At 58.8% G+C, this 57,671-nt stretch carries 36 protein-coding genes (1 of these 36 running past the window's edge); 20 read left to right on the plus strand and 16 right to left on the minus strand.

What is annotated here, in order from left to right:
• The 4 genes from ABIQ96_RS24775 to ABIQ96_RS24790 all read left to right on the plus strand — a co-directional run.
• Nucleotides 1-457 (plus strand): TraR/DksA C4-type zinc finger protein (locus ABIQ96_RS24775; RefSeq protein WP_348217346.1); only part of this gene is annotated, 457 nt, incomplete at its 5' end.
• A 23-nt stretch (nt 458-480) separates the two neighbouring features.
• Nucleotides 481-654, plus strand: coding sequence for a 50S ribosomal protein L33 (gene rpmG, locus ABIQ96_RS24780; RefSeq protein WP_200350839.1), 174 nt, complete (start codon nt 481-483; stop codon nt 652-654).
• Between the two features lie 71 nt (nt 655-725).
• Nucleotides 726-914: a 30S ribosomal protein S18 gene (gene rpsR, locus ABIQ96_RS24785; protein WP_348217395.1), complete on the plus strand. Its 189-nt coding sequence runs from the start codon at nt 726-728 to the stop codon at nt 912-914.
• Between the two features lie 158 nt (nt 915-1,072).
• The gene (locus ABIQ96_RS24790) at nt 1,073-1,339 is read left to right on the plus strand and encodes an HPr family phosphocarrier protein (RefSeq protein ID WP_348217347.1); all 267 of its coding nucleotides are present in this window, start codon (nt 1,073-1,075) and stop codon (nt 1,337-1,339) included.
• Between the two features lie 54 nt (nt 1,340-1,393).
• Here the strand turns inward: ABIQ96_RS24790 and ABIQ96_RS24795 are convergent, their stop codons facing one another.
• The 4 genes from ABIQ96_RS24795 to ABIQ96_RS24810 form a co-directional block, all read right to left on the minus strand.
• A complete protein-coding gene (locus ABIQ96_RS24795; protein WP_348217348.1) occupies nt 1,394-1,780 on the minus strand; it encodes a VOC family protein in 387 nt (128 codons plus the stop codon).
• Nucleotides 1,777-2,166, minus strand: a complete 390-nt coding sequence (locus tag ABIQ96_RS24800; protein ID WP_348217349.1) for a ribonuclease E inhibitor RraB — start codon at nt 2,164-2,166, stop codon at nt 1,777-1,779. Before ABIQ96_RS24800 ends, ABIQ96_RS24795 begins: the two co-directional genes overlap by 4 nt.
• Nucleotides 2,167-2,216: 50 nt before the next feature.
• Nucleotides 2,217-4,469 (minus strand): tetratricopeptide repeat protein, encoded by a 2,253-nt coding sequence (locus tag ABIQ96_RS24805; protein WP_348217350.1) that lies wholly within the window; start codon nt 4,467-4,469, stop codon nt 2,217-2,219.
• A 111-nt stretch (nt 4,470-4,580) separates the two neighbouring features.
• Nucleotides 4,581-4,928 (minus strand): hypothetical protein, encoded by a 348-nt coding sequence (locus tag ABIQ96_RS24810; protein WP_348217351.1) that lies wholly within the window; start codon nt 4,926-4,928, stop codon nt 4,581-4,583.
• A 306-nt stretch (nt 4,929-5,234) separates the two neighbouring features.
• Between ABIQ96_RS24810 and ABIQ96_RS24815 the strand changes: the two genes are divergently transcribed.
• Complete coding sequence (locus tag ABIQ96_RS24815; RefSeq protein WP_348217352.1) at nt 5,235-7,208, plus strand: choice-of-anchor D domain-containing protein; 1,974 nt, start codon at nt 5,235-5,237, stop codon at nt 7,206-7,208.
• A gap of 6 nt (nt 7,209-7,214) precedes the next feature.
• On the opposite strand, the gene cimA is transcribed toward ABIQ96_RS24815, so the two are convergent.
• Nucleotides 7,215-8,783: a citramalate synthase gene (gene cimA / locus ABIQ96_RS24820; protein WP_348217353.1), complete on the minus strand. Its 1,569-nt coding sequence runs from the start codon at nt 8,781-8,783 to the stop codon at nt 7,215-7,217.
• A 246-nt stretch (nt 8,784-9,029) separates the two neighbouring features.
• Between cimA and ABIQ96_RS24825 the strand changes: the two genes are divergently transcribed.
• The 4 genes from ABIQ96_RS24825 to ABIQ96_RS24840 all read left to right on the plus strand — a co-directional run bounded on the left by ABIQ96_RS24825 (nt 9,030) and on the right by ABIQ96_RS24840 (nt 15,820).
• Nucleotides 9,030-13,718 (plus strand): PQQ-dependent sugar dehydrogenase, encoded by a 4,689-nt coding sequence (locus tag ABIQ96_RS24825; RefSeq protein WP_348217354.1) that lies wholly within the window; start codon nt 9,030-9,032, stop codon nt 13,716-13,718.
• 78 nt (nt 13,719-13,796) lie between these two features.
• The gene (locus ABIQ96_RS24830; RefSeq protein WP_348217355.1) at nt 13,797-14,459 is read left to right on the plus strand and encodes a hypothetical protein; all 663 of its coding nucleotides are present in this window, start codon (nt 13,797-13,799) and stop codon (nt 14,457-14,459) included.
• The gene (locus ABIQ96_RS24835) at nt 14,456-15,493 is read left to right on the plus strand and encodes a hypothetical protein (protein ID WP_348217356.1); all 1,038 of its coding nucleotides are present in this window, start codon (nt 14,456-14,458) and stop codon (nt 15,491-15,493) included. Before ABIQ96_RS24830 ends, ABIQ96_RS24835 begins: the two co-directional genes overlap by 4 nt.
• Nucleotides 15,494-15,520: 27 nt before the next feature.
• Nucleotides 15,521-15,820: a hypothetical protein gene (locus ABIQ96_RS24840; RefSeq protein WP_348217357.1), complete on the plus strand. Its 300-nt coding sequence runs from the start codon at nt 15,521-15,523 to the stop codon at nt 15,818-15,820.
• A 7-nt stretch (nt 15,821-15,827) separates the two neighbouring features.
• On the opposite strand, the gene ABIQ96_RS24845 is transcribed toward ABIQ96_RS24840, so the two are convergent.
• Complete coding sequence (locus tag ABIQ96_RS24845) at nt 15,828-16,298, minus strand: GNAT family N-acetyltransferase (protein WP_348217358.1); 471 nt, start codon at nt 16,296-16,298, stop codon at nt 15,828-15,830.
• Nucleotides 16,299-16,304: 6 nt separating this feature from the next.
• Nucleotides 16,305-16,826: a hypothetical protein gene (locus ABIQ96_RS24850; protein ID WP_348217359.1), complete on the minus strand. Its 522-nt coding sequence runs from the start codon at nt 16,824-16,826 to the stop codon at nt 16,305-16,307.
• 186 nt (nt 16,827-17,012) lie between these two features.
• On the opposite strand from ABIQ96_RS24850, the gene ABIQ96_RS24855 reads away from it, so the two are divergent.
• From ABIQ96_RS24855 to ABIQ96_RS24880, 6 genes are all read left to right on the plus strand, one after another.
• Nucleotides 17,013-17,513 (plus strand): tail fiber protein, encoded by a 501-nt coding sequence (locus tag ABIQ96_RS24855; protein ID WP_348217360.1) that lies wholly within the window; start codon nt 17,013-17,015, stop codon nt 17,511-17,513.
• A 5-nt stretch (nt 17,514-17,518) separates the two neighbouring features.
• On the plus strand, nt 17,519-18,022 hold the full coding sequence (locus ABIQ96_RS24860) for a tail fiber protein (RefSeq protein WP_348217361.1): 504 nt from the start codon (nt 17,519-17,521) through the stop codon (nt 18,020-18,022).
• 3 nt (nt 18,023-18,025) lie between these two features.
• On the plus strand, nt 18,026-18,547 hold the full coding sequence (locus ABIQ96_RS24865; RefSeq protein ID WP_348217362.1) for a tail fiber protein: 522 nt from the start codon (nt 18,026-18,028) through the stop codon (nt 18,545-18,547).
• Nucleotides 18,548-18,644: 97 nt separating this feature from the next.
• Nucleotides 18,645-29,009, plus strand: coding sequence for an Ig-like domain-containing protein (locus tag ABIQ96_RS24870; RefSeq protein ID WP_348217363.1), 10,365 nt, complete (start codon nt 18,645-18,647; stop codon nt 29,007-29,009).
• 34 nt (nt 29,010-29,043) lie between these two features.
• Nucleotides 29,044-30,138, plus strand: coding sequence for a hypothetical protein (locus tag ABIQ96_RS24875; protein WP_348217364.1), 1,095 nt, complete (start codon nt 29,044-29,046; stop codon nt 30,136-30,138).
• Nucleotides 30,139-30,261: 123 nt separating this feature from the next.
• Complete coding sequence (locus ABIQ96_RS24880) at nt 30,262-34,617, plus strand: ThuA domain-containing protein (protein WP_348217365.1); 4,356 nt, start codon at nt 30,262-30,264, stop codon at nt 34,615-34,617.
• A gap of 291 nt (nt 34,618-34,908) precedes the next feature.
• On the opposite strand, the gene ABIQ96_RS24885 is transcribed toward ABIQ96_RS24880, so the two are convergent.
• The 8 genes from ABIQ96_RS24885 to ABIQ96_RS24920 form a co-directional block, all read right to left on the minus strand.
• Nucleotides 34,909-35,490, minus strand: coding sequence for an FHA domain-containing protein (locus ABIQ96_RS24885; protein WP_348217366.1), 582 nt, complete (start codon nt 35,488-35,490; stop codon nt 34,909-34,911).
• Between the two features lie 72 nt (nt 35,491-35,562).
• Nucleotides 35,563-36,219, minus strand: a complete 657-nt coding sequence (locus ABIQ96_RS24890; protein ID WP_348217367.1) for a TonB family protein — start codon at nt 36,217-36,219, stop codon at nt 35,563-35,565.
• A gap of 178 nt (nt 36,220-36,397) precedes the next feature.
• Nucleotides 36,398-37,267 carry a hypothetical protein gene (locus tag ABIQ96_RS24895; RefSeq protein WP_348217368.1) on the minus strand — a complete coding sequence of 290 codons (870 nt, stop codon included), beginning with the start codon at nt 37,265-37,267 and terminating at the stop codon, nt 36,398-36,400.
• Between the two features lie 78 nt (nt 37,268-37,345).
• Nucleotides 37,346-39,907: a glycoside hydrolase family 88 protein gene (locus ABIQ96_RS24900; RefSeq protein WP_348217369.1), complete on the minus strand. Its 2,562-nt coding sequence runs from the start codon at nt 39,905-39,907 to the stop codon at nt 37,346-37,348.
• Nucleotides 39,904-41,268 (minus strand): pectinesterase family protein, encoded by a 1,365-nt coding sequence (locus ABIQ96_RS24905; protein ID WP_348217370.1) that lies wholly within the window; start codon nt 41,266-41,268, stop codon nt 39,904-39,906. Before ABIQ96_RS24905 ends, ABIQ96_RS24900 begins: the two co-directional genes overlap by 4 nt.
• Before the next feature lie 92 nt (nt 41,269-41,360).
• Entirely contained in the window at nt 41,361-42,056 is a 696-nt protein-coding gene (locus ABIQ96_RS24910) for a hypothetical protein (RefSeq protein ID WP_348217371.1), read from the minus strand.
• A 24-nt stretch (nt 42,057-42,080) separates the two neighbouring features.
• Nucleotides 42,081-45,800, minus strand: coding sequence for a hypothetical protein (locus ABIQ96_RS24915; RefSeq protein ID WP_348217372.1), 3,720 nt, complete (start codon nt 45,798-45,800; stop codon nt 42,081-42,083).
• Nucleotides 45,801-46,530: 730 nt separating this feature from the next.
• On the minus strand, nt 46,531-47,682 hold the full coding sequence (locus tag ABIQ96_RS24920) for a DNA-binding transcriptional regulator (protein WP_348217373.1): 1,152 nt from the start codon (nt 47,680-47,682) through the stop codon (nt 46,531-46,533).
• A gap of 166 nt (nt 47,683-47,848) precedes the next feature.
• Between ABIQ96_RS24920 and ABIQ96_RS24925 the strand changes: the two genes are divergently transcribed.
• The 5 genes from ABIQ96_RS24925 to ABIQ96_RS24945 all read left to right on the plus strand — a co-directional run bounded on the left by ABIQ96_RS24925 (nt 47,849) and on the right by ABIQ96_RS24945 (nt 56,935).
• Complete coding sequence (locus tag ABIQ96_RS24925) at nt 47,849-50,989, plus strand: autotransporter-associated beta strand repeat-containing protein (RefSeq protein WP_348217374.1); 3,141 nt, start codon at nt 47,849-47,851, stop codon at nt 50,987-50,989.
• A 78-nt stretch (nt 50,990-51,067) separates the two neighbouring features.
• Complete coding sequence (locus tag ABIQ96_RS24930) at nt 51,068-52,609, plus strand: glycoside hydrolase family 28 protein (RefSeq protein ID WP_348217375.1); 1,542 nt, start codon at nt 51,068-51,070, stop codon at nt 52,607-52,609.
• A 5-nt stretch (nt 52,610-52,614) separates the two neighbouring features.
• Nucleotides 52,615-53,928, plus strand: coding sequence for a glycosyl hydrolase family 28 protein (locus ABIQ96_RS24935; RefSeq protein ID WP_348217376.1), 1,314 nt, complete (start codon nt 52,615-52,617; stop codon nt 53,926-53,928).
• Entirely contained in the window at nt 53,925-55,316 is a 1,392-nt protein-coding gene (locus ABIQ96_RS24940) for an MFS transporter (protein ID WP_348217377.1), read from the plus strand. The genes ABIQ96_RS24935 and ABIQ96_RS24940 overlap by 4 nt, the downstream gene beginning before the upstream one ends.
• A gap of 11 nt (nt 55,317-55,327) precedes the next feature.
• Complete coding sequence (locus ABIQ96_RS24945; RefSeq protein ID WP_348217378.1) at nt 55,328-56,935, plus strand: glycoside hydrolase 43 family protein; 1,608 nt, start codon at nt 55,328-55,330, stop codon at nt 56,933-56,935.
• A gap of 46 nt (nt 56,936-56,981) precedes the next feature.
• Here ABIQ96_RS24945 and ABIQ96_RS24950 read toward each other — a convergent pair whose 3' ends face one another.
• Nucleotides 56,982-57,671, minus strand: the end of a protein-coding gene (locus ABIQ96_RS24950; RefSeq protein ID WP_348217379.1) for a pectinesterase family protein. 3,039 nt of this gene lie beyond the right edge of the window; 690 of the gene's 3,729 nt are visible here — the last part of the coding sequence; its start codon lies beyond the right edge, outside the window — the gene reads right to left on this strand; its stop codon occupies nt 56,982-56,984.

Genomic DNA, 57,671 nt, shown 5'->3' on the forward strand with positions numbered 1-57,671 from the left:
CATCCAAAAGCAGCGCCAGCGCCTCCTTGATCTCCGCGATGACCTTGTCGATGCGGTTTCCGGCATGGCCCGTGACACCATCCGCAATGCGCCGGAAGGTTCTGAAGCTTCCGGCAGCGGCCAGCACCAGGGTGACGCCGGCAGCGATGCCTACGACCGCGACTTCGCCCTTTCCGTCCTGGCCAAGGAACAGGACGCGCTCTATGAAATCGAGCAGGCCCTCCGCCGCATCCAAGGCGGAGCCTATGGCATTTGCGAAATGTCCGCCCGCAAGATTCCGCAAGCCCGTCTCGAAGCCATCCCGTTCGCCCGTCTAACGGTCGAGTGCCAGGCCCAATGGGAGAAGGAATATGGCAACCGCCGCTTCCGTCCGTCCAACGAAGTTGGCTTCAGCGGCGGGAAATATGTCGATGATGAAGATTCCGAAACGGTTTCTCTTGACGAAGACGACGATTAAATCATCCTCCCGCCCCCAAAGTCATGCCACGCGAGATTATTATTCTAGAATGCACCGAAGCGAAAGCCGAGGGCAAGCCGACTTCACGCTACGTCACCACACGTAACAAGAAGAGCCTCCGCACGCCAGGTCGTCTGGAGAAAGTGAAATTCAATCACTTCCTCAAGCGCCGCACCCTTCACCGCGAACTCCGCTAACATCAGCTTCTGCTACCATGTCCGAGCCAAAAACAATCCAGCGCCGAATCAATTTCCGTAAGGCGAACCGCATGATGCCGCGCCGCCGGCATGACATCCCGGCCGACTTGGTCGTTCCTACCAATCCGGAGCTTCTCACCAAGTTCACCACGGAGACCGGTAAGATCCTTCCACGCCGCGTCACCGGAGTTTCCGCCAAGCTTCATCGCAAGATCAACAACGCGATCAAGCAATCCCGCGCGATCAACCTGCTTCCTTAATCGGTCGCGAGGTTCTTGAAATTTCAAAAGCCGGCCCGTGAAAACGGTCCGGCTTTTTCATTTGTCCTTCCCGCAGGTGATGGGAAATTCTTCCGCAATTTTTGCCTTGGAGCGATCCGTTTGAGTTTCTACATTCCGCGCGGCGACAGCCGACCCTCATGGCCAAAAAAGATTTCACCATTCTCAACAAACTCGGCATCCATGCCCGCCCTGCGGCGCAATTCGTCAAAACCGCCAACCGTTTTCAGGCGGATATCTTCGTTGAGAAGGATGGTGAGGAAGTCGATGGCAAGAGCATCATGGGCCTGATGATGCTGGCCGCGGGCCACGGTTCCGTCATTTCCGTCAGCGCCGATGGCTCGGATGCCGATGCCGCGCTGGACGCCATCGAGGATCTCATCACCCGCAAATTCGAGGAAGATTGATGAACTGCGGAATTCATTCCGCATCACCGGGACCGCGAAATTCATTGCGCGCGGCTATTCTTCATAAAGCTCGATCGGCAACCCGTCCGGATCGGCGAAAAACGTAAACCGTTTCCCCGTCAGTCCATCCACCCGGATTTCCTCCACCGTAACGCCCTTGGCAGTTAGATCGGCGGTTTCCCGTTCGATATTGCTGACGGAAAACGCCAGATGCCGCAGCCCGCAAGCCTCCGGATAGGATGATCTGGCCGGTGGTGCTGGAAACGAAAATAACTCGATCTGAGTTCCTCCGGGCACGAGCAGGTCCAGCTTGTAGGAATTCCTCTCAGGGCGATGGGTCTCCGCCAGGATTTCGAATCCCATGATTTCCGTATAGAATCGCTTCGACGTTTCATAGTCGGAGCAAATCACCGCGACGTGATGAAGTCCGGAAACCGTCACGCGGATTGGGATTTGATCACTTCCATGCAACCCCAGCCGTCGGGCCTGCCGTCAAACGGGCTGGCGAGTTCCGCGAGATTGAGTTCGATCTCGGTGATTTCTTCCAAAGTCGGCACCATCCGGATACGGATCGATGTCAGCCAGGCGACTTGTTCGTTCCAGTATTCATGTTCGCACCGTTGATAGCCTTGGGCGCGGGCGGCGGTGATGAAATCCACGGCGGAATCCTCCCGCGTGAACAAGTGGTTGAACTCGACGTCACGCTTGTTGATCAGGCTGTCTCCATCGGCGGCCATTCGTCGCAAAACCTCGGCGTTTTCCTCCTCGGGCGATCCCGGGCCATCGGCACCCAGCATGCGTTTGATCCAATTCAAATGCTCTTTCACGCTCTGAATCTGCTGGAAAATGCAGGGGACGTCAAGGTCGCCGGGAATGTCTAGGGGCGGGAAAGAGCTTGGATCAACTGGGCGGCTTCGGGGAAATCCGGACGAAGCTGGAGAGCGCGGGTGGCAGCGGTTAGAGCTTCGCTTTTCTGACCAAGCCGCGCGTGGATCGTTGCGCGGGCGTAGGGAATCGAGGCGTCGGATGGGTCGGCGGATTCTCCATGGCGCAGGGCGTCGATGGCTGGCTTCGGTTGATTCATGGAACTGCGGATCAGACCGAGATTATACCAAGCCCGGGCATAGCTAGGATCCAGCTTCACGGTTTTCTCAAGTGATGCGACCGTTCCCGGAATATCTCCCGATTCGTTGAGAGAAAGCGCGAGCTTGAAATGATATTCCGGGTTTTCGGGGTCGAGCCGGATCGCCTGGCGGAGTTCGTCGACCGCTCCTTTCGTATCACCGCTGGTGCTCAGCAGGATGGCGAGGTCGTGATGGAAGGGTGGGGAATTCGGGTCCAACTGGATCGCCTTGCGCATCTGCCGGATGGCGGAGGGATTGTCACCGCGGAGTGTGGCGAACTGGCCGAGCTGCATGCGGCCGGTGGGTTGGTCGGCGTTGAGATCGAGCATGTGGACGAGTTCCTTGCCGGCGCGGGTGTTCAAATCGAGCGTATCGCAGAGAGCCCACGCGGCGGCGATTCTGACGGAACGAACCGGATCCTCCAAAAGTGGTTGGAGCGCGCTGCGAACGACGGCGTTGTTTGCTCTAACGACTGGCCCGAGTGCCCGGACCGCCGCTTCACGGACGAGCGGACTTTTGTTTGAAATTTGTCCCAGCAGGGCTTGGGTGACCGACGGATCCAGCACCCAGCGTTCGAGCAAATGGCAGGCGGTGGCTTGCCATGCCGGGATTGGCTCGCTGTCTAACATTTTAACCAGGCCATCGCGTGAGGCAGGATTTCCCTGGCGGGCATTGGCGACGAGCAGGGCGCGGGTGCGGGTCGGGCGGTCGGGTTTTTCACCGAAGAAATTCTTGTTAGCCGCGATCGCCCAATCGGCGTCCTTGTCGGTGTGGCACTTGTTGCAGGCGTTGGGGACATTGAATTCCTTGGTGAGCTTGGGATCGGGAATGCTGAAGCTGTGGTCATGCCGCGGATGGCGCTGCATGTAGGTGGTGACCGGCATGTGGCAGGACGTGCACTGGTTTCCGGTGCTGTCCACGCCGTGATGGCTGTGAGCGGTGGGATCGATGACCGGTGCCGTCGGGAAATCCGTGCGGCCGCCGGCGTGGCAGTTCATGCAGAGTTGGTCTCCCGGAGCGATACGTTTGCCGGAATGGGGATCATGGCAATCCGCGCAACGGACACCAGCGTGATACATGCGGCTGGAGACGAAGGATGTGTATTCGTAGTTTTCATCCCGGATCTGACCGTCAGGATAAAAGGTTTCGGTTTCGTCGGTCACCGTCAGGCTGAAATGATCCGCGAACAACTCGCCGGGGATGAGATCGCCCGTGAGTTCGGCGCGCCGTGCATGACACGCCGCGCAAGTCTCGGTGACCTGGTCGCGGCTGAACGGATGGAGCGCCGGATCCTTCTTCACACCCGACGGTGGTTTTTTCTGCCAATCGACGTGATCCTTCATCGGACCGTGGCAGGCTTCGCAGCTCACGCTCATTTCCGCCATCGAAGTGTGGTAGCTGTTGGTCTGCGGTTCGTAGTTTTTCCGCAACCGGGTGTTGTGGCAGGCAGCGCACATGGCGTTCCAGTTCATGCCCTGGCCGGTCCAGTGGCCCCAATCGCCGGGCTCGCGTTCGTCGTCGCCATAAACGTCGAACCATTCGTTTTTCGCGGGATCGAGAGTCACGTCGCAGGTCTGCAGGCGTCCGCCGGGAGCGGGGATGAGGAACTGTCTTAGCGGATTGTTACCGATGACTCGGACCGGCTGATAGGCGTGGCGTTGCTTGTCGAGTCCGACGGTGAGGATTTTTGCGAGCCCATCGGCATCGACGAAGGCCTCGGAGGTGTCCTTGCCATGGACCAGCGCTTGTTTGGGGGAAAAGGAATGGTAGTCCTCGTCCTTGCTGATGTTCCGCTCGGCGAGGCCGTGGTTGGAGTATTGCCATTTTTCGAAAGCCGCCTTGTGACATTCGATGCACGTTTTCGAACCGGCGTATTTGGAGTGAACCTCGTCCTCGGGCGCGAGGATCGGGGCGTGGGGATCGACTGCGACAGCCTGTTTCGGGAGGAGAGCAGGCGTGTTGAAATGGCGGACCAGCAGGCCGATTGCCGCGACCGTCAAAATCACCGCGAAAATGCGGACAAGTGGTCTTCTCAATAATCCCATGGTGATTTCAACGGCTTGGCGCAGTGAACCGACAGGACGTTGCAACGTCAATCCGGGACATGCGGATTGAAATCAGCGGATTCTAGCGGCGAGCCAGGCAACCAGTCTGCGGCTCGCACGGTTGGGTGAGAAAGCGCGCGCAAGCGGCGCTACTGGATCCGGTTGGATGGTGGGGGAGGTGAACAGGACCGTGAAAACAGGGATCAGGAGAATCGTGAATCCAACGGTACGAATCCCTGGCGAAAAGATCATCCCCGAATTTCCGTTCCGCGAAAACGACGACATGAGCCAAGCGCCGCAAAAGACGAAATCGGCGAGATGGAATGCCAGCAGTCTGTAGCGGGTGGAAGCGATATAGCCGGATCCGAGGATGCGAAACAGATGGATTCCCCACCCGAACAACGCCGGAACGGCGAGCATGAACAGGATTCCAGCAAGCCCTCTGGCCCTCGAAATATCACTCAATCCGCTCCCGAGCGCCGAGATTACAAGGAGGCAAGCCAGCAAGGTTCCCGGAAGGATCAGCAGTAGCATCCATCCGAGCATCCATTGATGCAGCCGGGTTTTCATATTCTCGAAGGTTGTATAAGGAGCGCGGACCAAGGGAAGTGATATTTATTCATGCTGACAGGAACCCATCTCCCATCCATTGAAAATCAAACGAAGGTCCTCGACGCCAGCATGCGATTCATCTATCCCATCAACATTTCTCTCCCCCTCGATCCTATGAAAATCCCATTCACCGCCGTCTTCGTCCTGCTGCTGGCCCCAGCGGTGCACGCCCAGTTCTCTGTCAACGCATGGAAAGGCAACCTCTCCTCCGGCATCGTCGAGGATTCCCTGTGGGCCGTCCATTTCGGAAGTGCCACGAATACCACCATTGCCGGGAAGGCCGTCACTGGCGTCGCCGGGGCAAACCCCTCTGTTGCCGGAAATTTCTCCATCAGCGGAGTTCCCTTCGTTTACAACAATGACAACAATGCTCTAACCGCCCTCGGCAGCAATGGCAGCGCCATCATCGCCCATGACTTCATCTACGGTGGAGATCCCGGCATCATCACCCTTGAGGGACTAACCGTGGGGAAAACCTACGTGGCCAGCATCCTCAGTACCAGTTGGGGTTCTGATATCGGACAACTGGCGAATTTCCGCGCCATCACCTTCACCAGCGGTGCGGACATTCTCCTGGTGGATCAGGACCAGTTCGGCTACAACCCGCAGAATCTCGGTAAAGGCATCCGCGTGGATTACGCCTTCACCGCTACCGAGGTCACCCGCGTCATTTCCCTTGGCGTTTCCAACGCCAACGCAGCCACCTGGCATCTCTACGGCCTCGCACTGCGCGGTACTAACACCGTCGTCACCACGGCGGCTGATAGCGGGGCGGGCTCCCTGCGCGATTTCATCGAAAAAGCTCCGTCCGGCGCGACCATTACCTTTGCTCCCGAGCTTGCAGGCAGCACCATCTCCATCACCTCGGAGCTTTCGATCAACAAAGACCTGACCATCGCCGGCGGCCCGGGGATCACCCTCGATGGCGGCGGAACGAACCGTATTTTATCTGTTATCAGCGGTAAAACCGTAGCCCTCCGGAATCTCACCCTCCAGCACGGCAGCCTGTTCACCCCGGGCGGTGCCATTCTCAACAAGGGCTTGCTCACCCTCACCCAGTGTACCCTTGTCGGAAATTCCGGCGACTCCGGCGGCGCCATCCAATGCACTGGTGGCACCCTTCTCTTGGAAAACTGCACCCTCTCCGGCAACACCGCGACCGGCAGTTCCGGTGGCGCGATTCGAAACAACGATGGGTCCGTGGCGCTGGTCCAATGCACGCTCACCGGCAATGCCGCCCTCTATGGCGGTGCGATTTTCAACGTCAGCGGTTCGTTGAAGCTCTATCAATGCACCGTTACCGGAAACGACACCTCCGATTTTGGAGGTGCCATCGATTGTGATAGCTCCCTTTCAATCTATAACAGCATTGTTGCCGGAAACACCTCTCCGACAGACGGTGGCGACATCATCAACCATAGCCAAAGCAGCTTCGTGCATCTCGGTGCGAATATCATCCAGGATTACGTGATCGAGACCGGCGGACTACAATCCGGTCAGGCAATCATCAACGCCGCGCCAACGCTCGCTCCGCTTGGAAACTACGGCGGCCCCACACAAACGATGCCGCCGCTGCCCGGCTCTCCCGCTCTGGATGCCGGCCTCAATCAATATGCCTATGATGCCGAACAGATCGCCCTCTCCACGGATCAGCGCGGCGCCGGCTACACCCGCCTGTTCGATGCGGATGCCGACGGCAGCAGCGTTGTGGATATCGGCGCTGCCGAGTCCGCACCCGAAATTTCCATTAAACAATCCGCCGTCAACTTGTCCGACGGCTGGAACACCACGAGATTCGGCAATGTGAAAATCCGAAAAACCAGCGTCGCCAAAACCTTCGTCATCACCAATAACGGCACTCTTGATCTAACGAAAATCGCGGTTTCCAAAGACGGTGCCAACAAGAGTGAATTCTTCATCGCCGCCCTCGGGCAAAACAGCCTTGCCCCGGGAACCTCCACGACCTTCACCGTTACCTTCAAACCGAAAGCCACCGGCAAGCGCGCCGCCGCCATTCACGTCAAAAGCAACGATGCGGATGAAAACCCGTTCGACATCAAAACCGCGGGCACCGGCAAGGCTCAGTAACCCGCTTTATTTCCTGCGTTGGAGGAACAGGTCGATGCCGTCCACCAATGCGAGCCAGCTCGCTTCGATGATGTTATCGGAAACGCCGACAGTGCCCCAACTGGATTCACCGTCGGTTGAAACGATGAGCACGCGGGTCTTCGCCGCAGTGGCGTCGTGGCCGTCGAGGATGCGGACCTTGTAATCGACGAGCGAGACGTTGGAGATTTCCGGATAGAAGGGGAGCAGCGCCTTGCGCAGGGCGATGTCGAGCGCGTTGACCACACCCTGGCCTTCCGCGACGGTGAGTTCCGGTGTGTTGTTGACGGAAAGTTTCACGGTCGCTTCGCAAACCGGCGGATGGCCGTCGCGGTATTGGCGGAAGCTGGTGTGGTATTCCGTGAGGTCGAAAGGTTTCTGATAGGTTCCGAGTTCGCGGCGGATGAGTAGTTCCAGCGATCCGCCGGCGGCTTCGTAGGAATAGCCGTCGTTTTCGAGTTCCTTCACGCGGCGCAGGATGGCCCCGGCTTCGGGCGCGCCTTTTTCCAACTTGATCCCTAACTCCTCCGCCTTGATCAGGATGTTCGACTGGCCGCTGAGTTCGGAAACGAGGATGTTCTGCGAGTTTCCAACGCTGCCCGGAACGATGTGCTCGTAGCTACGGGCAAGCTTTTGAACGGCGTTCACATGCATCCCGCCTTTGTGAGCGAAAGCCGTGCGGCCGATGAAGGCGGCGCGGGCGAAATGCGGGTTGTTGGAAACGTCATCCACGAAATAGGATAGATCGCGGAGTTGTTCCAGATGCGGAACGACCGGCATGTCCATCTTCAGTTGGAGGATCGGGATGACGGAGGTGAGATTGCAATTTCCCGTGCGCTCGCCGTAGCCGTTGATGGTGCCCTGAACCTGGTTCGCTCCGGCTCTAACGGCGGCGATGGCGTTGGCGACGGCGAGTTCGCAATCGTTGTGCGTGTGGATGCCGACCGGAGTTCCCGGCAGGTGTTTCATCACCGCCTCACAAATTTCCATCACCTCGGAGGGAAGTGTTCCGCCGTTCGTGTCGCAGAGGACGAGGCTGGCAGCTCCGCCGTCCGCCGCAGCTTTCAGCGTGGCGAGGGCGTGGGCGGGGGAGTCTTTGTAGCCGTCGAAAAAGTGCTCCGCATCATAGATCACCTCGCGGCCGTGGCTGACGAGATGGGCAACGGTGTCGCGGATCATCGCCTGGTTTTCCTCGACGGTGGTGCGCAGGACTTCGGTGACCTGGAGTTCCCAGCTTTTTCCGAAAATGGTGACGACCGGCGTCTCGGCTTCCAGCAACAATCGCACCTGCGGATCTTCTTCGACCGGAGTATCCGCACGGCGGGTGGAGCCGAACGCGGCGAGCTTGGCGTGCTTCAGATTCAGCTTCTTCGCCTCGCGGAAAAATTCGATGTCCTTGGGATTAGACCCCGGCCAGCCGCCTTCGATGTAGTCGATGCCGAATTCGTCCAAACGCTTCGCAATTCGCAGCTTGTCGAGGCCGGACAATTGGAATCCTTCGCCCTGGGTGCCATCGCGCAGGGTCGTGTCGTAGAGAAATACAGGTTTGGAGCTCATCGGCAGGGGCGCGGAGACTAGGGGCCGCCCGGCGAATGGGCAAGGGAGAAGCGACGGTGAAATGACGCCTCGGATTCTTCGGATTTCCAGTAACCAATCGTCGTCCGCAGGTCTCGTCCCCCCACCTTGGGGGGGTTGAAAGGACAATATAATGCAACTAGTTTACCTGAACCGATCTGATCGGAGGTGGGAATTTGCGCAGGTGTATGAGCCTTGCCGATCCCGTCGTGTTTCGAAACCCACTCTATGATGACCCGCATTTCACGTCCACGGAAAGCCTCCATACAACTCTGTGGGCGCTTCGCAGCTGTCGGCCTGCTGATGCATTTCGGTGGAAACGTCATGGCCGGAACACCGGGCCTCGATCATCCCGCCGCGGTCGCACCTTTCTTGAATGGCTCCCTGCCACGGGTCGAACCCACCGGCGCCAGCGAGTGGACGGTCCAGGAGACATTCAGCAGCATCAATATCAACCTGCCGATGCATCTGCTCCCGTACCCCGGAACGAACAAGCTGCTATGCGTCGCCAAAGAAGGGAAAATCTTCCTGTTCGACAACACTCCGGGTGCTAACCAGACGGACACGTTTCTGGATCTGAGCAGCGTGGTTTTCACCAGCAGCGACAGCGGCATGACTTGGTTGGTTTTTCACCCGGAGTTCGGTCAGGTCGGCTCGCCTAACCGAGACTACGTTTATATTACCTATAAATGGAAGCCTGCGGGAGGAAATGGCAACGAAGCGTTCTGGCGTGTGGCTCGCTTCACCGTCATTCTCGATGGGAACGGAAAACCGATCGCGGATCCGGCGAGCGAGCAAATCCTGATCCAGCAATACGACCAGCAGCAATGGCATGACAGCGGCTGCATGACGTTCGGACCGGATGGCTATTTATATATCGGCATCGGCGACGAGGGCGGATCTAACGATCAATACAACGACGGTCAGAAAATCAATGATCGTCTGTTTTCCGGCATTCTGAGAATCGACGTGGACCAGAAAGCGGGCAGTCATGCGATTCGACGCCAGCCATTGCACAATCCAGTGATGCCAGCCGGATGGCCGGAGAGCTTTACAGCGAATTATAAAATTCCGGCCGACAATCCGTTCAACGATGTGTCGGGAGGAAACCTTGAGGAATTCTATGCCATCGGTGTCCGCCAGCCCTATCGGTTTTCCTACGACACCGTTACCAACCGCCTGTGGCTGGCGGAAAGCGGTCAGGACACCCGCGAGGAACTCGATATCGTGACGCCGGGTGCTAACTTTGGCTGGCCATTCCGCGAGGGGATCATTTCCCGACCGACCGGTCCGCAACCTCCTACCGTGCCTACCACCATCATCGGTACCCTAACTGAACCGATCTGGGATGCTTCCCACGCGACCGATGCCTGCACCGTCGGTGGATTTGTCTATCGAGGGACGGCCCATCCCAGTCTCGTCGGGAAATTCATCACGGTGGACAATGTCACCGGCCATATCCGCGCCCACACCTACAACGGCTCGACCGCCACCAACGACCTGCTGACCGACATGCCGAGCGGCAGTGTTTACAGCGGCACCTCGACCATCGGTTGGGATCAGTCCGGTGAGCCAATTTTCATCAAGATCAACGGAACCGGAACCCGCGGCCGTTATTTCAAGCTGGCGACCATTCCAGCCGCGACCACAAGGTCGGGATGGTTCCGGTTCGAGGATCAGGCTGTGACGAATACCTCCGGCTATGTGTCGGACAATCCGGTCAACTCAACGGCGAATGCCGTGGTTGACGGTGTTCCGCTGTTAGCCTACGACGACGAAGCTGCCAACAGCGCCAATGTCACCTACAACGCGGGAAGCGGAGTGAGCCCGACCGGATTTCCCGCCAACACTCGCGGAGTTCACATGCAGGGCGCGGATCTCGACGGCCGGCCTGGAAATAATGCTGGCGATCTTTACACCGGTTCCAAGCTCGGGGTTCTGAACAATTTCACCATGGAGTTGAGTTTCAAACCGAACACGGGATCTCTAGCAGGCGGTTACCAGTGTTTCCTCGGACTTGACGGGCTGACAGGCACCACTCCGCCGGCGGATGGCGAAGACGGACCCGCCCTCCAGCCCTTCCGGCTCATGCGATGGGGCAGGACTGATGCCGGTGCCACGACGTTTCCCCTTACCAGCGGCGATTTGTATCTCAATGTAAGAACCTTGAATCCGGCCACCACGACCTGGACCACCGTCCCGCTTAAGGTGCTGCCCCAGGCTTCGTTCGTCGCGGATGCCTGGTATCACCTCGCAATCGTCGGCGACGTTGCCGCCGGGACTCTAACGGTCTATCGCTACGATACCGTCACATCGGCCTACACCCAGCTCGCGCAGGCGACGGGTTATGTCGGGAATCTGCAGTCCGGCGTCTGGTCGGTCGGCCGGGGATGTTACAATGGAAACTCCGCGGACTGGGTCACTAGCGCCGACTTTGACGAGGTCAAAATCACCGATGAAGCACTCCCTCAATCGAAGTTCCTCTACGGTTCGGCCCCGGTTGTGCCGGTGATTCCAGTCGTGGATCCGCCGCCCTTGCTCTCCCAAACCGGCGCGTTTTCCAATGTCGCCACCCTGACTCCGGCCGCAGGAGTTGTTCCTTATACGGTGAACGCCCCGCTTTGGTCGGACCGCGCGCACAAACTCCGCTGGATGGCACTCCCTAACAACGGAGTGCACGACAGCCCTTCCGAGAAGATCACCTTCAAAGCCGAGGGCAATTGGCAATTCCCTGTCGGTACGGTTTTCATCAAGCATTTCGAACTCCCCGTGGACGATACGAACCCGACGGTTTACCGCCGTCTTGAAACGCGCTTCGTGGTCATTCCCGAGTCCGGAGAGCCTTTCGGTTTCACCTACAAATGGCGCCCCGACAATAGCGACGCCGATCTCATGCCTGCGGGCCTGGACGAGCAGATCGACATCGCGGCCATCGGCGGCGGCACCCGCCAGGAAACATGGACTTATCCGAGCCACAGCGATTGCCGGTTCTGCCATAACGGCAACGCTGGTTACGTCCTCGGGGTGAAACCGTGGCAGCTCAATGGTGACATGACCTACCCTCTAACGGGGCGCGCCGCCAACCAGTTGGAAACGCTCGGTGCGTTGGGGTGGTTCGATAACAGCTATCGCGAGGATCTCATTCCCTGGATGTTGAAAAGCCACAACGTCGCCGAAACCACCGCCAGCCTGACTGATCGGGTGCGCTCCTACATTGATTCCAACTGCTCCCAGTGCCACCAACCGGGCGGCGTCCGCGCGTTTTTCGACGCCCGTATCACCACTCCGCTTGCGAATCAGGGGCTCATCTACGGCGATGTCGAAACCAACTACGGCGATGACCTCAACCGCGTGATTCGTCCCGGGGACCCTGACCGCTCGATCATGCTCCGCCGCCTGAGTTCCACTGCGGAAATCAAGATGCCGCCGATCGCCAAGCACCTCGTGGATCAGCCAGCGATCCAGCTTTTCACCGACTGGATCAACAGCCTTGGTACCGGGCCGCTGGTTGCTCTAACTGGTCCGGCCACAACCACCGGCCCGTTTCAGGTGAATGTCCATTTCTCAGACAGCGTCACCGGCCTCACCCCCGGCGATTTCGACATCCTCCACGGCACCGCCGCAGGTCTGACGGGAAGCGGGGCCGATTACGTGCTCACGGTCAACCCGGCCGGTTATACCACTGCGTCGGTAAGTTTGCCGGCAGGTCGGGCCCAGAATGCGGCGACGGCGGGCAACTACGCTTCGAACGTCTATCTGCAAACGGTCGCCGAGCCGCCGGCTGCGGATGCCGACGGATTGGTCGCATGGTATCGACTGGATGAAACATCGGGCACGGTGGCCGACGACAGCACCATCGCCAGTCCTTCCAACGGTACGCTGGTGAATAGCCCGGTATGGGGAGCTGCTAAGTGGGGGAACGGTCTTACATTCAGCTCCACCCTGAACAACCGCGTCACCGTCCCTAACAGGGTTGGCAATGATTTCTCGGTCTCTTTCTGGATGAAAACAACCCAGAGTTTCACATTCAACGGCGGAAACACCAACAACGCCTATGAGGGTAAGGCGCTCATTAACGCGGACACCGGGGGCAATAACACGGACTTCATGATCGCCGGCACCCGGACCGGCAACTCCGGTGCCAGAATCCATCGCATCACCGTCATGACGGGTGTGAGCACAACCGCCGGCGCGATTCAAATCCAAGGCACCACTTCGGTGAATACCGGACAATGGGTGCACGTGGCGGTCACCCGCGCGAAGACCAGCGGAGAGGTCAAGATTTACGTCAATGGATCGCTCCAGACGACGGCCATCGGAAGTACCGCGACGCTGAATTCCAATCCGGTGATCACCCTGGCTTCCACGCCCGCCGATGCGACGCGGAGTTACGACGGAAGTTTGGACGAGGTGCGCTTTTACACCAAGGTGCTGAGCCAGGCAGAGGTCACCTCACTGTATCAAACCGCTCCGCCAAATCCACCGGCTCCCAGCTTGATTGCCGCTTCGACCGCCTTCGAGGACTGGACCGCCGCCTGGTTCCCCGGAATCTATCACCTTCAAGGCGCGCAGTCCGCCGGGTTCGATCCGGACTTTGACGGCATCACCAACTTCGGGGAATTCGCCTTCGGTGTGAATCCGCAAACCTACGACTTCATCCGAGTGCCGATCACCCGCAATACGCCGACCGGCCCGGTGGTGCTCAGCTATGTCGCGCTGAAGGACAAGTCGGCATCCCATTACAAAGTCATGGTTTCAGACAATCTCGTCGGCTGGACCGATGCGACTCCTAACATCACCACGACCACCGCCGTGCCGATCGCCGGCACCGATTACGAGACAGTGACCGTCACCTACACTCCTCCGGTGGGCAATGTCACCAAGCAGTTCTTCAGCATCCAAGCCACCCAGCAATGACGCGATTTATTCCGTGATTCCTGATGATTCGCTTTGACGAACTACGGGACTTTCCGTAGAAGAATTCGTCTTGCAATCATGAAGTGCCCCCGATGTGTCCAGCGTATCCACCGTGCCGCGGCCTCCTGCCCGCATTGTGGCTTCACGCTTGTCGATGCGGATGGGTATTTTGGCGCTGAGGAAGTCCGGATTCGCAGCCTCACGGACTGCGCGGGAATCCTGAGACGCGGTGATCGTCCGCGGGTCGAGGCGGCGATGGAAAAAATCGCCCGGCGCTTCCCTCAGGTTTTCGTCGCCATTTACACCGGTTCACTTGGAGAGGTTTCCAATATCCGGCAATTCGGTTTCTGGCTGTTGAACCGTTCCGCTTTCGAGGATGTGCCTGTGGAGAAACCCAACGAAGCGGGAATTCTCATCACCATCGATCCGGAGTCCAAAGCCGCGGGCATCGTCTTCGGTTATCTGCTCGATCCATTTCTCGAGGAGTCCGATACCTTCGATTGCCTCTCCCGCGCTCACGCCTATTGGCTGGAGGAGCGCTATGCGGACGGCCTCATCAGGTTGCTGGCTCATCTGGACGGGATCTTGGCCAAGCGTAGCCGCCAAGCCAGGCGGGATCCCGAGCATTTCGAGCGCAAGGTAGTTCCTCCCGCGCAGATGGGGGATCTCGTCCGCCGGATCCGCTCGGGCCATCGTCCCCCCGCCATCGGGGAGGAAAAAAAGACGGAGGTTTCCCGGTGAAATCGATCGCCGTGATAGTCGCTGGATCATTGATCACCCTTTGTGCGGCACGCTCTTTCGACGAGCCTTCCTTGCCCGCATGGAATGGCTCCGAACGTGCCGAGTTGGAGAAATCCGGCTGGATTCCGGGTGCCATTCTTCTAACCGAAGACCCGATTCCCGACGAACCGAAGGCGACAGCCGAACCCCTGAATGTCGAGCTGCCGAGCCCCGAGGAAATCGTCGATGACCTCAGGCGCATGACCGAAGTGCCGGAGAAATTCCTGCCCGCTTATTTCGCAGAGCGCCCCAACACATTTCTGGTAGATCCGCAGGGGCTTCTGAGTCCTTCCGACTACCGTGATCGGCTCAGCTTTCTCAACTATCACGCCAGCGACTCGTCCATCGATCTCTACGTTTACGTCATCGGCGGCGATCAGGATATTCCCAGCGAGGTCCGCGAGGAGGAAATGATCGAGCGTTGTTTTTCCGACGGTCGTCCCGCCGCCATCGTTTATTACTATCTGGGCGCGCCGCAGCGATCGGTGGTCTATCTGAGTCCTTCGATCACCGGTTCGATTTCTGCCCCCGAGCAGCATCGGGCGCTGGAAAGCTCGGTCATGCAGGCGTTTGAAAAAACCAATCCGTCCGAGCAGTTCGCGAGATTTCTCGTCCAGATGTCCATCCGCATCTACTGGATGGAACGCAAGCTGGCGGGAGACACGGTCACCGCCGATGAATCGCCTGCCATGAATCCGCTGCCGGCCGCTCCCGTTGTCGCTGATGCGAAATCGGCGAAACTGTTATGGGTGAAGCAGCTCGCTCTCCGCTTCGCCATGCCTGCGGCGGTCCTGCTGGGTGCGTTTCTAACGGCATTCGGTTTCAACCACTGGCTGCGGCTGCGCGCCCGCTACCGTTTTCCCGAATTCGACGTCGAGCCCCGCCTCGGTGGCGCGCATGCGGCCGGTGTCGGTGCGGTGATTTCGTTCGCCAGCGCCACGCTGCCGCCCGCTTCCCAGCGCGACCAGGTGCCCGACTATTTGCGGCGGGCGTAATTCTGCCGCTCCGAAATTTTCAAATTCATGATTCCGCTCGAAACCGTTGACCACGACACTTTTGTTCCACTGGAACGACATGCTTTTGTCGCGCTGATTGGGACGGCAAAGGTCGAACTCCGATTGCATTCTATTCAGAAACTCGGACACAAGCGGTCGGATGCGGCCCGGGATCCCTTTTCTATCACCTTTCGCGGTCCACAAGGACTGCGTTTTCCGCAGGGAACCTATCGCTTTTCATGTGATGCTCTTGGGGAGATCGAGATCTTCATCACGCAGGTCGCCGACGGATCGCAAGGCTCGGAATTCGAGGCGATCTTCACTTGAGGTCAGGCTAGGCTGTCCATTCCAGTAGCAGATAGACCCCCTTGTCCTCAAGCAGCCGGAAACCAAGGCGTTCGTAAAGGCTCAACGCCGGATTGAATCGTTCGACGTGGATGGATAGGGATCTTTCGCTGGCGGCGGCCTGGCGTTGCAGCTCCAGCAGCAAGTGCGAACCGATGCCTTTACCGCGATATTCCGGCAGGATGGCAATGTCCATGATGCGGATTTCCCGAGTCCAGCGGTCCACATAAAGTCGGCCGACGGAATTTCCTCCGGCTTCGATCACGCAAAACTCCGCGGTCGGATAGTGCTGCCGGTAGTGCGCGTCCTGCGCGACGAACTGCATCCGGCAGAACTCGGTCTTTTGGGCATCATCCCAATCGGTGGCTGTCAGTTCCTCCATCCGCGTGGAGGCATACACGGCGGCGAGGAATTCCGTGTCATCCCCGGTGGCGGCTCTCAGGCTGACGGACGGTGTCATCGGCGTTCAAACGCGATGGCTGCAGACAGCTTCCAAATAGACGCGCTCGTTCGACTCGCCGACCGGGGAAATGAAAAGGTCGAAGGTTCCCATTTTGCCATGGGCGAGTTGATGGATCTTGCTCTCGATTATGGAGCCTTTCAGCGCGGTGAACAGGAGAGAAAACGAGGTGAATTCCGCGGTCGGACTGACCTGCTTTTGAGCTTCCCCGACTTCAACGAGAGTGCAGTTCGTGTTGATGGATTCGAGGCGGAACAGGGATTTTAGATGCGGCAGGAAATCCTCGCGACGGATCACACCTGCCTGCGGCACCGTGTTGTTTTGCGATGCCGCTTCGATTTGACTGGAATCGCCGGGAGCTGCTAGCTGGGGCTCCGTTTGAGCGGTTTTCCCGGGTGTAATGTTTTTACTCTCATGGGGTTGCAAGCCAAGATAGCCCGCAAGGCCCCCGATCGCTCCGGCACCGCCCCATCCCAGAATTCGGCGGCGGGTGAGGGAGCTCGGGTTGAAATCGGAAGAGTTTGACATGGTTGGCAAGTGGCGGATGCGGTTCAGGGGCTACCACGAACCGACGGGATTTACAATTAAAGTTACCAAATATTTAACGCAACCTCTCAATAATCTGGACCTAAGTAAACCCGGCCTGTAAAAGCCCCACACGTTTCCTGATAGGTAACCGCCGAACGATTTTTTATCTCCATTTACCATTTTGCCATGGCAGAACCATTCCTTAGCGAAATCCGCATCATGTCCTTCGTCTTCGCGCCGAAGGGCTGGGCGCTGTGCAACGGGCAATTGCTGCCTATCAACCAGAATCAGGGGCTTTTCTCACTCCTAGGCACGACCTTCGGCGGCGACGGGCGGGTGAATTTCGCCCTCCCGGATAACCGCGGCCGAACTCCAATCCACGTCGGCGGCGGGCACACGCTCGGTGAGCGGGGAGGGGAGCAGGCGCACACGCTTTCGATCGCGGAACTGCCCACTCACACGCACATTGTCCAAGGCTCGTCGATTGCGACAGGCGGCAACGTGAGTCCCAACGGCCGGTATTTGGGCGGTGGCAACAACGTTTACCATGCGCCGGCCAATCTCACCAGCCTTGATCCGGGCACGGTGACCAATGTGGGTGGCAGCCAGGCCCACCTGAACATGCAGCCGTTCCTCACGCTGAGCTTCTGTATCGCACTCCAAGGGATTTTCCCTTCACCCACCTAACTACCATGGCTCAACCTTACGTAGGTGAAATCCGCATGTTTGCGGGTAACTTCGCCCCCGCCGGCTGGAATTTCTGCGAGGGACAACTGCTGCCCATCTCGGAGAATGAAACGCTCTTCCAGCTCATCGGCACCACCTATGGCGGCGATGGCGAATCCACCTTCGCATTACCGGACCTGCGCGGCCGGATTCCGATCCATCAGGGCGGCGGCTTTACCCTCGCGGAAACCGGCGGCGCTGAAGAGATCACGCTATCCGTGAATCAGATCCCCGCGCACAGCCACCCGATGCTTGCCGCAGCGGTCAATGGAAACCAGATCACCCCCGCAGGAAACATGCCTGCCAGCTCTTTCAGCGTGGTTCCCTACATCAACGATGTACCGAGCGGCAACTTCCACGCGGCGGCGATTGGCCCGATTGGCGGAAGTCAGCCACACAGCAACTTCCAGCCCTACCTCTGCGTCGATTTCATCATCTCGCTTTTTGGCATCTTTCCCTCACCGACCTGACCTATGGCTGATCCTTTCGTCGCGGAAATCCGCATTTTCCCTTTCAATTTCGCGCCGAAAGGCTGGGCCTGGTGCGATGGACAATTGCTGCCGCTATCTCAGAATACGGCGCTGTTCTCATTGCTCGGCACCACCTACGGCGGCAATGGCAAGTCCAACTTCGCACTGCCCGATCTCCAAGGCAGCGCGCCCATGCATCCGGGACAGGGCCCGGGCCTTTCCCTGCATGACCTAGGCGAAATGAGCGGTTCCGAAACCGTGACGCTGCTGCAAAGCGAGATGCCGGGCCATTCTCACGCACTCCGGGCCAACGTGCTGGATCCGGGAGATACCAACGTGCCAAGCCCGTCCGCTTCGTTGACTCTTTCTTCCGGCGGCTCTCTCTATCAGCCTGCCAGCAATGTGCAACTTGCGGTCGAGACCCTTGCACCCGCAGGCGGCGATCAACCGCATAACAACATGCAGCCGTACCTGACCTTCTACTTCAATATCGCGCTGCAAGGGGTCTTCCCGCCGCGAACCTGATGATTTTCGCAGGAGCACGCTGCTGATGGGCTCTTTCCTTTTCTGAAATTTCTGTTCCCTGATTTTTATGCCAGTCGATTCATCCTCGTTCCACCCCATGCACACCGCTCGGGCCGCGATTCTTCTCCTTCTCGGTCTTAGCTCCGGTTTGTCCGCGGATCCGGTCATCACCGCGACCAAGGATGACGGCGTTGCTGCCGCGACCAGGAAGCCCGGCGGCAGCACGGTGACCTATACGAACACGATCACCAACGCCGGACCTGGAACGGCGACAGGGCTTGAGTTTAAAGATCCCGACATCGCCCACGCGCTTCTTGTTCCGGGCTCGGTCAACGTTTCCCCATTAGCGCTGGATGATGCTTTTGTCGCGGTGGCCAATACCCAGCTCGTCGTCGGCAATGCAACGGCCCTTTCCGGTCCCGCACTTGTCGTGGCGGGAAATGTTCTGAGCAATGATACCGAATTCCTCGGCGACACGTTCAGCATTTCCGTGTTCGATGCGACCAGCCTGCAAGGCGGCACGGTGAATCTCGTCACCAGCGGCGTGAATGCCGGCTCATTTACCTTTGTGCCGGGCGCAGGAGACACCGGCGTCGATAGTTTCACTTATACGATCCGCGACAAGGGCGCTGACGGGATCGCAAACAATGCGGATGATTTGACCGGTGTCGGCAAGGTGACCATCACCATCGGAACCCAAAAGGTCTGGTATGTGGACAGCAGCTATGCGGGGGCTAACGGCGCGAGCGACGGGCGCTCCTCGCAACCGTTCACCTCTTTGACGGCAACCAATGTCAACGGCGCGGCCGGCGCGGGTGATGTGGACGGCCCGAACGATATTATTTACATCCGCACAGGCACCTATGCGGGCGGCATTGTGCTTGAGGCCGGACAAACGTTGTGGGGCGAAAACGAAGCCCTCGTTGTGGATACCTTTTCACTGAATGCGGTAGGGACTGATCCGATCCTCGCGAACGCGGGAGGTGCCGGCGTCACCCTATCAACGGGTAATACCCTCAAGGGCCTCACCATCGGAAATACCAGTAGCAGCAGTTACGACATCGACGGCACGGCTGTTGGGGCTCTGACCGTCAGCAACCTCGCTTGCAGTGGAACCGGCGGATTCATCCGTATCAGCACCAGTGGCGCATTGAATGTGACCTTGGACAGCGCGGTTACGACTGGCGCACCCAGCGCAATTTCTCTCAAAGCTGCCACCGGCACGTTCTCGGTGACCACGGGTTCGATCACTGGCGCGACGGGTGACGATATCTTCATCGATGGCGGGACTGCCAACATCAGCTATGGTGGCACGATCACTAACAGCACCTTCCGTTCGGTCAGCATTGCTAACAAAACGGCCGGCGCTGTCACGTTCAGCGGCCAAATCACCGACAACGCCGGCAGCACGGGCATCCTCTTGAGCGCCAACACCGGAGCCACGGTGGACTTTACGGGAGGTTTGGCCCTCACCACGACTACCAATAACGCGTTCACGGCCACCGGTGGCGGCACCATCACGGCCACGCAAAACAACGGCAGCATTGTGAACACCATCACCGCGACCACCGGTATGGCGCTGAATGTCCAGAATACGACGATCGGAGCCGCAGGTCTGATTTTCCGCAGCATCACTTCCGGAACAGGTGCCGGATCCGCAGGAAGTGGCATCATTTTGGACAGCACGGGAGCCGGCAGCTTCACGGTGGCGGGTAACGGCGGCGCAGCTACCGGAGGAACCCTCCAGCACAAGACAGGTGCGGACGGAGGGAATACCGGAATCGGAATCTATCTGAACAATGTGGCGAGTGTTTCGCTCAGCCGCATGCAGCTCAATGATTTCGACAACTTTGCCATTCGTGGCATCACCGTCGGCGGTTTCAGCATGAACAACTGCACCATCAGCAGCAATGCGGCTGGCAACAGTTGGAACGGCTCCAATGCGGCGGGTGGCTTCAACGAAGGCAGCGTTTCATTCAGCAATCTGACAGGCGCGGCCACGATTTCCAATTCCAGCATCAGCGGCGGCTTCTCTGACAACTTCCGAGTCGTCAACACTACCGGCACGCTCAATCGCCTGACGTTCGACGCGGTGACCATCGGCGCGAACAGCAACGGGGTAGCGGTGGACGGCTCACAGGATCAAGGCAACGACGGAATCACCATCGAGCCGCAGAGCGGCGCCATCATCAACGTCACCGTCCAAAACAGTATCTTCACTTCTGCTCGTGGCGATCTCTTCCAGCTCAACAACATTGGCACTGCGGCAAGTGACCTCATTTTCACCGGCAACACACTTTCCAACAATTACACCCGCATCGCAACTGGCGGCGGCGGGGTGTCGGTTTTCACCAATGGCACGGGCAATTTGACCTTCAATATGAGTGGAAACACCTTCCGCAATGCGGTTGGAGCTGCAGTGCTGTTTGTGAAATCCACCGGAGTGGCAACGCTAGCCGGCACTTTCAGTGGCAATACCATCGGTGTCCAAGGGACGGCCAATTCCGGTTCCAGCGAAGGTTCCGCACTCAAGATCCAGAGCGCGGGCGGCGGCACTGTCACCACCCTCGTTACGAACAATTTAATCTATCAATATAACAATTTCGGCATCGAAATGTTGACCGGCGGCGGTGCAACTCCCCAAAGCGGTAATTTCAATTCCACGATCACCGGCAACACGATCTCCAATCCCGGCACCAATCCCGCTGCCGCCGCCATCGCCAAGAATGGCATCCATCTCAACGGTGGCACCGTGCCACTCGACACCTTCCAAATCGCACTGGACATCGGCGGTGCGGGTGTGCTTGCCAACTCCCTTTCAAATTCCGGCGCGCCCAATGACGCGGCGGCCGGCGGGGAGGACATCCGTCTCCGCCAGCGCCAGGACACCACGGTCCGCCTTCGCGGCTACACCAGCACCCCGGCCGATAATGCAGCGGTTCAAACTTATGCCATCGGACGCAACGGCGGTGACGGCGCCCCCTCGGCGATCGCCTCGAACCAGGTAACCACCGCCTCGGATGGATTCTTCAATACCTCTCCCGCGGGTAGCGCGGTTCCTCAGCCCCTGCTCTTCGCACAGGGTGGCATCGACCGCGTTGTCACTTCGGCAACCGTTAGCATTGAAGCAGTGGTTCCGGTTGGAGAAACCGGGCTTGCTTCTGCAATGGTGGATTCCTCTCTGCCGCAGGGTCGTTCTGTTTCTGCGACCGCCGAACAGGGCATTTCCTCGGAAACGGCGCTTTCACAAGAGCAACTTGATCTCGTCGTTTCCACTGCCATCAACCGCTGGGAACTCACGGGCTTGAGCGAGGACCAGGCCGCACGTTTGCGCAGCCTGAAGTTCGAAGTCTCCCAGTTGCCTAACGGCTACCTTGGCGAGGCTGGCGGGAACAATATCCGCGTGGATCGCAATGCCGGCGGTGCCGGCTGGTATATGGATGCCAGTACTGCGAGTGATGCCCTGTTCGGCACCGCAACGTCCGACACACGCCACTACACCGATCCGACTTCCTCAGCCGCCGGCCGCGTCGACCTCCTCACCACGATCCTTCACGAAATGGGTCACTCCTTGGGACTACCCGATACCTACCGTGTCGAAGACCGCAACAGCATCATGTTCGGCCAGCTCACCACGGGTGAGCGCCGTATCCCTTCGATGGATCAGGCGAAGGATGCCGTTCCGTTCACCGGCAGCCACGCGCACTTCCTCTCGGGTGGCTTGAACCCAATCACCATCGGCGTCCTGCCCGCAGGGAAGTCGGTGATCATCACCTACAAGGTGGACATCGAAAACCCGGTCACGGGTGGTGCCACCCAGATCAGCAGCCAAGGCACCGTGCATAGTACCACCGCAAGCTTCACTGACGTGCTGACGGATGACACGCATCCAAACGATCCAGCCGATCCGGTGCTTGCTGGTGTCGCCGACCCCACCGTCACCCTGCTGGCCGTTCCGCCTTCCGTCACCACTCAACCGACGAATCAAGTCGTCAATCTCGGCAACGTCGCCACCTTCACCGCCGCAGCCTCCGGAGCACCCACCCCGACCGTGCAGTGGCAGATCAGCACGAATGGAGGAGGGGCTTTCTCAGACATCGTTGGGGCGACCTCCACCACGCTGTCCTTCACTCCAATCGCAGGCGACAACGGCAAGCAGTACCGCGCCGTCTTCACCAACAGCGTCAGTACGGCCACCAGCAATGCCGCCACCCTCACGGTGGTAACGCCACCGGTCATCGCAGCCAACTTCGGAGTGGCCACCATCCCGCTGAATGGCACGACATCCCTTACGTTCACCCTGACCAACAACAACCCTGCGACCGCTCTGACGGTTGCCAGCTTCACGGATACTCTGCCTGCCGGGCTGGTGGTGGCAACGCCGAACGGTCTGAGTGGTGGCACGGGCGGCGGCACGCTGACCGCAGTGGCAGGCGCGACAAGCATCAGCCTTTCAGGGACTACGATTCCGGCCGCCGGCTCGGTCACTTTCTCAGTCGACGTAACCGGCACTTCCGCAGGCTTGAAGAATAACAGTGTTCAGATCACCTCCGCTGAGGGCTCTGGCAACACTTCCAATGCCAGCCTCACGGTGGTAGCGCCACCTCTCATCAGCCAAGCCTTCGGTGTCGGATCCGTAGCCATGAACGGCACCACCACGCTCACCTTCAATGTGAGCAATCCGAACACCTCGACTTCTCTAACTGGTGTCGGCTTCACTGAAACGCTGCCCGCTGGTCTGGTGGTCGCGACTCCCAACGGCCTCTCCGGCAGCCTCGGTGGCGGAACGATCACCGCCGTGGCAGGATCGAGCTCCGTATCCCTCACTGGCGCGACCTTGGCTGCCTCGGGCTCCGGTTCTTTCTCGATCAACGTGACCGGCACCACCGCAGGCACCAAGAGCGCAACTACGGGGAACATCACCTCGACCGAGGGCGGCACCGGTGGAAACGCCTCTGCCTCGCTTGGCGTCGTCGCTCCTCCGGTGATGGGCATTGCCTTCAACCCGGTTGCAGTGAACCTCAATGGCATTTCGACCCTCACTTACACGATTACGAATCCGGCCGGAAATCCAGCCACCCTCTCCGGAGTTTCGTTCATGAACACGCTTCCGGCGGGTCTCGTCGTCGCAACTCCTAACGGCCTTTCCAGCACTGCCGGGGGAACCACCACCGCAGTTGCAGGCTCCGGCAGCGTCAGCCTCAGCGGCGGTAGCATTCTGGCTAACAGCAGTGCCACGATCAGTGTCAATGTCACGAGTGGCACCGCCAACACCTACAATAACAGTGTGGCTGTCAGCTCCACCAATGGAGGCACCGGCAATACCGCCAATGCCTCGCTCCTGGTGCGGCCGCCTGTCGATCACTTCGCCATCACCAGCGTGCCCGCCACCGCCACGGCCGGCTCGGCGTTCAATATCACGGTGACCGCTCAGGATCCCGCCAACGCCACCGTCACCGGCTATGCCGGCACCGTGCACTTCACCAGTTCCGATGCTGCAGTTGTCCTGCCTGCTGACGCCACGCTCATCAACGGCACCGGCACGTTCAGCGTGACCCTTAAAACCTCAGGCAACCAAACGGTCTCAGCAACTGACACGGTCACCCCCTCGGCTACGGGCACCTCCTCCAACATCACCGTCAATCCTGCCGCCGTTCACCACTTCGCCGTTAGTAGTCCGGCGACCGCGACCGCAGGCACTCCGATCAGCGTCGGCGTCACCGCGCAGGATCAGTTCAACAACACGGTTACAACCTACTCCGGAACCGCGCACCTAACCTCCACGGATGGCGTCGCGATTTTGCCTGCCGACTCGACTCTGGTTTCCGGCTTCAAGAGCCTCAGCGTCAATTTCTCGACCGGAGGTAACCAGACTGTCACCGCAACCGACACGGTAACGGCTTCCATCACGGGCACCAGCACAGGCATCGTCGTTGCCCCGCAGGCCGACTTGGCTGTCACAATGACCGACAGCCCCGATCCCGTTAGCGCGGCAGGTAATCTTACCTATCTCGTTACCCTCACCAACAACGGCCCGAGCACCGCCGTGTCTCCGTCCGTCTCGCTGCCCACTCCCGCCAGCACCACGTTCCTCTCCGCTGTTCCTTCGGCTGGCACCGCCGGCGGTCCTTCGGTCGGCAGCTCCGGCACCGTAATCTTCACCCCTGGCAACCTCGGCTCGGGAGCTAGCGCCACCATGACTGTCACGGTCAAGGTTGACTCGAACTTTGCCAACAACACCGTCATCAGCGCGACCGCCACGGCCACTGCCTCCACCGGCGATCCGAACGGAGCCAACAATAGCGCGACCGCCACCACCACCTTGGTTCTGAGTGCCGATCTCTCGATCACCAAGACCGACGGTGTCACCACCGCCACCTCCGGCGGATCGGTCACCTACACCATCACCGCCTCCAATGCGGGACCGAGCAACATCACCGGAGCGACCGTCGCGGATGTCCTTCCGGCCTCGCTGACCCCAAATTGGACGGGTGTGGGCGCAGGCGGGGGGACCGGCCCGGCCAGCGGTTCCGGCAACATCAATGCCAATAATATCAACCTGCCGGCGGGTGGCTCCTTCACCTTCACGGTGAGCGCCACTATCTCGGCCTCCGCCACCGGCTCGCTTTCCAACACCGCGACCATCGCCGCTCCGGCAGGTGTCAACGACCCGACTCCCGGAAATAACAGCGCTACCGATACTGATACCCTGATTCAGAGCGCAGATCTCTCGATTACGAAAACCGACGGTGTTGTCAGCGCCACTCCTGGCGGATCCGTCACCTACACCATCACGGCCTCCAACGCCGGTCCCAGCAACGTGACCGCCGCCACCGTCGCGGACAGTCTTCCTGCTTCGATCACCGGCGCCACTTGGACCGGTGTGGGAGCAAGCGGCGGCACTGGTCCTGCGAATGGTTCGGGGAACATCAATGCCACCAACTTGAGCCTACCCGCGGGTGGATCCTTTACCTTCACCGTGACCGCACCGATTGCCCCTGCCGCGACCGGAACGTTGTCTAACACGGCGACGGTGTCAGCACCCGCCGGCGTGACCGATCCGACCCCCGGCAACAACAGTGCGACCGACTCGGACACGCTCGCTCCGTCGGCCGATGTGTCGGTTACGGTAACGGACAGTCCGGATCCGGTGGTTGCGGGGAACAACCTCACCTACACGGTCACGGTGGCTAACAGCGGTCCGAGTTTCGCGGCTTCGGTTTCGCTGAATGACACGCTTCCGGCTGGGGCGACCTTTGTCTCACTGACCTCGCCCGGTGGCTGGTCAAGCACCACCCCGGCGGTGGGTGGGACAGGAACCGTGAGTTCGACCAACGCCAGCCTCGCGCCCGGCAGCGTCAGTTTCACGTTGGTGGTCAAGGTCGGTAGTGGTGTCGCACCGGGCACGGTGATTAGCGATACGGCCACCGTCAGTTCAGTGTCGATCGACCCGACCCCCGGCAATAATTCCAGCACCGCCACGACGACGGTCAGCGCCCAAGCCGATTTATCCATCACCAAAACCGACGGTGTGACGGCGGCGACGCCCGGCACCTCGGTGACCTATACCATCACCGCTGCCAATGCGGGTCCCAGCGATGTCATCGGCGCGACAGTGGCCGATACCTTCCCGGCGGTTGTCTCCGGTGCGACGTGGACCGGCGCGGGTGCCGGTGGCGCCACAGGTCCTGCGAGTGGTTCGGGCAATATCAATGTCAATACGGTGAACCTGCCCGCCGGCGGATCCTTCACCTTCACCGTGACCGCACCGATTGCCGCTGCCGCGACCGGAACAGTGTCTAACACGGCGACGGTCGCCGCACCTGCCGGCGTGACCGATCCAACCCCCGGCAACAACAGCGCGACTGATACCGACACGCTCGCTCCGTCGGCCGATGTGTCGGTCACGGTAACGGACAGTCCGGATCCGGTGAACGCGGGGAACAATCTCAGCTACACCATCACTGTTAGCAATAACGGCCCGAGTTCAGCGGCTTCGGTTTCGCTGAGCAACGCGGTGCCGCCTGGGACAACGTTTGTTTCGCTGACTTCGCCCGGCGGTTGGTCCAGCACCACTCCGGCAGTGGGTGGGACAGGCGCAGTGAGTTCGACCATCGCGAGCCTCGTGCCCGGGACAGCGACCTTCACGTTGGTGGTCAATGTCGGAAACGCTTTGCCACTTGGCATGGTGCTGAGCGACACCGCTACCGTCAGCTCAACTACGGCCGATCCGACGCCAGCCAACAATTCCGGCCTTGCCACGACGACTGTCACCGCAGAGAGCGATCTGGCCGTCACCGTAACTGATAGCCCCGATCCAGTGATTGCGGGGAACAATCTCACCTACACGATTACGGTCACTAACAACGGCCCGAGTGGCGCGACATCGGTCGTGCTGAACGACGTGCTGCCGGCAGGGACGACCTTTGTTTCGCTGACCTCGCCTGCCAACTGGTCCAGCACCACCCCGCCAGTAGGTGGAACAGGCACGGTGAGTTCGTCCTTCGTGCTCCTCGCGCCCCTACCGCCCGGCACCGTCACCTTCACGTTGGTGGTCAAAGTCGGATCGGCTGTGCCTGCGGGCACTGTGCTCAGCGACACGGCCTCTGTCAGCTCGGGCACGACCGACCCGACGCCTGCCAACAATTCGGGCACCGCCACGACGACGGTCTCCGCGCAGGCCGATCTCGCCATCACCATTACCGACAGCCCGGATCCGGTGAACGCGGCTGGGAATTTGACCTACACGATCAACCTGACGAACAACGGTCCGAGCACCGCGGTTTCCCCATCCGTTAGCCTGCCGCTGCCGCCCAGCACGACGTTTGTCTCGGCAACCGCACCTGGAGCTTGGGTCACCACCGCTCCTTTGGCCGGTGGCGTTGGCACCGTCAACTTCAGCGATGTTTCACTGGCCACCGGCGGATCCGCCACCTTCACGGTCGTGGTCAAGGTAGATCTCGCGGTCGTTAACAACTCGATCCTGACTGCCACCGCCACGGCGACCACCACCACGACCGATCCGAACCCGGGCAACAACAGCGCGATTGCGACGACAACCGCGAAGAGCGGCGCGGACCTGCAAATCACCCTGAGTGACAGCCCGGACCCGGTCATCGCCGGAACCGAGCTGACCTACACCCTTCAATTGCAGAACAATGGTCCGCTGGATGCCGACAATGTTTCCATCACCGACACGCTGCCAGCAGGAACCTCCTTTGTCTCGCTGAGCGCTCCGAGCGGTTGGTCAGCCACCACTCCGGCAGTCGGCGCTACGGGGCAAATCACTCTGACAAATCCGCTGGTCGCCAACGGCGGCGCCGCGACCTTCACCGTGGTGGTCAAGGTCGGAGCAGGAGTTCCGAACGGCTTCATCATCAGCAACACCGCATCCGCGACTTCGACCGTCATCGATATCGCACCTGCTAACAACAGTTCGACCGCCACCTCCACGGTCACCACCAGTTCCGACCTTGCGGTTGAAATCACGGGCACGCCGGCGACGGTGCCGAAGGGTTCCAATGTTTCGTTTGCGATCAAGCTCACCAATAACGGACCGAGCAATGCCGATGCGACCACTCTCACCATCCCGCTTCCGTCGCAGATGACCTTCGTTTCCTCGTCGATCCCGAGTGGATGGTTCAAGACCACCCCTGCGGTTGGAAGTGGTGGAAACGTGGTCTTCTCCACCGGAGCGCTTGCTAACGGAAATTCGACGGAATTCACCGTTGTGGTTAAAGTAAAGCCCACCGTGGCTACCGGCAAGATCATCACCACCACGGCCACGGTCTCGTCAATAACCGGTGATCCCGTGGCGGGCAACGACAGCTCTTCCTCGACGGTCGCTGTTGGTACCGTTACTCCCACAGTGGTTCAACCCGTTACCACCGGCATTGAGGTGAATTCTCAAAACGGGCTCTTCGACGTCGTCGTCAACGTGACCAACACCACTCCGGCACCGATCAACGGATTCCGCCTGCATGTGGATTTCAAGGCCTACAAGGCTGCCTATCCGAGCCTGCGACTCTACAATTCCAGCAGCGCGCCGGGTAGTTCCGATGTCTATGTGGACTATCCCTATCCAGTGGCGATCAATGGCAAGGTGCCGGTGAAACTTTCGTTCTACACCAGCACCCGCACCTTCCCGTCGCCCTTCGCTCCAATCCTGACGGTTGAAACGCTTCAGTCGTCACAAGTGTCGGATACCGACGGCAGCGGCGTGCAGCCCCGCCTCGTCAGGCTGCCCGACAAGACGGTTCTGTTGGAATTTCCATCCGTTGTTGGCCACTGGTATCGCGTCCGCTACAGCGCGGACATGATCCATTGGTCGGATTGCCCCGTGCCGCTTCAGGCCGGCACCACCCGGATGCAGTGGATCGACAGCGGCCCGCCGTTCACCAATGTTTCCCCGGCCAACACGCCGAGCCGCTTCTATCGGGTAAACGAAATTCCGAATCCCTGAACCCGCCGGAAGCTAACTGAAAACCGTCAAAACCATGACCGCCCGCATTTCCTTCCTGACCGTCACGGTGCTTAGTGCCGCCGCAAGCTCCGCTCTCGCCGGAAGTCCCGTGAATGAACCTGTCGCCACCGGGGCCGGGGCGATCACCTATGATTCGGCTCCGTCCCGCTGGCGCTTCGGTGCCGGTTACGCTCCGCTGTTAGGGCTCAAGACCGAGTTCAACGGCCTCGGCACCTTCAACCGCAGTTTCGCGGCGCAGCCGACCGGTGGTGGTGTGGACTACGATTACGATGATGGCTTCGTCCACGTGGATTCCTCCAACAATCTGGGCGGTAAAACTTGGAACTGGAGTTATGACAAAGCCGCTCAGTACAATCCCGCGGGCGGTGGATCCATATCCTACACTCTAACCAACAGTCTCGCCGACGCCAGTGCCACGGAGGACGGCGATACCGCCTCGGGTGTCGAATGTTACACCTATTTCGACATGGGAGCGGTCGGCATTTCCGCACTTAAGGACCTCGGCGCGACCTGGGGATTCCGCGGCGGCGTTCACTACGCCCGGGTGAACGTGGACAATCAGTCGATCCTCAATTCCGGGACGCTGGTTCTGACCGACCGCTTCGAGCTCGGTGGCACCATTCCGCCGAAAGCGCCATTTACCGGCTCGTTCGGTGGTCCGGGCCCATTGATCGGCGATTCACCCGACCGGACCACGATCCTCGGTGGACTGGCGTCGGTGTCGGGCTCGCGCGATCTGGACGTTCATCTGACGACGTTGAGCTTCGGCAGTTATCTGGAAATGCCGTTCACACGGAAATTCAGCATGATGCTTGAGGGCGGCCTGAATGCGGCGGTCGCCTCGGGCACCTACGATTTTCAATCCGCCACCACCATTGGCGGTCTCGGAACGCAAAACAGCTCGGGAAAAGACACGGACACCACCATTCTTCCGGGAGCGTATCTCGGACTGGGTGGAATCTATCAGTTGAATCCGCATTGGGCGCTCCATGCCTCGGGTCGTTATCAATACATGGATGACTTCGAATTGGGGGCGAACGGCTCGAGCGCCGAATTGTCGTTCGGGTCGGCATTTATCGTGTCATTCGGAGCGCTCTACTCGTTCTGAAACGCGGCGTCAGACGGAAAATCCGGCCATCGGTGAATGAAACGTCCCGAGCAGGGCGTAACTGCCTGCTCGCATTCCGAACGGATTGCGTTTTGTTGGTCCCCGTTCATTCTTTGCCCCGTCATGCGTCCATTCATCGCGTTTTTCATCCTCGGAATTGTCCCCGCCTTCGCCCTTGAGGCTCCCATCCGCGCACTTTTGGTTTGTGGTGGCTGCTGTCACGACTACGCGAAGCAATCGGTCATTCTCCGCGACGGCATCCAGGCCCGGGCGAATGTCCAGGTGGACGTGATCCGAAGCGAGGATACCGGGACCTCCCCATGGTTCCCGATGTATCAGAACAAGGATTGGGCGAAAGGCTACGATGTGATCCTCCACGACGAGTGCGCCGCGGATGTGAAGGACATGCCTTACGTTCAGAACATCGTCGATGCCCACAAGAACGGCACTCCCGCGGTGAATCTTCATTGTGCGATGCATTGCTACCGGACGGGGACCGATCTCTGGTTTGAATACCTCGGCCTGCAGTCGAGCGGCCACGGCTCGCAGCTTCCCATCGGCATCGATTTTAAAAATGCCGATCACCCGATCACCAAGGGTATGGCGGATTGGACCACGATCGGCGAGGAACTCTATAACAACGTCAAACTCTTTGAGAAGGCCAAGCCACTTGCGCTCGGCAACCAGAAACAGCAGAACGGCAACACCGACACTTCCGTCGTCGCCTGGACGAATGACTACCACGGCACCCGCATCTTCAGCACGACCCTCGGCCACAACAATGAAACCGTCTCTGACGAGCGTTACCTGAATCTGGTGGTTAGAGGCTTGCTTTGGAGCTGTGACAAATTGAAAGCGGAATACCTCAAGCCATATGTCGGACCCGCAGGGCACTTCGAGGTGATTGCTCCAAAAATTGCCGAAGCTCCGACTGATTCGACATTCGTCTCGGTGAAGGCATCAGGCACCCAGGATATCAACTGGCCATGGAAAGCGGTCGATGGCGCTCTCGATACACGTTGGTGCGCTGCGGACGGATCGTTTCCGCAGTGGTATCAGTTCGAATTCGAAAAGCCCCGCGCGCTAACGGGACTCAAGATCGTCTGGGAGAGCAAGAACAACGCCTATCGTTACAAGATCGAAGGCTCCAAGGACGGCAAGGAGTGGATATTGCTAACAGACGCTGGCGACAATCAGAAGGGCGGAGAAACCTCGGCGGAATTCGCGAAGGCCGAGGTGAAATTTGTCAAAATCACCTGCACCGGAACCTCACAGGGCGGCTGGGCCAGCATCGTCCAGATCACCCCGCAGGGCGATGTCGGCGAACTGACCACCAAGCGCAAGGACGCGAATGAGAAGAAGGAAGACCCGTTGGCCAAAGGCGGAAATGTCCGCCCTCGGATTTCCAAACTCAGTGCCGAACAGGAAGCGGATGTCCTGAAGGATGTCAAAGTCGCGGAGGGTTTCGACGTGAGTCTTTTCTCCACTCCTTCTTCGGCGAACTATCCGGTCTATGTCGCATCCTCTCCATCGGGCGATCTTTACGTCGCGTCGGATGGCAACGGGTCGCTGGGTCGGGATCCCGATCGGGGAAGGATTGTTAGATTACGCGACACGGACCATGACGGGCGCGCGGACGAGGTCACCGAGTTCGTGAAAAACGTGGATTCGCCGCGCGGCATGGTTTGGGATCATGACCGTCTCTACGTCGTGCATCCGCCCGATGTGACCTGCTACATCGACTACAATGGCGATGGTCAGGCGGACGAAGAGCAAACCTTGATTAAGGGAATCGCCTTCGGATTCAAGGATCGTTCCGCCGACCATACCACCAACGGCCTGAGCCTCGGAATCGACGGCTGGCTCTACATCGCCGGCGGGGATTTCGGATTCATGGATGCCGTCGGAACCGATGGCAAACACCTGCAGCATCGCGGTGGCGGCGTCATCCGATTTCGTCCGGATGGCTCGGGCCTTGAGTTGTTCGCCGATGGAACACGCAACATCCTCGGTACGCCGATCAGTCCGTTGCTCGACATTTTTGCCCGTGACAACACCAACGACGGCGGAGGCTGGGACGTACGGTTCCATCACTTTACCGGCCTCGAGGATCACGGCTATCCGCGGCTCTACATGAACTTCGGCGATGAAATCATCAAGCCGCTGGCCGACTACGGCGGTGGCTCCGGCTGCGGATCGCTTTATCTATCAGAGCCTGGCATTCCGACGAAATGGAACGATGCCCCGCTCACTTGCGATTGGGGAACCAGCGCGCTCTGGCATCACACCGTCGAGCCGCAGGGAGCGACGTTCAAGGAGACCACCAAGCCGGAGGAATTGATCCACATGACCCGCCCGACCGATGCGGATGTCGATGGAATGAGCGGAATCTATCAGGCGAGCTGGAAGGGCGCGACCTTCACTTGGGAAGGGCCGGACGTCGGCTACATCGTCCGCGTCGTGCCGAAGGGATACGTCCCCGAGCCGCTGCCGGATTTTGACAAGGCAACCAACGCGGAACTGGTGAAGCTGTTGGAATCTCCCAGCCAGGTCCGCACCCTGGAAGCTCAACGGGCGCTGCTGCGGCGTCCTGGTGGTTCGACTTTCCGCGCCTTGCTGGCATTTGCCGGAAATTCCGACAAACCGCTGCCCGGCCGTGTTGCCGCGCTGTATGCATTGACCCAACCCTTGGTGAAGAGCGACGGCGATGCGGTGCTGATGGCAGCGGTGTCCACCCTCGCTGCCGATCCCAAGCTCCAGCGTTTTGTCTTGCGCGCTTTGGCGGATGCCGGACTCGCCCCTATTTCAGAGGGCAAAACCACCGCGCCGGTCGATCTTTATGTCAACGGACTGAAAAGCACCGATCCGAGAACCAAACTCGAAGCCATCATCGGTGCCACGCGCCAGAACATGATTGGCCTGGCTCCGCAGATCGCAGCCTCTCTGGGAGAACCAGACCCGGTCATCGCGCACACCGCCTTCCGCTCGCTCTCGATGTTGAAAGCGGCCGATGCCTGTTTCAACGTGGTGGACAGCAAGGATGCCACTCCCGCGCAGCGCACCGGTGCCTTGCGTGCGCTCATGCGCATCCATGCTCCCGAAGTTGTCCAAGGTCTGATTGATCGGCTCGCGACGACGGCCGAGGCCACAGCGCGGGCAGAAATTCTATCAGCCTTGTGCCGCCTTTACTTCCACGAAGGCGAATGGAAAGGGGATTCGTGGGGAACTCGTCCTGACACCCGCGGGCCATACTATCAGCCGGAGCGCTGGAGCGAGACTGCCAAGATCGAAATTCTGCTCAAGGCCGAGCTGGAACGCTCCTCCCCGGAGAATGCTCCCGCCTTCATCCGCGAGCTGAGCCGGAACCGCATCGAGTTCAACGAGGCCTTCGAGCGGATCGTGGCGCTGGTGAAGGAAAAGCCCGCGCTGCTGCCGGATCTGGTGGACCAGATCGCCACCTTGAGCACCATCCCACCGAATGGGATTCCCTATCTCGTCACCGCCGTGCAAGGGGATTTGTCCGCTCTAACAATTTCAAAGGCGGTCGCCATACTGGCCAAGACCGACTCGAAGGAAGGTTGTGTGGCATCGCTCGGCGCCTTGGCGAAACTTTCCGAAATGAAGGGCTCGGAGAAGCAACTCGATTTCGCGAAGGTTGCCTTCCTCGGTGCGCCGAAACTTGAAAATCACCATCAGTTGCTGGAGGACGAGGCGGCGAAAATGAGCGGGCTTGCCTCGCAATGGGCGGATTGCGGATTGATGGCTCTCAGTGCCCGCAAGGATGGCAGCCCCGAAGCCCGCGAGCTTTCAAAGAAGGCTTTGGACCACGGTTGGGAGGATTCGAGACGTCGGGTGCAAATATTGATGGCGATCCGTTTGACTGGTTTCCACGGCATGGATGAGCAGGTCCGCGCGGCGATGGAGGATGGCGACGCCACGGTCGCCGCAGCGGCTAACGAAACTGCGAAGGGCCTGAAGTTGGAGAAAAAAGGCGAGGATAAGACACCGCTCGTTTCAACGCTCAAACCCGAGGATGCCATTGCCGAGGTCATGAAGACGAAGGGTGACGTTGGACTCGGTGAGCAGATGTTCACCCGCCAGTCCTGTGTGACGTGCCATGCCGTTAGTCTCGATCAGGTGCAGAAAGGACCCTATCTTGGAAACATCGCGAAGACTTACAACCGGGGAGATCTGGCAGGGAACATCATGGATCCGAACAAGACCATCGCCCAGGGTTTCGCCACCGAGATGTTCACCTTGAAGGACGGCACCCAACAGATGGCCTTCGTCACCTTGGAAAGCGCTGACGAGGTCAAAGCCCGCAACATCGCCGGACAGGAATTCGCCTGGAAAACCGCGGACATCACCAAGCGTGAAAAACTTCCGATCTCGATGATGCCGCCCGGCCTTGCCGGCAACATGACGGTCCGCGAGTTCGCCAGCTTGTTGGATTATCTGGAATCGCTTTCGAAGAAGTAGTGGTCTCCGACACATAGCCCACCACTTCAGTGGTGGGTTGATCGCCAGTCGGTATTAAGTCCTCTTGGGGACGAAAGAACGTGTGCGGTCCAACGGGCTTCAACAGTTCTGTCGTCCCCAAGGGACTTGACCAGCCTTATGATTTCGTCCCACCACTGAAGTGGTGGGCTATGTGTCGGATGTGGCGCGGGGCTTTTCTAACTGGTCTAATGAAAGGGAAGAACGGCGCATCGAGGAGAGCTTGGCTTGCGGCAACCGATCTAACGTAGATGATCGGCGACGCGCGACGAACTATTTCTCCGGTGCAGCAGGAACCGTCACCGCCGACGGCCTGGCCTTGATCGCATCAAACAGTGACTTTCCGGTTTCCTTCTGATGGCGGATCGCCAGGCCGGCGTAGAACGCGATGACGGCGAGAACCACGAACAAGAAGGTCGCTCCGAAACCACTGCCGCCCGACGGGGCCGGAGCATAGGAAGGGCGGGGCGATGGCTTCGGCGGTGCGGCTGGAAGCTCCGCCTCGCGGGAGATGGGAGATGGCGTGAGCGGCTTCTCACGGTTCAATGCCTCGAGTTCCTCATCGGACAGCATGAAATCAAAGGCCACATCGCCGATTCTCACGGTTGCCCCGCTGCGCAGCGGAACCACTTCGAGGCGGACGCCATCGAGCTTGATGCCGTTGGTGGAGCCGATGTCGTGAAGCTCGTAGCCGCCTTCCACACGCCGCATTTCGGCGTGTTTGACCGAGACCGAACCGGAGTCGATGGCGATGTCATTCTCGCTTCCGCGGCCCAGCGAGACCACCTGGCGGTCCAGTTGAAAACGGTAGGGCTGGGCATTTTTCTCAGGGACGGTGATCGTAACGCGAGGCATGTAGGTAAAACGATGAGGTTCCGCCGTTTCTAGCGCGAATCGTCCCCGATTTGCACGAAATTTTCTCAACTCCTAGAGCGAGAACGTCACATGGACGACGACGGCGATGGTTTCTCCGCCGCCGAGCGTGGGAGTCGGCGAGAATTTCCACAAACGGGCGGCGACCACGGCCGCTTGGTCCAGTTCGCCATTTCCGCTGCTGCGGTAGAGCGAGGTGGATCCGGCCGATCCGTCGCCGCGGACTTGGATCAACACGGCGGCTCTGCCAGTGATTTTCGCCGCTTTCGTTTTGGCGGGATAGCGGGGTGGCGGGGCTTGCAGGAGTTTTGGTGGGGAAACCGACTTGGCGCGTTTCCCTCCGGAGCCGTGGCCCGCACCGGATTTTCCGGAGCCCGATTCTCCGGCACCTTTGGAGGAGGATTTTCCGTTGGCCGATGCAGAAGACGTCGCTTGGGAAGTGCCCGTTGTTGCGGAGGTGGGCCGTGATGCGGGAACGGAGGAGATCAATTGCATGGGCGCGATCGGCGGCAGTTCGATCGTTGAAGCCAGTTCGGGAAACACCGTGACCGGCTTCCGCACCGATGCGGTGAAGGCAACCGCCGGCGGTTCGGGGGATTCCGGCGGACTCTCGGCGGAATTTCGGGAAGAGAGATTCATTTCAAAATCCGAGCCGCCGGATGATTCTCCTATGTCTCCTTTTTCACCGAGACCGGGGTTGATCAAGGTCATGGCTCCGACGATCAACGCCGCGCAAAGATGAAGGCCCAGCGAGCCTAACAAACTTTTCCCGGCCCCCGTGGACCGTCTCCGCGCTCCTGAAAGCGGGACGCGCAAAACCTCCGGGAGTGGAACTCCCGAAGGTCTTTTAACCAACGGCTTCAGGGAACAGGGGATCATTCGTTGGCGGTCAATGCCCGCCCAGTGATGTGGGTTTGTAACCTCCGTCTTTGGAAGGGCCACCGAAATCGAAACCGAAGATCAGCCAACCTTCGAAGTTTGGCGCTGAGTCTGTCAGGCCGCCGAGGGTGACGAGGTCTAGGTGGGTGTTGGCAGTCGGCCGCCACTGGAATGAAGGGCCGAGGATGAACTCCGATTTCTCATCCGTCACGTGCGACCATTTCGCTTCCGCACCGATCGAGAAGCAGCTGTCGACGATGGTTTTTGAAATCCCTCCCGAGACGGCGAATTCATCTGTCCTGTCACCCCATACCTGGGTTTCATGGATGAGGTTGGCACCCCAATGCCAGCCTTGGCCGAAGTCATCACCGAAAAGAATCTTGGACTCGAGGACATCGCTGCCCTCATGGGCGAATGCGTATTCGACATAAAGCGCGGGGTTGAGCGGGATCACGTCCCAATCGGCGAACGCATAGCGGAGTTCAACGGCGACTTCGTCCTGTTGCCAGCCTTTGTCGTCCGTGTTGTCGTGAATCGCCTTTTCATAGACGTCTAACTGCATTCGATAGGGAAGGCCCAATTCAAATTCGGTCTGCGAGCGTTGGGTAACACGGCCACCGTCGTAGGTGCGGCCCCGATACCATTGCTCGACTCCCATTTCCCAAGGATCCTTCTGCACGTAAATCCGGGTGAGGCTGAAACGGCGCTGTTTCACCCATTCCGGTTCTCCGTTCACGCCATCGGGTTTGTCTTCCTCCAGAGTGCCGCCACTCACCATCACGTCGCCGACCACAGGCGGCGATACGGCGCTTTGAGCGGAGGCGGAAACCATGGGAATGGCGGAAGCGGCGAGGCAAAATGCGAGCGAGCGGTGTTTCATAGGAGCGGTTCAAACGAAATGCCCCTTTGAAATCTTTGAACAAATTTCGGGAAATTTTCATTCCCCAACCAACGACGATCACTTCTTCCGCTCGACCACGCAGGTTTCCAATTTCACGTCGCCCTCGATGACCGTGTCGTTCTTGGTGATGCCTTTGAACGTCGAGTTGTAGATGCGGATGCCGCTGATTTCGGAACCCGGAAAACCGTTCACATCCAGCACCCGCTTCGCATTGTCGACCGTCATGTTTTCGATGATGACGTTGCGCACGACCGGTTTGTGCGGGCCATTCGCGCCTTCTTCATAGCTGAAATCGATCTGCAGCGCCGCGTCGCGAACCGTGCCGACTTTCACATTTCGGACGAAAATATTTTCCACAACGCCACCACGCACGGCGTTCGATTTGAATCGGATGGCTCGGTCGAGATCCGGGCTGTCCATGACGCAATCCTCGACAAAGACATTTCTGGCACCCCCGGAAATTTCGCTGCCAATGGTCACTCCGCCGTGGCCGTCCTTCATGGTGCAGCGGCGGACGATGACATTCTCTGTTGGGATGCCGATGCGGCGACCATCGTTGTTGCGCCCGGACTTGATGGCGATGCAATCGTCACCGGTGTCGAACACGCAATCCTCGATCAGAACATCCTTGGAAGCCTCGGGATCGCAGCCGTCGTTGTTAGGGCCATGGCTTGAAATCCGGACACCTCGCACGGTCACATTGGTGCTGAGCACGGGATGCACCTCCCACATCGGGGAGCGGACGATGCGGACGCCTTCGATCAGGACGTTGCGGCATTTGAAAGGTTCGATGAAACTCGGGCGCAGGTAATCGTTCACGCCGAACCTGCGCTCCTCCACCGGTGTTCCGTCCGCCACCATTTCGGCGAGACGCTTGCGCGCTGCGTTCTGGGTTTTCGCGGGCTTTCCTTCGCTGTCCTTCGAACCTTTGGTGGACCACCAATTGCCTTCCTCCGCCTGTCCGTCGAGGGTTCCTTCACCGGTGACGGAGATGTTTTCCGCCTCGAACGCGTAGATGAGCGGCGAATGGTTGTAACATTCCATGCCTTCGAAAAACGTGCGGACCGCCGGCTGATAGGCATTCGGGTCCGTCTTGAATTTCAGGGTCGATCCGCCTTCGAGATGCAGCTCAATGTTGCTCTTCAGGTGGATGGGACCGGTGACATACTCGCCCGCAGGAACGATGATGCGACCGCCGCCGGCGGTTGATGCGGCTTCGATCGCTTTTGTGATCGCTGCACTCGAATCCGTTTTTCCATCTGCCGCCGCGCCGAAGTTCATGATGGAGAATTCGCGGCTCGGAATCACCGGCGGCTTGATGCGTGCGAGGATCTCCGGCATCTGAGCCCATTCTTTCGCCAACGACGGCTTTGCTTCCATCGAGGCCTTGATTTCGTGGGTCGCCGACATCGGCAGATCTAGCAGCTTTTGCAATTCGATGCCCGCGAGGATCAACGGGCCGACACCCTTGAGATCGTTGTCCACGATCGGCTCGCGCAGGTAATAAGCATATGAACCGTCGCGACCGGAACCCAGTCCGGCGACCGAGCAGCAGCGGGTCAGTGAGATTTTTCCGTCTGCATCTTTTTTGATCAGTTGATCGATGATGCCGTTGTAACCTTTGATGATGGCTGGAATGTAGTCGCGTGTCAGGTAGCCGTGGTTCACCGCCTTCGCCATCGAATAGACAAACATCGCGCTGGCGGTGGCTTCGAGGTAGTTGCCTTCCTTTCCGCCCTTGTCGAGCACCTGCCACCAGAGCCCGCTCGCCGGATCCTGATGTTTCACGATGCCGTCGCTGGTTTTTCTAACGAGGGAAATGATTTCAGCTCGGCCGGGATGATCCTTCGGTAGGAAATCGAGCACATCCACCTGAGCCATCGCCCACCAGCCGGCGGCGCGGCCCCAGAAATTCGCGGAAAGGCCGGTGGTCTTGTCCGCCCAGTCCTGTTCGCGCTTTTCGTCCCAACCGTGCCAGTAGAGTCCGCTCTTCGCATCGTAGAGATGCTCGTCGATCAGGCGGAATTGTTTCACCACGTCGTCGAGATCGGCGGCGGGGCCTTTGAAATCCACCGTGTATTCCGTATAGAACGGCGCGCCCATGAACAGGCCGTCCAGCCACATCTGCCAGGGATAGCGCTGCTTGTGCCAGAAACCGCCCTGGCTGGTGCGCGGGTGGGTATCCAGTTGCTTGCGTAACAAGGCGGCCGCCTTTTGATAGCGTTCCTCTTTGGTTAGTTCGTAGAGCGCGATGACCGTCTTGCCGGGAGCGACGTTGTCGATGTTGTGCTCTTCCGGCTTGTAGCCTTGGATGCTTCCATTCTCGCTGATGAAGGAACCGATGGCATCCTTGCTGAAATCAACATAGTCGGGCGTCGGAACTTTTTCGTTCAGCTTGAGCAGCGACAAGGTGAAGAGGCCGGCGGTGTAATCCCACTTCACGCTGCGGCCCTCGCGCCAGGCGAGTTTGTCGCCGAGTCGGGAGATTTCCGAGTCCGCCATGCGCACGGACCATTGCAGAGGTGTCGCGCCATTGAAGTCCTTGGGCGCGGCCTTGCAGCATAGGGTGCTGGCGAGCAAGGCGACGATGGGCAGGACGAGTAGGGATAATGATTTCATGGGTTGGGTTTCCAGATTTCTTTGGCACTCAGGACTTTGTTCGCGTCGGCCAACGTGGCGGCTTCGGTGGCTGTTAGCTGATGTGATGCCGCGTGACGGTGGCTGATGTCCAGTGGCTTGTCGTCCGGAGTGGTGCTGTTGAATTCCTGAAAGCGGAGACGACTGGTGTCATTGCCGGTGATCAGCCAGCCTGCGTCAGGAATGTGCGGGCCCATCCGGCAGTTGATGAAGGCCACTGCGCTGTCGGGGAAGCGATCGGCATCGATCCGTGCGAGCCAGTTCTTTTTGACGCCTGGCGCGGCGGTGAGTTTGCAGTTGGAAAAGATGAAACCGAACTTGTCCGCCGGGTTTCGCGACGTGACGTAGTAGCCATCGTGCATCGCCTTCAGTTCGCAATCTTCGAAAAAAGTGGTGCCGTGTCCCCAAATGAAATCCACGTCGCCCTCGATATAACAATCGGCGACATAAATGCTGCCGTTGAGCAGCAGGGTGTCCTGATAGCTGGTGATGTCGCAGTTGCGCACGGTGCAGCGAAGACCCTCCATGCGAAGCGCCTCGGCCTGCGATCCTGCATAGGGAGTGGTGTTGCGGAGGGTGAGGTTTTTGATCGTCACATCGTCCGAATCCACGCTCAGGAACGGACGTCCCATGCGGCCGGGGTTCAACTTGTCGTTGTTGCGTCCGGAGAGAATGGTTTTTTTACGATCCTCACCGATCAGCCGGATCCGGTTTCTACCAGGACCGAGGGAGGTGATGGAATCGTAGGTGCCATTGCGGATATGGATCTCAAACGGTGTCTGGTTGTCCTCAGGCACATAGTCCACCGCGCCCTGGAGTGTGCGGAAATCGCCGTGATCGTCCGGCGCGACTTCTATCCGGGTTTTACCCTTGGGCAGCGGAGGGCGTGTGGCAAATTGCCAGTTGCCGTTAGAAATTCCCGGAAATTTTTCTCCGCTTGCGGATTGGAACACGCCGGGATCGACGACGATCGAAAACGCGTTGGCCGCCTCGGCATCCAGCACGTGCGAGTGGAGTTGAACGGTCACCGTGGCGCCTTCGATCCGGAAGGGTTCGTAGTGCAGTTGTTTGATGCCATAGGAATTCGTTTGAGGATTTCCGGCGACGTCAACCGTGTCCACCACCTTGCCATCGCTGTTTCGGATCACCTTCACTTGGCCTGCGGTCCCGAGCGCCACGTTTTCGTTAAACGTGAAACCCAAGGGTGTGTCCGGGCATACGGCCGTGGCCCCACTGGAAGGATTGCGCCGGGTCAATGACAGCTCCGCATGTGACGGGCGAGCGGTGAGAAGCAGAGCGCCCGATGCAAGCAGCAGCGGACGAAGCAGGGTTTGGGAGCGCATGACGCTTCGACTGTGGCGCATTGCCCGGGGTTTGTGGATGCGTTTTTGTGGGACTTGACAGGGAGGCGGGACCAACACTCCCGCGATTCAAACTACGGTGCCGCAGGTGTCACGGCGGGCGTTGCGAAATCCTGATAGGTATTGATTTTCGGGCGTCCCGATGCCGGGTCCACGTAGGCGAAAATCAAGTAACGCATGCCGGGCAGGAAACGCAGCGCGCTTTCGTTGGCGATATGCCATTTGTCTTCCTGAATGAATTCGAACACCACCGGGGCCATGTTGAAGGAATCGCGTTCCTCGGGTTTCGCGTAGCCGAACGATCCACCGGCATGAAGCATGCCCTTGTGCTCGCCGATGACGAAGCGGATGTCATTGTTGTAGAAGTTCGCGACGAATGCTCCTCCATCCGGGAAATTTTTCGGCGAATCCTCGATTACCAAAACCTTCCAATCTGATAGCGAGGCGGCTTCGGCTTTCTTCGGCGTCTGGACGAAAACAAGCAGCGCGGCATTGACCCCGGCCGGAATGCTGGCGCTGGCAAGGGGCTTTTTGTCGCCCGATGACAGGAACGGGATCGTGTTGTTTTTCGAGAAGCAGACGATCTGGGGCGAGAGCTGGCTGGATGATAGAGGACAGGTGATTTCCGTGCCCTTGTCGGAAACGGCGATCGCGGACATCGCCGGTCCCGTACCGCCGAAACTCAGGAACCGGCAGCGGACGGGGCGGGCGTTCTGGGCGTCGAGAAGGGCTGGCAAAAGCATTAGAATGGCGAGAAGGAGGTTGCGCATGGGTTTGATCGGAAGTTCGTTTTGTTATATTTCGGTTGCGGAGAGCCAGCGGAACGAGGTGATGAGGAACCGGCGTCCGAAGGTTTTGTTGGCATTGCTGGTGAGCGATACGATGGAAATTTCCGGATTGTCCGCGCCGTCGACGTATTCCGGAACACGTTGGACCACCGCTTCGCAAGTGGCGATGGCGGTGGCATTTCCAGAAGCGTCGCGGGCCTCGCCATAGCCACGGATCGTGAATGTGTCGGAGCGCGCGGTGGCGGCATTTCCCAGAACTCCGAGCAGGTCGGCCTGGCTGAGGTAGCCGGGCGCGCCCTGGAAGCTGGATCCCGTACCTGCGGCGGAATTTCTATAGTTGTAGCCGGAAACGGTCGATGCCGGGATTTCGAATCCGGCGCTTGATGTGGCCGCGAGGCTTTTATTGAGGTTGGCGTTGTCGATGGCCTGTTGGAGAGCGCCGCGCTGGGCGGTCTCGCCAGTGCCTAACCGGCGGTTGACGAACTCCGACATCGATAGGAACGGCCCGCGCAACCGGACTTGCTCGACGATTTTCTCTGCCAGAAGTTGCAGATCAACGTCCGAATATTCACGGGCACCGAGCCAGTAGGCTTCCTTGGGATCCACGCTGGCGTCCTTTTGCGATTCGCTGGCGGGGAGGCGAAAGCGGCTGATGCGTGCCTCGTTTTTGCTGAAATCCGTAGTGCTGATCGTAGCAAGGGCCGAACTCTTTGAAGTCTTGTTGATCTTGTTGATAAGGGCTTGGGAATCGTGGATCGAGCCAAGCATCGCTTTCCACGCGGCGACCGAGGTGGAGTTGATATTGAATGCCCCGTTCATCAACAGACGCGCGGCGATCCGGGAGTAGGCGCCAGTCGCCGCGAGGTCCGTGGCGAGGGTGGCCGGAGCCTTTCCGGGCGGATTGTAGAGGGTGATCCTCGGATCCTCCAAGGGAGTTCCGGCGGCGAGATCTGTCGCGAGGTCGGCAGACTTTTTGATTGAGCCGGTCGGGATGAACGGACCTGTCTGGTCGGCGAGTCCGGAGAAATAGAAATGATCGTAAAGCGCAAGATTGAGGAGAAACGAGTGATCGAGGTATGGATACGAACCTCCGGAAGTGATGATCTTGGATGGATCTAGCAGCGGATGCGCCCATGAATTTCCGATGGGCTGGGCGAACCGCGGAAGATAGCCGGAGGAACCGCCGGGATTCGCACTGTTCAGGCTGACGAGCGATTGAACGGGAGCGAGCGGGATATCATATTGCGCGCCGAACTTGAGTCCGGTGTTGCCTGTCTGGCCGGTAATGAAATTGCCGCGACCGGTTTTCGGATCGTATTGCAGGAGATTGTTAGTGCCGTTGTCGAGGCGTTGGATGGCGAACTCGTGGGATAGATTGGCAGAATGCTCGCTGATGAGTTTTCCGGATGAGACGCCGACGGTCGCGTGGGCGAAACACCACGGCTTGGTGGCCAGTTTTCCATCCTCACCGTCCGGATTCATTCCACCCATGGTCGCTTTTGCCTGGGCGCTGACAACCGCGAATGGCTTGACCGTGGCGATGTCCTTGATCGGTGTCAGCGAATGGGAATGCATCGCCATCGTGTTGACCGTTTTGACGGGATTGTCGGGATTCGGATAGGTGATGGAGCCGTCTTTTCCAAGCAGGGCGTCCTGCAGGCCTTTCGGATACTCATAATCCATTTCGATGATGCCCGAAGACACGAATGAGGAGGCGGTGGTAAGCTTTGCGAACATCTCCACGGTGAACTTGTTCTTGCTCAGGGTATCCACGCTGAGCGGCGCGAATTTAACGGAGAACTCGTCCGTGGACTTGGCTCCGATGCATCCCTTGCGCGACATCGCCACGCCGTTTTCGACTTCGTCGACCGCGGCATTGAGGCCGTTGTATGACGGGCCGAACCAATCGAGATCGAAGCCGATGCCATCGCCGCGCCAGCCGGGAAGCCCATCGATGGTTAGGGTTCGGGTTACTCCCGATCCGGTGTCCCAGTCGGAAAACACACGTCCCGAGTATTCGTCTTTCCATGTCCTTGTTGCCGGAATGTAAGGAGAAAACAACATCACCTCACCCGGCAGCAGGCGGAAAGTCGTTAAACCAACCGCCGGCGAGGTGGGGGTGCCGCCATTGGTTTTCAAAGTCATACCGAAGCGCTTGGAAAGCGTTCCCGTCTCGGACTGCTGGTAATACATCGTGTCGAGCGGAGCGAAGCCTTTGGTTTGCGGTTGTCCGTTGCGAATGACCTGGAGGCCGAAGGGAACATTTCCAAAAACGATCTTCAGCTCGGTGAATTCCAAGGCGACGTTGTAGGGATTGTGAACGGTGACCACCGGAGTATAGAGAAGGTGAAGCAGATAGTCATAAGAGGAGCCTGCGAAATTGGTGCCCCAGGGACCGTGAAGTTCAGCTTTGATTTCGTCGGCTTTGGCCCCGGGAATTTTGGGCGTGGTGTCGCTGACTTTCGGATAGTTATAGATATCCCGTGTCAACAAACTGAATACGACCTGGACCTTGGCGATGTCCGGCATCAGCACCACACCTGGAGGAGGATTGCGCTGCGCGATCCCCGGCACCCCGGAGGCAGGGTCCGATCCAGCGGATGCCTTCCAGTTCGCGGGGCCCTGCGCCTTGATCACCGGAACTCCGCCGACATTGCTTAGCCGCGTCTTGTCCTGATAGATCCGGGCGAACTGTTGCAGCGATTCCCAGCGGGGGTCGGAAACTCCTGTCGTCCCGAGCCGGGTCGCGTAAACGCCTTTCCCTGCATATGGGGACGGGAGCGAGGTGGTGTTGGTTAGAATGCTGAAATCCTCCCTGAGTCCGCCGATGGCGGTGTCGGTGAATAGGCCGACCGACGATGATGTCACGTCATGGCCAAGAGGTTTGAGAAGATCTTTCGTTCCTGTGGCGATCGTCTCGGTGGCCAGTCCGAAGTTGAGTTTGGTAATGCCCTTGGCGATGGTTGCGAATCCCGGGGATTTGCTCTCGAAAAACGGGCGCTGTAATTTTGACAAACCGGTTACCGAAGCGGTGTTCGGACGCGCTCCCGAACCGAGTTGTGCGGTCTGCATGCCCTGGCTGGAGGCTTTTTCAACGTAAGGAGTGTTGATTCTGACTTTCACACCTTCGTCCATGACCGCCCATGCGAAAGCGCCGTGAGACGATGGCATTGCGACTTTAGCCGCGGTGACTACATCGGATGCGGGGGCGGTATCACCCAGTGATCCTTTTCCCCAAAGGGTGACGGGTGCAACGGTGGTTTTGCCTGCGAATTCCACTTTTCTCGAAGCGATGACATCGGTGCTTGATGTCAGCCAGCCGAGGAATTTCTTGTCGCGCTCGGTCTTTTCATAATCCTGCGGTGACGGCGGGGCATCCACCTTGATGTCCCATGATTTCCATACTCCTGTTAGCCTTGGATTGGCGATCTTCTCGTCGATCACATCGGCTCGCGCCGTAATCCGCTGGTCGGGTCCGGCATTCTTCTGGAGCTCGCCGAGGGCCAGCATTAGGGACATCCGGGCGTTGGCCCGGGCGACGGCCATCGCATTTTCCTGGGTGGTCGCACGCAGTGAAATGGAAGAGAGCGTAAGCAGTCCCACCGCGATGACTGTTAGCAGGATCATTAGCGAGAGCGTGACGATGAGTGCGAAGCCCCGCTGTTTCTTTCCTGGGAGGCGGCCCCGTGGTGGCTTGCCTTTGGTAATATGGTTAGGGTTTTTCATCTTTGAGTAAATCGTTGAACTTGGACTATGGGTTTGTTTGTCGGAATTCCGTCTTTCAAATCACCGTCGATGGTTAGGAAAGTAAATGCCAAGTATTCACAGAGCAATGATCCGCCAGTATCGGATGTTGCACATTGACTGCGGATTTATGCACTTAATCCCAGCGGGATGGTTGTGAATGCATGCGGGTTGAGCGAAAGGAACGCCGCCACGGGAAACCCATCACCGTGGCGGCTTTTTGTCCTTCAACCCAATGAAGATGGATGTATGTGAGATAACCGGACGAACAAAGGTTTGCCCGGCTGGTGGAAATGGATTTTTTGCTGATCTGGGAAACACATGGGGTGGTCCGTGATTTTTGCCAGTTGATGTCGTAGAGGATCGTTGACGGACAGTATGCCTGTAAATGCCTGCTTCTGCATGATGTGTTGAAAATTGGGCATCGTGATTTGCTAGGCTGGCGATGTGCTGGAATTCAGCAGTGAGGGCGTTCGATTGCCATGCCGCCTCCAGACCCGGAAGGACTTCTCACGTTCCGCTTCGGACCACCCCAACGTTCAAATCGATATCCCTTTCGCTTGCCGTCGGCATCGTGCCGATCGAAGCCCAGCTTGCTTCGTTCCTGGGTGCCAAAGGCCGTGACCGGGTGCCGGGCGAAGATGATCTATCAGATGAAGAATATCCACGACAGCGGCGCGGGCTCCTTCCGGGACCCGGGCGCAATGATTGCTTACCGGCCGCGCCGCGCCTGGTTCCTGTATTCCGCCGGTGGCATTCCGGCGAACTGCTTGAAGGCGATGAAGAAGCTGTTGACGCTGGGATAGCCGCTGGCGAGCGCTACGGATGCCACTTTGTTGTCCGTTTCACAGAGAAGCTTTTTCGCGTTTTCCATCCGGACGTTGCGCAAGTGTTCGCCCGGTGTCCGGTTGAGGTTCTCGGTGAATGCCTGGTGCAGGCCCCGGCGGGACATGCCGGCGCTGCGTGCCACTGCGTCGATATCGATGCTCTCGCTGAAATGAAGCGAGATGAAATGCAAGGCCTTCGACAGCCCCTCGTGGCTGATCGCCGTGATGTCCGTGCTCTGCCGGGCGATGATCCTTGACGGCGCGATTCTAACGGGAAGTTCCGGTGGCTTTCCTCCTCGCATCAACCGGTCCAGCCACGCAGCTCCCTGATAACCGAGTTCCTCGAAATTGGGCTCTACGGCGGTGATCGGTCGCTGGGTGGTTTGTGGCAGAAGAAGATCATCCTCGATGCCGATGAGGGCCACATCCTTGGGCACCTCGATGCCCGACATTTCGCATACTTCCAACACCTCCACAGCCAGCGTTCCGTTTGCGGTGAAGACGGCGAGCGGTTTCGTCGCGTGTTTCAGTTTGGCCGCCAGCCACGAGCGGCGCTCGGACCATTCTCCGCGGCCTTTGCGGAAGGATTTGTGTTTGTGCCACTTGATCCAGGAGCATTCGTGGCCGGTTTCTTTCAGGACATCGACGAAACCGCTTCCGCGTTCTTCGAATGTCCAGTTCTCGGAATCGCTGTAAAAAAGGAAGTTCTTGAACCCGCGCCGCAGGAAGTGTTCCGCAGCCATCCGCGCGCACTTGGCATGGTCCTGAGCGACGTGGGTGAATGGAAGATTCGCCCGCCGAAGGCTGAAATCGACCGTCGGCTTTTTCAATGAAATGACAAATTCGCACAGTTCTTCGTTTCCCGCCAGCCACGCCAAAACGCCGTCTCCATCCCAACCCCATGGAATCACAAGCTCCTTGGTCACGCTGGCTGCTGAGATATGCCAGTCGTGCTCCGTCGCGTAGGTCGCGATGCCGTTGAGCAAACGGTGATCATGCCATCCCAGGGCGAGAATGACGTTTTTCTGTTTCTTCATTACCCGACCAGATAGGAGGCGCGGGCCCTTGTGTAAATGAAGAAAATCCGGGGGACGCTTGTGGCGAAAGCAGTCGTCCCGCGCCTAAATTTCAAGCTCCTTTGCAGAAAAGGGCCGTATACCCGCAGGGTTTGGAGGGCTTATCACAGGCGCAACATTTAAACCCATGAAAACAAAAACTCAGGCTCTCATTCGTATTTGTATCTGTTCGGGCGGAATTCTGGCCGTCGCCGGGATGGCATCTGCCGGCACTTATAATTGGGATCCCGGCTTCACTCCGGCAACTCCATCAGGTGGCACTGGAACATGGAACGCGGCTAACAGCAATTGGTCCAATTTCACGAGCGATGCTGTTTGGTCGGTCACCGCGGCGGATGACAACAAGGCGCTGTTCGGAGCGACGGCGGGAACAATCACCCTGGGTTCCGCCCTGTCCGCGGGCGGGATTCAATTTGATACCAGCAGTTATACCCTGTCCGGCAGCCAGGATCTCACCGTCAATCCCCAGGTGACCGGTTCGGACGCGCTGGTCGTGAGTCCGGGCGTGAGCGGCATCACGTTGGGCCTGCGCAAGCTGATTCTTACGGCATCCGGATCGGGCGCGATCGGTGATCTCATCAATACCGACAAAATCAATTTCGGGTCCACGATCGTCGCATTCAGCGGATCCCGCCAGATGACGCTTTCGAATTCCACATCGGCTGCGACCACGATGATTACGAACTTTGCGATCGGGAGCGGCACTCCCGGCGGTGCCTCCATCTATCTTAACCAGGGAAACCTCGTCATCACCAATTTCGCCGCCAGCACCTCCACCAGCGCGCTCGCCATCACTAACAACACTGCCACCACCGCCAACATGGCGTTTCGTGGCACGGGCTCCGGTAAATATACGATCAGCGGAAATAACACTTTGCTCAATAATGCGGGGACTGGGAATTTGACCATCAACTTCACCAGTGGCACGAGCACCTTTGAAATCGGGCACGACAACGCTCTCGGGGCGCGCGACGCCAGCAACAATCTCACCGACACCGCCCTTGGTTTTATCTCCGGCACAATGGTCGCAATCAATGGAGCGAGGATCATCGCAAATCCCATCATTCAAACCGGAGGCTTCACCATCGGCGGAGGCAACGCCTTTACCTTCAGCGGCTCTTTCACGAACTCCGGAGGCAACCGTACGCTCACCGTTAACAACACCGCAGCCACCACTTTGTCGGGGCCGGTGTACCTTGCCGGCGACGACGTGACCTCACGGACGCTGATCATCGGAGGAACCGGCGGCACGACTGTTAGCGGTGCTGTCGGCAACAACACCGTCAATACCGTCGCTAGCAACCTTACCAAGTCCGACTCCGGAACTCTCACGCTCAGCGGCACCAACACCTACACTGGAAATACCACTGTTAACGCCGGTAATCTCGTCCTCGCCGACACTGGGACCCTTAAATTTGCAATTCAACCGGCCTCCGTTTCCAACAAGGTGACCGGAGCCGGAGCGACCACTTTCAACGGCGCTTTCAACATCAATGTCGCCGCCGCGGGGCCAACGATTGTCGGCACGACGTGGTCTCTGGTAGAAACGTCCTCGACCTACGGATCCACATTTGCGGTCGCGGCTCCTTTCGCGGAAACCTCGCCGGGGAGCGGCTACTGGGCCTATAACGATGGGACCAATACCTGGTACTTCAGCAAACTGAGCGGCAAGCTCACCTACGGCACCACACCTGAGCGTGTCTGGGATGGTGACAGCGGCGGTGCCTGGAGTGATGGAAACAACTGGGTCGGAGGAACTGCCCCGGTGACTGGCGACACCTTGGTCTTCGCAGGGGCCAACACCACCAACTCCAACGACCAAAGCACCGAAACAATCGGTTCGGTCGCTTTGGCGGGGATTATTTTCGGCCCCTCCGCCAGCTCCTTCAATCTGGCGGGCGACACGGTGAATCTATCAGGAAAATCCATCACCAATTACTCGGCGAATGCGCAATCACTCGCGTTCGACGTCGAAGCGGACACTGGATTTACGGTGAATACCTCCGGCGGAGTTGTAACGCTGACCGGGTCTCTCAAGACAACATCCGGCTTCAACAAGCCACTCACGAAAAACGGAACCGGCACCCTTGTTTTGAACGGTATCCAGAACACTTCCTGGGGAGTGAATGTGAATGCCGGCACCCTGCAGATTTTCAACCCGAACACGGGCGGCCAAGTCACAGCCTTCACCGCCACTGTCGCTTCCGGGGCCACGCTGAAGTTGGAGAATGGCGATGTTTTCCACTCCGTGCTCGGTCTCACGAACAATGGTATCTTTGACATCAGTTCGAGCGGCGAATCCTTTGGATCGCTGCTAGGCGGTGGTGTGGTGACCAATCACGGAGCATCCCCGGCAGTTACTTCCACGATCTCCCTCGGCAGCGGCAACAACACCTTTTCGGGCAGCATTCAGAACGGCCCGTTGGGATCTCCCACGGCGGTGACATTGAATGATCAGAACACGGGCGACCTTGTCTACTACACCACCATCTTCAGCGGAAACAACAGCTATACCGGCAACACGATGATTTCCCAAAAGGACGTTTCTTTCGTTCTGACAAACACGGGTTCGTTGGCCTTTGAAATCGGTGCGGATGGGGTGAGTAATTTGATCCTCGGAGTGGATCAAAGTGCCGGTGTCGGCACGGTGACCTTGAACGGCACTTTCAACATTAATCTATCAGGGGCATCCATCGCCGACGGCAACTCCTGGCAACTCGTGGGTTCAGGCTTGCTGCCTACGACCACGTTCGGGGCGGGCTTCAACGTCCCCGGTTTCACTGAATCCTCCAACGTTTGGACCAAGGTGGACGGCACCAGGACTTGGACGTTTGATGAGACCTCCGGTGTTCTCTCGCTCGCCGTAGCCGGTGGCTCGGGGTTCGGGTCGTGGGTTACGGGATTCGGTCTCGCCGTCGGCGATCAGGATCCCGGCGATGATGCGGATAGCGATGGTTTCTCCAACCTCTTGGAATATGTCCTCGGTGGAAATCCAAACTCTTCAGCCACGGCCATCGCTCCGGCGGGTAGCAAGTCGGGCTCCGATTTCATCCTCTCGTTCAAACGGTCCGATCTCTCGGAAAGCGATACGACTCTCTCCGTGGAATACGGGAATGATCTGACTGTGTCGGGCACCGTCGCGGTCGGTGCTGCTTCGAGCGCGGGAGTCGCCATTTCGGAGCTTGGCATCGCTGACGATGCTGTGTCGGTAACCATCCCGACCGCCGGAGCAACGAAGTTCTTTGCACGCCTCAAAGCAGTGAAATAACGACGTGCAAATGCTTCAACTCATTCCGCAGAATCCTCAATTGATTGCACGGGGCCTTCCGTGCCAAAGTTCCAGACAGTGATAGTTCTGAAAAAAACAACCCACCGGATTCGCGCCCTGGCGTTTCCATTGCTCACGCTCGCCATCGGGTGTGTCAGGGCGGATGAAAGTGCGGACAAGGCATGGGCTGCCATGCCGGAAATCCTCGCCCGCATTGTTCCTCCGGTTTTCCCAAACAAGGAGTTCGACATCACCTCATACGGCGCGAGGGCCGGCGGCTCGGAGATATGCACCGCCGCTTTCGCTTCGGCGATTGCCGAGTGCATGAAAGCGGGCGGAGGACGTGTGATCGTGCCGGCGGGGAAATTTCTCACCGGCCCGATTCATCTCCAAAGCAACGTGGATCTGCATCTCGCGGCCGGAGCGGAAATTATTTTCAGCGACCGCTTCGAAGACTACCTGCCAGTGGTTCCGGTTCGTGTGGGCGGAATCGATGTTTTGAACTACTCGCCGCTGATCTATGCGAAGGACTGCACGAACGTCGCCGTGACCGGCAAGGGGAAGCTCAATGGGAATGCGGAGAAATGGTGGAAGTGGAAGGAAAGCGGCCAGCATTTCAAGATGGGAGCCATGGGATTGCCTTTGGAAAAGCGCGTCTTCGGCACGCCCGAGGCGGGGATCCGCCCGAATTTCCTCTGCCTCTACGGATGCAAAAACGTTCTGTTGGAAGGCTTCACCATTGGCAGCGGGCCGAACTGGACCATCCATCCCGTCTATTGTCAGAACATCACCGTCCGTGGTGTGAACGTGGATACCGACGGACCTAACAATGATGGCATTGATCCGGATTCCTGCCGCGACGTGCTCATAGAAAACTGCACCTTCAGCACCGGCGACGACTGCGTGGTGTTGAAGTCCGGCTACAACGAGGACGGCTGGCGCGTCGGCCGACCGACCGAAAATGTCGTCATGCGCCACTGCTCCAGCAAGCGCGGCCACGGCGGACTCGTCATCGGCAGCGAGATGTCGGGTGACGTGCGCAATGTCTTCATGGAAAACTGCGAGTTCGAGGGAACCGACCGAGCCATCCGCATCAAGTCCAAGCGCGGCCGCGGCGGCGTGGTGGAAAAAGTTTACGCCCGCGACATCAAGGTCCGTGACATGAAATTCGAAGCGGTGATTCTCAACATGGACTACAGCTCGGACAAGAACCCCGCGGCCAATGAAAAATCCCCGGTCTTTCGCGACATGTGTTTCGAGCGCATCACCGGCAGCGGTGCACCGGTGGCGATCCGCATCACCGGAGAAGGGGACTCGCCCGTGGAAAACATCCGTTTCTCCGACATTGATCTAACCGCCAAACTCGGAGTCGTGGCGTCATCGATCAAAAACGTGCGCTTTGACAACCTGCGGCTGAAAACCGGGAAAGGTCCTGCCTTCGATCTGGCAAACGCCTCACAGGTCATCATCAGCAATGCGGAAATCTCGCCGAAGCCGGATGTTTTCCTCAAACTGGAAGGTGAGTCTTCAAGCGGCATCCGGATCGAATCCAGCCCCGCGGCCAAAGGCGGAATCTCACTGGGCAAAGGCGTGCCCGCGGATGCAGTGACTGAAAAATGATTTCCATGCATCGCCATTCAAAAAAACTGCTGTTCGGCTTGCTCCCGGCGATGATCCTCGGCGGTTCCCGCACGATTGCGGGGACCCTACCATCCATTCCCTTGCGCGAAATCGACATCGTCAGCGCCGGCGCAGTGCCTGATGGAATGACCTCATGCACCTCCGCCATCAGGAATGCCATCGAAAAGACCAGGGATGCCGGTGGTGGACGCGTGATGGTTCCCGCAGGCAGATTTCTAACCGGGCCGATCACCCTTTACAGCAACATCGACCTTCATCTGGCCAAGGACGCCATCCTTTTGATGGATCCCACGGCGTTCCCCGCGGTGAACAACGAGCGTCCCGCAATGATTCATGCCGGGAAAGCCCACGACATCCGGCTCAGCGGCGAGGGGACCATCGACGGCCAGGGCGAAGTCTGGTGGAAACCCTTTCGCGAGGAAAAGGCCAAAGGCGTCAAGGACGCGCCCCGTCGGCCTCAATTGATCTCATTCAATCAGTGCGAGCGCCTGGAAGTGCGGGGAATCACCACCCTGAATCCACCGAACACCCACTATTCGATCAAGCAGTGCGGTGATGTGACGATCAAGGACATCACCGCCACCGCTCCGAATGATTCTCCTAACACCGACGCCTTGAATCTATCCGGAGTCAGGAACGTGCTCATCACCGGTTGCAACATCAGCACCGGTGACGACAACATCGTCCTGCTTTGCAGCGCCGCGAAAGAACCGGGCGTGCCGGAAGTGGAGAACGTCACGATCCGCGATTGCAAGCTCGGCTTCGGCCACGGCCTTTCCATCGGCAGCTACACATCGGGAGGAGTGCGGAATGTCACAGCGGAGAACATTTCCTTCGACGGCACCACCTCCGGCATCCGCATGAAGGCCTGGCGCGATCGCGGTGGCGTGGTGGAGGGAATCCACTACCGGAACATCACGATGCGCGGCGTGCGCTATCCCGTTTTCATCAGCAGCTACTATCCGCAGGAACCGGCCGGGCCGGCCAAGGATCTTCCAGCGAACGGCGCGACGAAAAACCCGGTTTGGAGGAACATTGAAATCAGCGATGTCACCATTTCGGGATCGAAAAACTCCATCATTTTGTGGGGACTTCCGGATGAACCGATCACGAATGTCTCACTGAAGAATATCAAGGCATCCTCGCAGGTTGGTGCGCTGGTTTTTCATGCGAAGGGCATCGATTTTTCGGGAGTTGAAATTGCCTCGGTTGAAGGGTCGCCGCTCAGGCTGTTCGATGCCAAGATCAGCGGGATGACGGGAACTGAAACGAAGGGCGAAGAGGTGAAATTCAAATGAGCTCCGCTTCATCAACCTCCAATGATGAAGGGAAATCCGGCAACACGCGCTGGATCATCTGTGGGCTGTTATTCTTTTCGGTTGCGGTCAACTACATCGATCGCCTGGTCATCGGTATCCTGAAAAAGCCGCTCAGCGCCCAGCTCGGTTGGAGCGATGCGGACTACGGCCACATCGCCGCCGCGTTCTCGTTCGCCTACGCTTTCGGTTATCTTTTTGGTGGACGTCTGATCGACAAGCTCGGCGTGAAAAAGGGACTGCCGATATTCGTCTTCTGTTGGAGTCTCGCCGCCGCCGCCCACGGCCTGTGCGGCTATATCGGTCTTAACGAGCAGTTCCGCATGAACTATCCGTGGTTTTCCATCGCCGAGGGAGGCATCACGATGGCGACTCTGGTGATGCCGATGACCGCCGCGGGATTCATGTTCGCGCGCATTGCCTTGGGACTAACGGAAGGCGGCAATTTCCCTGGAGCGATCAAGGTCGTGGCCGAGTGGTTCCCGGTGAAGGAACGCGCGCTCGCCACCGGCATCTTCAACGCCGGCACCAATATCGGCGCGATCCTCTGCCCTATCGCGGTGCCATGGATGTATTCGCACATCGGCTGGGAATCGACGTTCTATGTGACCGGCGGCACCGGCTTCATCTGGCTCGTTCTTTGGAAATTGTTTTACAATGAACCGGACCAGCATCCGCGGCTTTCCGCGTCCGAACTTGCCTATATTCGCAGCGGACAACCCGTAGCGGGGGAAACATCGGTGAAAGTCCCGTGGCTCTCGCTCTTCCGCTACCGGGCGGTGTGGGCTTATGTGCTGGCGAGTATTTTCGCCGGTCCGGCGTGGGGTTTCTATCAATTTTTTCTTCCCGACTTTCTAGATAAGAAATTCCATCTCAGTCTTCAGGCCACCGGGTGGTGGACCGGTGCGTTCTTTGGCGTTGCCGCCGTCGGCGGTGTGGCGGGTGGTTGGCTGGCTTCGCGCTTTCTCGGAATGGGATGGTCGCTCAACAGCGCCCGCAAGGTGACCTTGTTGATTTGCGCCCTTGCGGTGGTGCCGGTATTCCTCGCTCCTTATGCGGGCAGCGTTTGGCTGGCGGTGCTGATCGTTGGCTTGGCCGGTTCCGCGCATCAAGGTTGGTCCGCCAACCTGTTCAGCGTGGTTTCCGACACGATGCCCAAGGATGCCATCAGCTCGGTGATCGGCCTGGGTGGCTTTGTCGCCTATTTCACCGGTGGATTCGTCAATGAATTCACCGGACTGATCCTGCAGAGGACCGGTAGTTACCTTTGGGTGTTCGCCTATTTCTCGCTGATGTATCTCCTCTCCCTCGCGCTTCTTCACATTTTAGTCCCCAAAATTTCCCCGCAGGCCGTTGCCGGAAAATGCTAACAATTTACGCCATGAATGATTCCGGAAATAGCTATCCATGGGTTCCCGATCTGGGGGACGGAACCTATCAGAATCCCGTGATCTTCGCCGATTACTCGGACCCGGATGCGATCCGTGTGGGTGATGATTTCTATCTGACCGCATCGAGTTTCAACTGTATCCCCGGCCTGCCGATCCTCCACTCGCAGGATTTGGTGAACTGGACCCTGATCAATCACGCGCTGAAAGAACTCCCTCATCCGCGCTACGCCGAGGTCCAGCCGGGCCAAGGCGTGTGGGCTCCTTCGATCCGCCATCACGACGGGCGTTTCTGGATCTTTTTCCCAACCCCGGACGAAGGAATCTTCGTGATCACCGCATCCGACCCCGGGGGGGAATGGACGGTGCCTCATCTGCTGTTGGCGGGCAAAGGGTTGATTGATCCGTGTCCGCTGTGGGATGACGACGGAAAAGCCTATCTGGCCCACGCCTATGCTGGTTCCCGCGCTGGCATCCGCAACAAACTCCACCTCCGGCCGATGAGCGTTTGCGGAACCCGGATTCTTGGAAAAGGGAAAATCGTTGCCGAGATCGCACCGGAACAGCCCGCTTTGGAAGGCCCGAAACTGCACAAGTTGGATGGCTGGTATTACATTTCCGCTCCCTCGGGCGGAGTGGCTAACGGATGGCAGGTGATCTTCCGCTCGCGCCAGATTTATGGGCCTTACGAACAGAAAATCGTTCTCGCCCAGCGCGGCACGGAAGTGAACGGGCCCCATCAGGGAGCTCTCGTGGACACCGCCGAAGGTGAATGGTGGTTCATGCATTTCCAAGACAAGGATCTTTACGGACGGATCGTGCACCTCCAGCCGGTCCGATGGAAAAATGACTGGCCGCTGATCGGCGAGGAACAGGACTCTGAGGGAGTGGGCCGGCCCGTGAAGAAGCATTGCAAGCCGGACGTCGGAAAAACGGAAGGGATAGCGATTCCTCAATCCAGCGACGATTTCAACCGTCCCGGACTCGGTCTCCAATGGCAGTGGCATGCAAATCCGGATCCGGGCTGGCATTCTCTAACCGAGCGCCCCGGGCATCTGCGGTTGCGTCCGAAGTTTGTTCTCAACGGCGACTTGAGCGCCGCGCCGAACCTCCTTTTGCAGAAATTTCCCGCACCGGAATTCATCGTGGAAACAAAACTGGAACTCGCACCCGGCCATCCGTGCCTGTATGCCGGACTGGTAGTCATGGGAAGTGAGTATGCCGCGCTGGACGTGACTCGTGACGCGGCGGGATACCATGTGCGCCTCGTCACATCGGCTGAAGGGGGAGAAATCGTTCTCGTCGGAGAATCCCCGGTCATCCTGCAGGTGAAGGTCGGCGCGGGCGGTGTCTGCCGTTTTGGCGTGATCCGCGGAGCGGACGGGTTCTATCAGATCGGTCCCGCCTTTTTCGCGAAGGCCGGAAAATGGATCGGTGCGAAGGTCGGGGTTTACTGCATGTCCACGGATATCCTCGATGTCTCCGGATCTGCGGACTTCGGTTGTTTTCATTTCGCTCCCCTGCACGAGCGGGCGGGCGAGTCGAAAAATCCGTCGGATGGTGAGGTTCGGATCCGCAAGTCCCAACAGATGATTTCGTAAGAGCCGCCGGACCTCTGGAAACTACTTTCCCGCCCGCGTTGATCGTTCAGGGAGTGACCATCACGTTGACCCGGAAGAAGTGGGGCGGCCCGCCGCTGACGGAGGCTGGAAACGGCACCTCTACAAGATCGTAGTTGGCGTTTGATGCGATCACGGCCGGTGTGGCATTGCTGTTATCCCAACCGGTTAGTCCGGTGCTGAACTGCGGGGTGTAGGTTAGTCCATCGGCGGCATAGGTCTTCCGCCGGATGAAGCGGGCGGTGAAACCGGGACTTCGTTGGGCCGAGGGCAGGCCGGTCGTCAGCAGTGTCCCTCCGCTGAAGGTTAATACTCCGAGACCGCCCGAGGTGGGGGCCATGCCGAAGGCGAACTCCAGCAGGTTGACCACTCCGTCCTTGTCCGGATCCGCGCTTGGAGCTCCGTCCGTTGCGGGGTTCATCCCGAATCCTTCAGACCAGCCGATGAACGGGCTGGTGACAGTGAGAACCGCCGTAGAGCTTTGCACGGATCCGGCGGAGTTGGTGGCCGTCGCGGTATAGCTTCCCGCATCGGTGGCGGCAGCACCGGCCAGTGAGAAGGTAGCATTGGTTTGGCCGCCGAGTGACGAGCCGTTTTTGAACCACTGATAGGTCGGAGTCGGGCTGCCCGTCGCCACGACGGAGAGGGTTACCGGAGCGCCGGAACTGACACTCGCTCCCGTCGGCTGTGTGGTGAAGCGGGGCAGCAGTGCTGGCAT

This window comes from Luteolibacter sp. (assembly GCF_039920825.1).
Lineage (GTDB): Bacteria > Verrucomicrobiota > Verrucomicrobiia > Verrucomicrobiales > Akkermansiaceae > Luteolibacter.

Excerpts from the sequence above, each read along its gene's own strand:
- ABIQ96_RS24905 (WP_348217370.1), bottom strand. The coding sequence starts at position 41,268 with ATGCGCTCCCAAACCCTGCTTCGTCCGCTGCTGCTTGCATCGGGCGCT.
- ABIQ96_RS24860 (WP_348217361.1), top strand. The coding sequence starts at position 17,519 with ATGGCTCAACCTTACGTAGGTGAAATCCGCATGTTTGCGGGTAACTTC.
- ABIQ96_RS24845 (WP_348217358.1), bottom strand. The coding sequence starts at position 16,298 with ATGACACCGTCCGTCAGCCTGAGAGCCGCCACCGGGGATGACACGGAA.
- ABIQ96_RS24815 (WP_348217352.1), top strand. The coding sequence starts at position 5,235 with ATGAAAATCCCATTCACCGCCGTCTTCGTCCTGCTGCTGGCCCCAGCG.
- ABIQ96_RS24850 (WP_348217359.1), bottom strand. The coding sequence starts at position 16,826 with ATGTCAAACTCTTCCGATTTCAACCCGAGCTCCCTCACCCGCCGCCGA.
- ABIQ96_RS24885 (WP_348217366.1), bottom strand. The coding sequence starts at position 35,490 with ATGCCTCGCGTTACGATCACCGTCCCTGAGAAAAATGCCCAGCCCTAC.
- ABIQ96_RS24865 (WP_348217362.1), top strand. The coding sequence starts at position 18,026 with ATGGCTGATCCTTTCGTCGCGGAAATCCGCATTTTCCCTTTCAATTTC.
- ABIQ96_RS24890 (WP_348217367.1), bottom strand. The coding sequence starts at position 36,219 with ATGACCTTGATCAACCCCGGTCTCGGTGAAAAAGGAGACATAGGAGAA.
- rpmG (WP_200350839.1), top strand. The coding sequence starts at position 481 with ATGCCACGCGAGATTATTATTCTAGAATGCACCGAAGCGAAAGCCGAG.
- ABIQ96_RS24790 (WP_348217347.1), top strand. The coding sequence starts at position 1,073 with ATGGCCAAAAAAGATTTCACCATTCTCAACAAACTCGGCATCCATGCC.
- ABIQ96_RS24945 (WP_348217378.1), top strand. The coding sequence starts at position 55,328 with ATGAATGATTCCGGAAATAGCTATCCATGGGTTCCCGATCTGGGGGAC.
- rpsR (WP_348217395.1), top strand. The coding sequence starts at position 726 with ATGATGCCGCGCCGCCGGCATGACATCCCGGCCGACTTGGTCGTTCCT.
- ABIQ96_RS24870 (WP_348217363.1), top strand. The coding sequence starts at position 18,645 with ATGCACACCGCTCGGGCCGCGATTCTTCTCCTTCTCGGTCTTAGCTCC.
- ABIQ96_RS24940 (WP_348217377.1), top strand. The coding sequence starts at position 53,925 with ATGAGCTCCGCTTCATCAACCTCCAATGATGAAGGGAAATCCGGCAAC.
- ABIQ96_RS24855 (WP_348217360.1), top strand. The coding sequence starts at position 17,013 with ATGGCAGAACCATTCCTTAGCGAAATCCGCATCATGTCCTTCGTCTTC.
- ABIQ96_RS24915 (WP_348217372.1), bottom strand. The coding sequence starts at position 45,800 with ATGAAAAACCCTAACCATATTACCAAAGGCAAGCCACCACGGGGCCGC.
- ABIQ96_RS24830 (WP_348217355.1), top strand. The coding sequence starts at position 13,797 with ATGAAGTGCCCCCGATGTGTCCAGCGTATCCACCGTGCCGCGGCCTCC.
- ABIQ96_RS24875 (WP_348217364.1), top strand. The coding sequence starts at position 29,044 with ATGACCGCCCGCATTTCCTTCCTGACCGTCACGGTGCTTAGTGCCGCC.
- ABIQ96_RS24925 (WP_348217374.1), top strand. The coding sequence starts at position 47,849 with ATGAAAACAAAAACTCAGGCTCTCATTCGTATTTGTATCTGTTCGGGC.
- ABIQ96_RS24935 (WP_348217376.1), top strand. The coding sequence starts at position 52,615 with ATGCATCGCCATTCAAAAAAACTGCTGTTCGGCTTGCTCCCGGCGATG.
- ABIQ96_RS24920 (WP_348217373.1), bottom strand. The coding sequence starts at position 47,682 with ATGAAGAAACAGAAAAACGTCATTCTCGCCCTGGGATGGCATGATCAC.
- ABIQ96_RS24880 (WP_348217365.1), top strand. The coding sequence starts at position 30,262 with ATGCGTCCATTCATCGCGTTTTTCATCCTCGGAATTGTCCCCGCCTTC.
- ABIQ96_RS24840 (WP_348217357.1), top strand. The coding sequence starts at position 15,521 with ATGATTCCGCTCGAAACCGTTGACCACGACACTTTTGTTCCACTGGAA.
- cimA (WP_348217353.1), bottom strand. The coding sequence starts at position 8,783 with ATGAGCTCCAAACCTGTATTTCTCTACGACACGACCCTGCGCGATGGC.
- ABIQ96_RS24910 (WP_348217371.1), bottom strand. The coding sequence starts at position 42,056 with ATGCGCAACCTCCTTCTCGCCATTCTAATGCTTTTGCCAGCCCTTCTC.
- ABIQ96_RS24900 (WP_348217369.1), bottom strand. The coding sequence starts at position 39,907 with ATGAAATCATTATCCCTACTCGTCCTGCCCATCGTCGCCTTGCTCGCC.
- ABIQ96_RS24810 (WP_348217351.1), bottom strand. The coding sequence starts at position 4,928 with ATGCTCGCCGTTCCGGCGTTGTTCGGGTGGGGAATCCATCTGTTTCGC.
- ABIQ96_RS24825 (WP_348217354.1), top strand. The coding sequence starts at position 9,030 with ATGATGACCCGCATTTCACGTCCACGGAAAGCCTCCATACAACTCTGT.
- ABIQ96_RS24895 (WP_348217368.1), bottom strand. The coding sequence starts at position 37,267 with ATGAAACACCGCTCGCTCGCATTTTGCCTCGCCGCTTCCGCCATTCCC.